Here is a 54,641-nt window from a genome sequence, read left to right as displayed (position 1 = left end):
ATGCCGCGCTGTTCGCCGCGGCCATGCTGGCCAGCGACCAGCCGGCCATCGGCCAGGCGCTGGAGGCGTTCCGCACCCGCCAGACCGAAGACGTGATGGCCCACGACGACCCGCGCCAATGAACCTGACCGTCGGCATCCTGGGCGGCGGCCAGCTCGCCCGCATGATGGTCCTGGCCGGTGCGCCGCTGGGCCTGCGCTTTGAACTGTTCGATCCGGCGGCCGACGCCTGCAGTGGGCCGTTGGCGCCACTCACCGTCGCCGCCTTCGACGACCGCCAGGCGCTGGCCGCGTTCGCCGCCAAGGTGGATGTGGTCACCTTCGATTTCGAGAACGTGCCGGCCGACAGTGCGCAGTTCCTGGCCGACCGCGTGCCGGTCTACCCGCCGCCGGCCGCGCTGGCGGTGGCCCAGGACCGGCTGAGCGAGAAGACCCTGTTCCAGCAACTGGGCATTCCGCTGCCTGCCTTTGCCGATATCCGCAGCCGTGACGAGCTGGCCGCGAAGGCCGCCGAGTTCGGTCTGCCGTGCATCCTCAAGACCCGCCGCCTGGGCTACGACGGCAAGGGCCAGTTCCGTCTGCGCAGCGCGGCCGACATCGACGCCGCTTGGGATGCGCTGGGCGCGCAGGTCGAGCGCACCGGGCTGATCCTGGAAGGCTTCGTTGCCTTCCAACGCGAAGTGAGCGTGGTGGCCGTGCGTGGCCGCGATGGCAGCTTCCAGGCCTGGCCGGTCACCGGCAACTGGCATGTCGATGGCGTGCTGTCGGCCAGCGTGGCCCCGGCCGTGCTTTCCGCAGCCGAGCACGAAGCTGCCATTGGCTACGCGCGCCGCGTGGCCGACCACCTGCAGTATGTGGGCGTGTTCGCCCTGGAACTGTTCTGCCGCGATGGCGAACTGCTGGCCAACGAGATGGCGCCGCGCGTGCACAATTCCGGGCACTGGACCATCGAAGGCAGCGAGACCTCGCAGTTCGAGAACCACCTGCGTGCCGTGCTGGGCCTGCCGCTGGGCAGCACCCGCATGCTCGGCCATGCCTGCATGCTGAACTGGCTGGGCGCCATGCCCGATCCGGCACCGGTGCTGGGCCAGGCCAGCGGCCATTGGCACGATTACGGCAAGCAGCCGCGTGATGGCCGCAAGGTGGGCCATGCCACGCTGCGCGACGACCAGGCCGATGCCCTGGCCGATGCCCTGGAGCAGGTCGGGCTGGAACTGGACCGCCAGGCGCAGGTCGCCCCGGCGGTACACGCGCTGCGCAACCGCTGAGGCGGGCGCAGCGCTGCAACATTGTGGCGCGCCGGTGTACGCATCGGCGCAACCCCTGCGGTGGTAGCGTGGGGCTCCTTTCCCCGGAGTCACCGCCATGCTCGACTGGAACGCTTACCGCAAGGAACTGAAGGGCCGCATCGGCGAGATCGGCAAGCTCTCGCCCGACACCCTGAAGGGCTACGCGACGCTGGCCAATGCCGGCGCGCAGACCAACCACCTGGATGCGAAGACCCGCGAGTTGATCGCGCTGGCAGTGGCGGTCACCACCCGCTGCGACGGCTGCATCACCGTGCACGTGGATGCGGCGCTGAAGCAGGGCGCCAGCCGCGAAGAGATTGCCGAGGCGCTGGGTGTGGCGGTGTCGCTCAATGCCGGCGCCGCGCTGGTCTATTCGGCGCGGGTGATGGATGCAGTGGCCGCGCACGAGAACGCGTGAGGCGTGCGGCGTCGCCGGGCCATGCCCGGCGGTCCGCCTCAGCGCAGCTGGCTTTCGGCGAATTCCCAGTTCGCCAGCTGCCAGAACCCGTCCAGATAGCGCGCGCGCTCGTTCTGGTAGTCGGTGTAGTAGGCGTGTTCCCACAGGTCGCAGCACAGCAGTGGCGTGCTGTCGCCGGTCAGGGGCGTGCCGCCATTGCGGGTGACCTGGATGCCCAGTTGCCCGCCAGGGTGCTGCACCAGCCAGGCCCAGCCCGAGCCGAACAGGCCCAGCGCTGCGCGGTTGAATTCCTCGCGCAGGCGCTGCGCATCGCCAAACTGGCGCTTCACCAGCTCGCCCAGGCGCCCCTGCGGTTCGCCGCCGCCGCGCGGGCGCAGGCATTGCCAGTAGAAGCCGTGGTTCCAGGCCTGGGCGGCGGCGTCGAACAACGCGCCCTGGGTCTGGCGCACGATGTCATCCAGCGTGGCCTCTTCCCATTCGGTGCCGGCAATGGCGGCGTTCACCGCGTCCACGTAGGCGCGATGGTGGCGGCCGTGGTGCAGTTCCACGGTGGTGGCCGACAGGTGCGGCAGCAGGGAGCCGGGAAGGTAGGGCAGGGCAGGCAGTTCGACAGACATGGACAGGTTCGTGGTCAGGGAGCGGTGGCAGCCGGTACCATCGGCATACAATGGCGGCTACCGTGGGCAGTCTAGCCGACCACCGCGGTCGGTTTGTCCGGCGAAGCAAGGAGTGAGGTGTGGCGGTAATGCAGCAAATCCAGGCCGAGGTGGATCGTTACCCGCTCGTGCTGTTCATGAAAGGCACCCCGCAATACCCGATGTGCGGCTTTTCCAGCCGCGCCGTGCAGGCCCTGATGGCCGCGGGCGCCGTGTCCCTGCGCACCGTCAACGTGCTCGAAGAGCCGGAGATCCGCGCCAACCTGCCGCGCTTCTCCAACCTGCCCACCTTCCCGCAGTTATTCATCAACGGCGAGCTGATCGGCGGCTGCGACATCATCATGGAACTGTTCGAGGCCGGCGAGCTCAAGCGCATCGTCGAAGAGGCCACCCAGGGATGAGTGCCTGGCCGTCGACGTCGACCGATACGGCGCTCGACGGCCGTCCCCTGCGGGACCGCGTAGTGCTGGTGGCCGGCGCCGGCGGAGGGCTGGGCAGTGCCGCCGCAGTCGCTGCCGCCCGGGCCGGTGCAACAGTGGTCCTGCTGGGGCGCAAGCCGCGCCGCCTGGACCGGGTCTATGCCCAGGTGCAGGCCGTCGGCCCCGAGCCGCTGCTGTATCCGCTGGATCTGGAAGGGGCCAGCCCCGACGACTACGCCGACCTGGCGCAGGCCATCGGCCGCGAGCTGGGTCGCCTGGACGGGGTGCTGGTGTGCGCCGCGCATTTCCCCGGCCTGACCCCGTTTGAACTGGCCGACCCGGCCAGTTTCGCCCGCGCCGTGCATGTCACCCTCACCGCACCGGCCTGGCTGGCCCAGGCCTGCCTGCCCCTGCTGCGCCAGCGCGAGGATGCCGCCCTGGTGTTCGCCGTGGATGCGCCTGAGCGGGTAGGGCAGGCCTACTGGGGTGGCTATGGCGTGGCCCAGCATGGGCTGCGCGGGTTGATCGCCAGCCTGCATGACGAGCTGGCCAGCGGACCGGTGCGGGTGGCAGGGCTGTACCCCGGTCCCCTGCGCACGGCGCTGCGCGCCCGCGCCTACTCGATCGACCAGGACGCGACTTCGGTGGGCCCGGAAACGGCGGCCGCGGCCGCGGTCGCGCTGCTGTCCGCCGCCGGCCACCCGTGGCGGGGCCAGGTCCTTGACGCCCGCGCGGACACAGCGTCCTGTTAAGCGCTCGATAGCCCGGAATGAAGATTCCGTCACGATAGCGTTGCGATCCGGTGCCGCTTGTCGCACAACCGTCACATTGATGGGATAGCGTGTTAATCTAGTGTTAACCGTTGCGGCAGCTGCCGTTCACGGTAGGGAACCCCAGATAAATCTCCGAGCAGCCACCCGCAAGGCTGTTTGGATGCGCTTTTTTTCCGCCATCGCCAACTCGCATCGAGGCTACCGAAAAATGACCCACCCACTCCGGATGTCCAAGCTCACCCTTGGTCTCGTGGCTGCACTTGCCGCCGCCCCCGCCTTCGCCCAGAGCACCTCTGCCGGTGTCGGCGGCCAGGTCGTCTCCCGCAGCGGCCAGCCCGTTGCCGGCGCTGAAGTCACCATCACCCACAGTGAGTCGGGCACCGTCTCGCGTGCGACCACCGACGCGGCCGGTCGCTACAACGCGCGCGGCCTGCGCGTGGGCGGTCCGTACACCATCACCATCACCAAGCCGGGTGAAGGCACCAAGACCGAAGATGGCGTCTACCTGGGCGTGAACCAGACCGGCACCATCAACGCCACCCTGGCCGGTGACCTGGCCGGCGCGACCAACCTGGACACCGTGCAGGTCACCGCTGTCGGCGGCGGCTCGGAAGTGTTCAGCGCCACCAAGATGGGCTCGGGCACCAACCTCAGCCAGCAGCAGATCGAAGTTGCGCCGTCCATCGGCGGCAACATCCAGGATCTGATGCGTCTGGATCCGCGCGTCACCTTCATTGATCGCGCCTCGGGCTCGATCTCGGCCGGTGGCCAGAACCCGCGCTACAACTCGGTGAACATCGACGGCGTGTCGGCCAGCGACACCTTCGGCCTGGAAGGCAACAACATGCCGACCCGCCGCCAGCCGGTCGCCATGGAAGCCATCGAAGCGCTGGACATCAACCTGTCCAACTACGACGTCAGCATCGCTGCCGCTGCTGGTGCCACCGTCAACGCGGTCACCAAGTCCGGTACCAATGAATTCCACGGTTCGGTCTACGGTACCTACCGTGACGGCGACTGGTTCGGTGACAACCCGGAAGGCCAGCCCTTCAACGGTTTCACCAAGGAAAAGACCTACGGCATGACCCTGGGCGGCCCGATCGTCAAGGACAAGCTGTTCTTCTTCGCCAACTACGAAAAGTTCGAACAGGCCGCACCGGGTGCTGACCTGTCGACCACGCCGCTGGGCAAGGCCAATGGCCAGTTCACCCTGGCTGACGTGACCCGTGCGCAGGAAATTGCCCAGGGCTACGGCATCGACGCCGGTGGCCTGGAAAGCAATGGCGACACGAACATGGAAGAGTACGCGCTGAAGCTGGACTGGAACATCAGCGACAACCACCGTGCCAGCGTGCGCTACAGCAAGATCGACCAGAGCAAGCTGCGCATCAACGGCATGACCACCAGCTCGGCTTCGCTGAACTCGTACTGGTACCAGCACAACAAGACCAACGAGAGCTACGTTGCCCAGGTCTTCAGCGACTGGACCGACAATTTCTCGACCGAACTGAAGGCTTCGTACCGCGAGTACTCGGCCATCCGTGCCGTCAACACCAACGCGCCCAGCATCCGCATCTACTTCGGCGGCACCCAGGCTGCGCCGTCGGGTGACTCGCTGTACCTGGGTACCGAAGTCAACTCGCAGGACAACATCCTCGAGACCAAGGCGTGGAACTACTACGCCGCCGGCACCCTGACCCTGGGTGACCACGACGTCAAGTTCGGTGCCTCCTACGACACCAATGACATCTACAACTACTACGGCGCCAACTCGTGGGGCACCTATACCTTCTATGGCCTGAACAACTTCGCCAACGGTATCTGGAGCACCTACGACTACGCCCCGGAGCGCAGCGCTGGTTCGATCGCCGCTGACTACAAGTACAGCAACCTGGCCCTGTTCGTGCAGGACACCTGGTACGTCAACAGCAACCTGACCCTGACCCTGGGTCTGCGCGCTGACCGTCCGGACACCAGCCCGGCACCGGCCTACAACGCACCGGCCTCGACCTTCTTCGGTTACAACAACAGCAAGGTCCTGAACAACAAGTTCCTGGTCCAGCCGCGCTTCGGTTTCAACTACACCTTCGACACCGAGCGCCCGACCCAGCTGCGCGGCGGCGTGGGCCTGTTCCAGGGTGATTCCCCGCAGGTGTGGCTGAGCAACAGCTACTCGGCGACCGGTTTCAACACCAGCGTCTACAACCGCACCGTTTACGATCCGACCCTGGTCTTCAGCCCGGACAAGGACAGCCAGCCGGTTCCGGCGGGCGCAGGTTCGGCCGTGCAGAACGTCAACTTCGTCGGCAATGACTTCCGCATGCCGTCGACCTACAAGGCCAACCTGGCCTTCGACCACGAAACCCCGTGGTACGGCATCGTGGCCTCGGCCGAACTGCTGGTCACCAAGGTCAAGGACGGCCTGTACTACCAGAACCTGAACCTGGGTCCGGTGCAGTACCAGGGTCCGGATGGTCGTGACATGTTCTACAGCGCCAGCAAGAACGGCGCCTGGACCTCGGGCGACGCCCGTTTTGGCCGCAACCGTGCCAACTACAACAACGTCTACCTGATCACCAACACCGACAAGGGCCGCACTTCGCAGTTCACCGCGTCGCTGAGCAAGCCGTGGTCGGATACCAGTGACTGGTCCTGGAACATCGGCTACACCTACACCGATGCGACCGAAGTCGGCTCGCTGACCAGCTCCACCGCCAGCTCGGGTTGGAACTACCAGTACGCCTTCGACGCCAACACCGAAATCGAGAACACCTCGCGCTACCAGATCCGTGACCGCCTGTCGGGTTCGCTGAACTGGAAGCACAAGTTCTTCGGCGATTACGAAACCAAGGTCGGCCTGGTGTACGAAGGCCGTAGCGGTCGTCCGTACAGCTACGTCTTCGTCAACGATGCCAATGGCGACGGCCGTAGCGCCAACGACCTGTTCTACGTGCCGAAGGGCCCGGGCGACGTGCTGTTCGGTACGCTGGCAGCCAATGGCCAGTTCACCGCCGATGCGGCCATGGAAAAGAACTTCTTCGCATGGCTGGCCGCCAACCCGGATCTGGCCAAGTACGCCGGCACCACGCCGGGTGCCAACCAGTTCCGTACCGGCTGGATCAACACCTTCGACCTGCGCATCAGCCAGCAGCTGCCGGGCTTCATGAAGGGCCACAAGTCGGAGATCTGGCTGGACGTGCAGAACATCGGCAACATGCTGAACAAGAAGTGGGGCAACATCTACGACTACGGCTTCTTCGCCGACAGCCGTGTGGCCACCCTGCAGGGCATGTACCAGGGCAAGTACGTGTACAACTACCGCGGCGCGGACACCCCGACCGTGGCCAACGCAGACGCAGACGGCTTCGACGTCGGTGTCTCGCAGTGGTCGCTGCAGCTGGGCTTCCGCTACCAGTTCTGATGAACTGACGTAGTTGCTGCACACGGAAACGGCCGGGGAAACCCGGCCGTTTTCCGTTCAGTCGAAAGTGCTTGCGGGGCGTTTGGCTTCGGCGTAGCATCCAGACACGTGCGCGGCGCCATCGCCGCAACGGCGGTCCCAGCAACGGTGAACGCGGTCAGCACGCATCCAACGGTCGGGTTTCCCGGCCGTTTTGCTTTTTAAGGGGGCGGCAGTACAGTCGGAAACCTTGAAGGAAGCGAAAAGTTGGATATGACCACGAACGAAAAGGCAGCCCGTGCGCTGCCGGTGCAGGATGCGCGGATCTACCCGCGTGGTGGGCTGGATGTGTTGTCGCGCGCCGAAGTGGCGCGCCTGCGCGATGCCTCCGGCGGCGGCATGCACGAGCTGTTGCGCCGCTGCGCACTGGCCGTGCTGACCAGTGGCAGTGCCTCGGACGATCCGCGCGCCGCGCGTGATCTCTACCCCGATTTCGACATCCAGGTGGCGCAGCAGGATCGCGGCGTGCGCATCGACCTGGTCAACGCCCCGGCGATGGCCTTCGTCGACGGCGAGATCATCCGCGGCGTGGCCGAGCTGCTGTTCGCGGTGGTGCGTGACCTGGCCTACATGGCCATCGAGATGGGCCCGGCCTACGCGGCCGAGCTGGAATCGTCCGAAGGCATCACCAACGCTGTGTTCGGCCTGCTGCGCAACGCGCGCATCCTCAACCCGGGCGACCCGAACCTGGTGGTCTGCTGGGGCGGCCATTCGATCGGCCGCGACGAGTACCTGTACACCAAGCAGGTGGGCTACGAGCTGGGCCTGCGCGGCCTGGACATCTGCACCGGCTGCGGCCCGGGCGCCATGAAGGGCCCGATGAAGGGCGCCACCATCGCCCATGCCAAGCAGCGCAAGACAGTCACCCGTTACATCGGCCTGACCGAGCCGGGCATCATCGCGGCCGAGTCGCCGAACCCGATCGTCAACCACCTGGTCATCATGCCGGACATCGAGAAGCGCCTGGAGGCCTTCGTCCGCATCGGCCACGGCATCATCGTGTTCGCCGGTGGCGTGGGTACCGCGGAAGAGATCCTGTACCTGCTGGGCATCCTGCTGCGCGAGGAAAACAAGGACCTGCCGTTCCCGCTGATCCTGACCGGCCCGACCGTGGCCGCGCCGTACTTCGAGCAGATCGACCGCTTCATCCGCCTGACCCTGGGCGATGCGGCCGCAGACCGTTACGAGATCATCATCGGCGACCCGGTGGCCGTGGCCAAGAAGATGGCCAGCGGCATCAAGCAGGTGCGCGAGTACCGCCTGGCGCAGAAGGATTCGTTCTTCTTCAACTGGTCCATCGAGATTCCGTGGGAGTACCAGCAGCCGTTCGTGCCGACCCACGAAGCGATGGCCGCGCTGGACCTGCACCACGGCCGTGCCCCGCACGCGCTGGCGGCCGACCTGCGCCGGGCGTTCTCGGGCATCGTGGCCGGCAACGTGAAGGAAGACGGCATGCGCCGCATCGAGGAGTTCGGTCCGTTCCAGATCCATGGCGACGCCGACATGATGCAGGCCCTGGACGCGCTGCTGCGCGCGTTCGTGGACCAGCGCCGGATGAAGATCTCCGGCGAATACCAGCCCTGCTACCAGGTGCTGGCCTGACCGGCCGGGGTCGGAGCCCCTGCGCGAATCCGACCCCATTGCACCGACCCGGGGTCGGATCCCCGCAGGGGCTCTGACCCCATTGCACCGACCCGGGGTCGGATCCCCGCAGGGGCTCCGACCCCATTGCACCGATCCGGGGTCGGATCCCCGCAGGGGCTCTGACCCCCGTCCGGCACGCTGGCGTGTCAACCCTTTGACGCCCATCGCCCGGAACTGACCGTTCATCCTGCCGCCGCTTGCCGGCGGCCGGTGGCTGCGCCATCGTGGCAACCAACACGCTGGGGAGCGTCCAATGAAACTGCGCCGGTCCAACGGCTTCACGCTGGTCGAGTTGATGGTCACCATCGCGGTGGTCGCCATTCTCGGCACCATTGCGTTTCCGAGTTTCCAGAGCACCATCCGTTCCAACCGCATCGCCTCGGCCGGCAATGAAATGACCGGCCTGTTGTCGTTGGCCCGCAGCGAGGCCGTGCGCAACAAGCGCGGCGGCGGGGTCTGCGGCAGCTCCGACGGCAGCAGCTGCGATGGCGCCTGGCGCTCGGGCATGCTGGCCTGGGCCGACGTGGACGGCAACGGCAGCAAGGGCGCCAACGAGGGCGTGCTGCGCTTCGTCTCGGTCACCTCCGATTCGGTCACCGTCACCGGCCCGGCGGCCGAAGTCGCCTTCGATGCCCGCGGTCGCCGCCGCGCGGCCGCCACCCAGCAGATCACCCTGCAGCCAGTGAAATGCGGCAGCGATCCCCAGCGCCGTACCCTGTCCGTCAACGCGGCAGGCCAGATCACCTCCACCAAGGCCGCCTGCCAATGAGCCGTCGTCTTCCCTCGTTCTCGCGGCGCCAGGCCGGCTTCAGCCTGCTGGAAGTGCTGATCGCCATCCTGATCCTCGGCTTCGGCCTGCTGGGCTTCGCCCTGCTGCAGACCATGAACGTGCGCTTCGTGCAGAGCGCCAACTACCGCACCCAGGCCACCAACCTGGCCTACGACCTGCTGGACCAGATGCGCAGCAACCGCTACCAGGCGGGCTGGTACACCGGCGCCAGCTTCGCGGCCAACTCGGTCAGCGCCAGTTCGTGCACCCGCGTGCTCGGCGCCGACCAGGGCGTGGCCAGCAACATCACCCGCTGGCAGTGCCAGGTGGTGCAGTCGCTGGGCGAGGGCGCCAGCGCCACCGTGCTCAACGCCAACGGCCGGGTCACGGTGGGCATCGCCTGGGGCGACCAGCGCTGGGATCCGCAGGATCCCAACGCCCGCACCACCTTCACCCTGGTATCGCAGCTGTGAGCGCGCCCCTGTCCTCCCGCCGCCACGCCGCCGGTCTGTCGCTGATCGAAATGATGGTGGCCATGGTCATCGGCCTGGTGCTGATGCTGGGCGTGGTGCAGGTGTTCATCGCCTCGCGCACCGCCTCGCGGCTGGCCGAAGGCAATGCACGCGCACAGGAAAACGGTCGCTTCGCGCTGGAGTTCCTGCAGCGCGACATCCGCATGGCCGGCCACTTCGGTTGCGTGAACGACCAGGCGCATTTCGTGAAGGGCGAGGGCGACCCGACCATCAACACCGGCGCCGCCACCGGTTCGGGCCATCCGCTGGATTTCAGCGTCAGCATCCAGGGCTATGAGGCCCCGGGCACCGGGCCAGGCACCAGCCTGACCGTCGGTGGCAGCTGGCCGGCGGTGACGGGCCTGCCGAGTTCGATCAGTGCACTCAAGCCGCGCGATGGCAGTGATGTGCTGGTGCTGCGCTATCTGGCCGCCGAAGGCGTACCGGTCACCGCGCTGGCGCCCGGCGCCAACAGCGTGGTCGGCTTCGACGGCACTCTCGGCAAGCGCCTGCTGGAAGGTGGCGTGACCGCGCCCACGCTGTTCGGCGTGGCCGACTGCAGCCATGTGAACGTGTTCAAGGGCACCTACGTTGAAGGCCAGGTCACCGCCAGCGGCGCCAACCTGGACCGCTACACCGTGCAGCCCACCGGCCAGACCATGATCTACCGCGCCGAATCGGTGGTGTATTTCGTGGGTACCTCCGGTACCACCGGCGAACCGGCGCTGATGCGTGCGCGCTCGGACGGTGCCGACGGCTACGCCGCCGCCGAAGAACTGGTGGAAGGCATCGAGAACCTGCAGCTGCTGTTCGGCCTGGACAGCACTGCGGCCATCACCAGCACCACCCCGCCCACCGGCAACATCACCACCGTGGCCATTGCCAGCGGCGTGTCCACCGGCACCAACGCAGCGGCAGCGGCGCAGTGGCGGCGCGTGGGCCAGGTGCAGGTCGGCATCCTGGCGCGCAGCCCGCAGCCCTCGCAGGCCGAAGCGGCCACCGATGCGCTGCGCTACCCGCGCATGCTCGGCGTTGGCTTCGCGCCGTCCACGCCGAACGACGCGCGCTACCGCGCCGCCTACGAATCCACCATTGCCCTGCGTAACCGCCTCTTCGGGAACTGATGCCATGAACGCTCGAGCCCGCATCCGTCCAATGCCCCGCCAGCAGCGCGGTGCCGTGTTGTACGTCGCGCTGATCATGCTGATCCTGCTGGCGCTGATCGGCATTGCCGGCATGCAGGTGGCAGGCATGCAGGAAAAGATGGCGTCCAACTACCTGGCTACCAATATCGCCTTCCAGAATGCCGAAGGCGTGACCCGGCGCAGCGAACGCGCGGTGGAAGCCATCGCAAACCGCACCGCCGCCGCTGCCGATGCACCGCTGGTGGCCAGCGATATCCAGGACAACTGCGATATCGCCTTCGATCCGGTGGGCTGGGGCCGCGACCGCGCGCTGACCACCGTGCAGGCGGTGAACGTGCGCCGCATCGATACCTGCGTGATCGGCGGCGGTTCGCTGTCGATGGGCAAGCCGCTGGATCCGGTCACGCCCATCTACCAGATCACCACTTTCGCTACCGATACCGCGACGGACTCCTCGTCCACGGCGTCGGTCGATTCCATTTTCAAGCTCTGAGGCCGCCGGCATGTCCCGTCGCACTTCCCGGATCATCGCCGCGTCTGCCTTCGCCGTGCTCGGCGTGGGTGGCTACTTCGCCTACAGCCTGTTCGCCGCGCAGGGGCAGGGCGCCCTTGCCCAGGCGCCGCTGAACAACACCACCTCGATCCCGCCGGCCTTCATCATGGCCGTGGACGATTCCAACTCGATGACCTTCGAGCGGATCTTCCGTGGTGGCGATGGTCGCATGCAGTGGAACGGCAGCAGCTTCTTCAGTTCGGCCGGCGTGTTCTACAACGTGGGCGAAGCCTGTGGCAACAACTCCACCGACTGCTACCTCTACCTGTTCCCGCACTCGAACTTCAACACCTCGTATTCGCCGGGCCGCGCGATCCCGCCGATCGATGCGTTTGGTTTTGCCCGTTCGCCCACCTACAACGCCAGCTACTACAACCCGGCCGTGACCTACGAGCCGTGGAGCCTGCCAGTGCGTGACAGCGGCGGCAACATGCTCTGGCCGAACGCCACGTTCTCCGCGGCACGCGTTGATCCGCGTGACCCGACCGTCTACGGCAGTGATTTCACTACCGGTTACAACACCGTGTACGACCTGTCCTCGCGCCAGGTCAATGGCGAGGCGTTCCAGTTCGTCACCGGCATGACCATTCCGGCCGGTACCCGCTACCGGTCGAACGGGCGCACCTGCAACAGCAACAACAACAATGGCAACGGCCTGGCCAGTTCGGGCAACGTCTGGACCAATCTGGGCAGTGACGTGCTGGTGCGTGCGGACTGCACGGTGCAGATCGCCTATGTACCGGCCACCTTCTACCTGCCGGCCGACCAGGCCGCGCCGGCCGGCTACCTCACCGGCGACGCCAACCGCCCGCTGATCAGCAATGCCTGCGGCCCGGGCTGCAACATGCGTCGCTACCAGATCCTGCCGGAGAACTACGGCGCCAATACGGCCGACCTGGCCAACGCGCAGCGCAACTTCGCCAACTGGTTCCAATATCACCGCAACCGCATCCTGTCGATGGTCGGCTCGTCCTCGCACGCCATGGTGGGCGTGGACAACATGCGCGTGGGCTATTTCACCATCAATGCCCGCAACAACGTGACCATGTACGACGTCACCTCGCAGCGCTCGGACCTGTTCGGGCAGATCTACCGGCTCAAGCCCAATGGCGGTACCCCGAACCGGCAGGCCGTGGCTTACCTGGGCGAGCAGTTCCGGCGTACCGACGCTGGCGCACCGGTCATCCGCGCCTGCCAGAAGAACGGCGGCATGCTGTTCACCGACGGCTATACCAACGTGGGCAACTCGGCCAGCGGCTATGGCAACGCCGACAGCGCCGGCGGCAAGTTCTTCCCGACCCAGCCGTTCGCCGATGGCTACAGCAACACCATTGCCGACATCGCCGCGTCGTACTACGCCGGTGGCTCCACCCCGCTGCGCACGGGTGCCAGTTTCCCCACCGGCCTGGTCCCGGTGCCGGATCAGTGCAGCACGCTCAGCCAGTCCTCGCCTGACTGGAAGCGACTGGACTGCCAGACCAACCTGCACATGAACTTCTACGGCGTCACCCTGGGCGCGCAGGGCCTGATCTACGAGGTCAACCAGGCCGCCACCGATGACCCGTATGCCAACCCGCCGAACTGGAACGCCAATGGCGACCCGCTGACCGATGACGATGGTCGCGTGATCGACGAGCTGTGGCACGCCGCCATCAACAGCCGCGGTGAGTTCATCAATGCCAAGACCCCGTCGGACGTGACCGAGGCCATGCGCCGGGTGCTGTCGGCGGTGGGGTCGGGGCAGACGCCGTCGGGTACGTTCGCACTCAGTGGCGCGCGCATCGGTACCGGTTCGCTGACCGTCACCCCGATGTACGACGTACAGAACAACGGCACCGACTGGTACAGCAAGCTGACCGCGAGCAGCGTGTCGGTGAACCCCACCACCCGCGAGGCGCAGTACACCACGCGCTGGGAAGCCAGTGCGCAGATGCCTGCCGCGGCCGCGCGCAATGTGTTCTTCAACGACGGCAGCAGCGTGCGCAAGTTCAGCGGTACCACGGTTACCCTGGCCGGGCTCTGCAACCTGTCCAGCACGCTGTATCCGGCGCAGTCGATCTGTACCTCCGCGAACCTGGCGGCGCTGGGTGCCGATGCCACCAGTGCAGCCAATTACCTGCTGGGCGAGAGCAGTGGTGAAGTCCGCAACGGTGGCAAGCTGCGTGATCGCACCACGCCGCTGGGCGACATCGTCAACTCCACGCCGGTCATCAGTGCACCGGTGGACGACTTCGGCTACCGCGCGCTGGGCGGCACCCTGGGCACGAGCTATACCAACTACCTGACCAGCAAGCGCACCAACAACCGCTACGTGGTCTATGCCGGTGCCAACGACGGCATGCTGCATGCGTTCGACGGCGGCATGGACGCAGCGGGCACGGTCGGCGGCAATGGTGGTCGTGAGCTGTTCGGTTACATTCCGGCCACCTCGTACGGGCACATGGGCAACCTGCTGCTGCCTTACGACCCGACCAAGAAGAACGCCCAGCCGTTTGTGCACAAGTACTTCGTCGATGGTCCGCTGACCGTGGGTGATACCTTCTACGGTGGTGGCTGGCACACCACCCTGGTCGGCACCACCGGCGCCGGCGGGCGCGGCGTGTTCGCGCTGGACGTGACCACACCGGGCAGCTTCGCGGCGGGCAACCGCCTGTGGGAAATCAACGATCTGGCCGGTGATGCCACGGTGCGGGCCAACATCGGCCACGTGCTGGGCAAGCCGGTCATCGTTCCGGTGCGCGCGGCCGATGGCAGCGTCAGCTGGAAGGCGATCTTCGGCAATGGCTATTCCAGCGCCAGTGGCAAGGCCGTGCTGTTCGTGGTCGACATCGGCACCGGTACGCCGACCATCCGCATGATCGAAGCGGGAGAGCCCAATTCCACCATCGCCGGGAGCAATGGCCTGGGCAACATCGTGGTGGTGGATCGGGTGAACAACCTGACCATCGACCCGGTCACCAACAAGCCGAGCCGCGTGCGCGACGGCTACGCCGATACCGTCTACGCGGCCGACCTGAAGGGCGCGGTGTGGAAGTTCGACCTGACCTCCACCGCCACTTCGGTCACCGTGCCTGTGTTCACCACCGGCACCTTCGTGCAGAACGGGCAGACCTACCGCCAGCCGATCACCGGCGGCCTGCAGGTGGCATCGGGTGAACGCGGCGGCGTGCTGGTGATGTTCGGTACCGGCAGCTTCTCCTTCAACGATGACACCCTGCCGATCTCGTCCACCCAGATCCAGAGCCTGTATGGCTTCAACGATGTGGTGAACGGTGCGGTCACCACCACGCTCACGCGTGCCAACCTGACCCCGAACGCGGTGGTCACCACCAGTGGTTCGCGTACGCTGCAGGTGGGTACCGCGCCTACCTCGTCACTGGGCTGGTACGTCGATCTTCCTGCCGGCGAACGCGCGGTGGGTTACCCGGAGCTGGCCTCGGGCATCCTGTTCATTCCCACCTACGCACCGGTGGAAGTCACCAGCGGCTGCAGCACGTCGGGTGCGAACTGGCTGTTCGGGCTGAGTCCACGCAGCGGTGCCGGTGCGCTGTCCGGCGTGCGGGTGGGTTCTCCCACCGGTACCTCCGCCGCCGCCGGCACGGCTGCCATGTCGTTGAACTCGCCGGGCACCGCGCCGATCAAGGATGTGGGCGTATCGGTGGTGCCGCGCCTGCAGCCGCCGACCAATCCGAACGACGGCTCGGGTGTGCCGACGGTGCCGGCCGGTGCGGGCTGCTGGATGGTGGTCAATGTGTCCGGCGCGCAGCCGCTGTACGTGCCGTATCCCTGTGGCCGCCAGTCCTGGCGCCAGATCCAGTAACGGAGATTCCTGCGATGTCACTCAAAGCAATCCGCGCAATGGGCCAGGTCCGCGGCTTCACCCTGATCGAACTGATGATCACGGTGGCCGTGGTGGCGATCCTGGCGGCGGTGGCCTATCCCTCGTACACCGACCAGATCCGCAAGTCGAGGCGTGCGCAGGCCAAGGCGGACATGGTGGAATACGCGCAGATGGCCGAGCGTTCGCACACCACCAACAACACCTACGCCAACTTCCGTTTCAGCAACGGCACCACCAGCATCCAGTCGCCGCGCGAAGGTGGTACGGCGCAGTACACGATCAGCATCCAGGCCGCGCAGGGCACGTTCACCCTGACGGCGGCGCCGCAGGGCGCGCAGGCCAAGGACAAGTGCGGCACGATGACGGTGAACCAGGCCAATGTGAAGACACCGAGCGCCAGTGCGGTGGCCGGTTGCTGGTGATTTCGCGCAGGGGTGTTGCATCGGCGCGCAGCAGCTACTAGAATGCGCCTCCCCGCCCGAATAGCTCAGCCGGTTAGAGCACTTGACTGTTAATCAGGGGGTCGTTGGTTCGAGTCCAACTTCGGGCGCCAGATCCTGCAGAAGCCGCGAGAAATCGCGGCTTCTGCTTTTCTGCGTCCGCCATCCGCGTGCTTCAGCAGGGTTCCGGCGACGCGCTGCGCAGCGAGCGCACACGCCCGGTATTGCTCACCACCACTTCGGCCTGCGTCAGGCCGCGCTGGCAGACGCGGATGCGCGCATTGCTGCCCGCGCTGCGCCCGCTGGCACGAAACACGATGTGCGGGCGACCGTGCGTGCTGAAGGCCTGCAATGAGGAATGGCTCTGAAGCTGGCGCGCGGCCAGTGGTGGTGCCGGATCGGCCTCATCCGGCCGTGGTTGTTCGGCGCGCAGCAGCCAGCCCTGGCTCCAGTCCTGCCCGCACTGCAGGCCGTCGCTACTAGGGCAGGCCAGCACGGAGCGGCGGTGGGTAAGCGCCGTGCTGCGGGCCTGGTTCAGCGCCGTGTGCAGCTGCATGCGCAGCTGGTCGGCGCGCAGGCGATCGAGCAGGCCGGCGAACGGCGGCGCCGCCAGGCAGGCCAGGATCGCCAGCACCGCCATGGCCAGCAGCAGTTCGGCCAGGGTGTGGCCGGGGGCAGGGGAGAGCATCAGGCGGACTCCAGCAGCGGGCAGGGCACCAGCCTCCGCCCGCCGCCGGCGCGGCACCATCGGGTTTTGCCGCTGCCTGAATCGGGTTCTGGTTCAACCGGTCGTCACTGGAGTGGCCGGTATACTGCGGGTTCCTGGGATCTGGCAGCACCATGAGCGACAGCTTTCAACTCGTTTCGCCCTATTCGCCGGCTGGCGACCAGCCCGATGCCATCGCGAAGCTGACCGACAATTTCCAGGCCGGCATCGCCAAGCAGACCCTGCTGGGCGTCACCGGTTCGGGCAAGACCTACACCATCGCCAACGTCATCCAGAACGTGCAGAAGCCGACGCTGATCATGGCGCCGAACAAGACGCTGGCGGCGCAGCTGTATGGTGAGTTCAAGGCGTTCTTCCCGCACAACGCGGTGGAGTATTTCGTCAGCTATTACGATTACTACCAGCCCGAAGCGTACGTGCCCTCGTCGGACACCTTCATCGAGAAGGACAGTTCGATCAACGAGCACATCGAGCAGATGCGCCTTGCCGCCACCAAGACCCTGCTGTCGCGCCCGGATGCGATCGTGGTCGCCACGGTGTCGGCCATTTACGGCCTGGGCGCGCCGGAAGACTACCTGTCACTGCGCCTGATCCTGTCCAAGGGTGAGCGCATCGACCAGCGCGACCTGATCAACCACCTGACCCAGCTGCAGTACACGCGCAACGAGTACGAACTGCAGCGCGGTACCTTCCGCGTGCGCGGCGAAGTGATCGATGTGTTTCCGGCCGAGTCGGACAGCGAGGCCCTGCGCATCGAGCTGTTCGATGGCGAGGTCGAGAAGATCACGATGTTCGATCCGCTTACCGGCGAGACGATGCGCAACCTGCAGCGCTTCACCGTGTACCCGAAGACCCACTACGCCACCACCCGCGAGCGCGTGCTGGCGGCGGTGGAAACCATCAAGGTCGAGCTGAAGGAGCGGCTGGAGCAGCTGTACGCGCAGAACAAGCTGGTCGAAGCCCAGCGCCTGGCACAGCGCACCCAGTTCGACATCGAAATGATGGCCGAGGTGGGCTTCTGCAACGGCATCGAAAACTACTCGCGGCACCTGACCGGCAAGAATGCCGGCGAGCCGCCACCGACGCTGTTTGATTACCTGCCGCCGGATGCGCTGCTGGTGATCGACGAATCGCACGTGACCATTCCGCAGATCGGTGCCATGTTCAAGGGTGACCGGTCGCGCAAGGAAACCCTGGTCGAGTTCGGCTTCCGCCTGCCTTCGGCGCTGGACAACCGGCCGCTGCGCTTCGAGGAATGGGAAGCGCGCTGCCCGCGCAGCATCTACGTCTCGGCCACGCCGGGCCCGTACGAGCTGCGCGAGTCGGCCGATGAGATCACCGAACTGGTGGTGCGCCCGACCGGCCTGATCGATCCGGTGGTGGAAATCCGCCCGGTCGGCACCCAGGTCGACGACCTGATGAGCGAGGCCAACGAGCGCATCAAGGCGGGCGATCGCGTGCTGGTCACCACGCTGACCAAGCGCATGGCCGAAAATCTGACCGAGTACCTGACCGAGCATGGCATCCGCGTGCGCTACCTGCATTCGGACGTGGACACCGTCGAGCGCGTGGAGATCATCCGCGACCTGCGCCTGGGTAAGTTCGACGTGCTGGTGGGCATCAACCTGCTGCGCGAAGGCCTGGACATGCCCGAGGTGTCGCTGGTGGCGATCCTGGACGCGGACAAGGAAGGCTTCCTGCGTTCGACCGGCTCGCTGATCCAGACCATCGGCCGCGCCGCGCGCAACGTGCGCGGCAAGGCGATCCTGTACGCCGACAAGATCACCCGTTCCATGCAGGCAGCGATCGACGAGACCGACCGCCGCCGGGCCAAGCAGGTCGAGTACAACGAAGAACACGGCATCGTGCCGCGTTCGGTGGCCCGGCCGATCACCGACGTGCTGGAAGGTGCGCGTTCGGATGCCGCCGAGAAGGAAGCGCGCAAGGGCAAGGGCAAGGCCCGTGGCGGCGTGGCCGAGCCGACTGCGGACTATCGTTCGCTCAGCCCGGCCCAGCTGGCTTCACGCCTGAAGGCGCTGGAACAACAGATGTACCAGCACGCCAAGGATCTGGAGTTCGAGGATGCCGCGCGTGTGCGTGACCAGATCCGGCAGCTGAAGGAAGCCAGCCTTGGCTGAACGGGCCAACGTCGGTTGCCTTCACAAAACTATTGCGCTGGCGCGCCGGCATCCGTAATATACGCGGCCTGCACCGACGCAATCGCGGAAATGCAGGAAAAACGGGCGGTTAGCTCAGCGGTAGAGCACTACCTTGACATGGTAGGGGTCACAGGTTCGAACCCTGTACCGCCCACCACGAAGTCCCTGGCAAGGGGCTGTCGTGAGAAAGACAAACCCGGCCGGCAAGCCGGGTTTTTCAGTCCAGACATGCAGATTCATTGGGCGGTTAGCTCAGCGGTAGAGCACTACCTTGACATGGTAGGGGTCACAGGTTCGAACCCTGTACCGCCCACCACCCGGCTCCCGGCACTGCCGGTGCAGCGGTGGAAATCCCGAACGCCGGCCCTGGGCCGGCGTTTTCGTTTCTGCAGCCCGGCTAGAAACGGATCATGCTGCACATCCGCACCGGCTTCGAGCTGCGCACGATGCCCTTTTCCGTGCGGCACTGCGCCACCTGATCGTCAGCCCGGGCCCGGCAGTCCGGGCACAGCGCGGCCAGTTCCTTGTCGGTACGCACCGGGTCCGCACACATGCGCTGCACATGGCTGGCACGCCGCTCGGCGGCCTCGTCAGGCGGCAGGGTCTGGCCGGCGGCGTTCACGATCGTGTAGTCGGCGAAGGGCTGCGGCAGCGCACACTGCGCGCGCGTGGTGGCGACGAAGCGACGTTCCAGCTCGCTGCGCAGGCGTGCGCCCTGGCGATCACAGGCGGCCACCTGGGCGCGCGATGTTGCCGGCGACACGCCTGGATTGATGAACGTGGGGCGGGAGCGAATCTCGCTGCCGAACGGGCAGCAGCCTGCAAGCAGCACGCACGTCAGCATCAGGCCCGCGCGGATGAAAGAAGACAGGGTCATGGCGCATCCTTTCGACAGGCGCCCATGCTTGCATCATCGGCGCCGCAGCGGATGAACCGCGACCCTCATTGCGATGAAGAGAGCATGCGTGCGCTGCTGACGCGCAGGCGATGCTGCAGCTGCCAGCCGCTGTCGGTCTGCCGCCACAGGCCCAGCGAGCGCGTGCGCTGGGCGGTATCGCGTTCCCAGCACAGCACGCTGTCCTGGCCAAGGCGTACCTGCACGTGCGCCACCGGCAGCGTTTCGTCGCCACCGAGCACGGCGGCATACAGCAGAAGCAGGGCAAGCATCGGCATGGCACGGTGCTCCGGAAAGGGAGCCCAGCCTGTCACCGGCGCACGGCGGCCGGTAGCGGCATGCGACGAAGCGCGGAAAACCGCGTGCCAAGCGCATGGGTCGAGGATGAATCCGGGGCCAGGGATGCCCGGACCGCCCCCATCGCGCGCTCAGGCAGCAGCGAACGCCTGGCGCAGGCTGTGCAGCGTGGCCTGGCGGTGCGCGCTGGCACACGGCTCGTCCATCTCCAGTTCCTGCAGGCGCAGCCCCACCAGTGTCATTGACAGCACATAGCCGCGTGCGGCGGCATCGGCTGCCCGCGACGCACCCAGCGCATGGCGGGTGAGTGCGTCCACGTGGGCCAGGTCCGGCAGCAGGCCCAGGTACACGCGCTCGGCGCTGTCCAGGTCGGGGGCGCGCAGGATCGCGTGTGCGTCAGGGAGGGGGCTGGCGGCGGCCATGCAAGGTCCTTCTGGGCAATGAATGCGCGGGCTAGAAGGCGCGCATCAATGAAATGAACGCGGAGGTCTGGCTGCCATCGCGGGTCATGGGGCTGTCTTTCACCGCATCGCCGAACCACTGGTTGGCGACCACGCCGGTGGCCCGCCATTTGTTGCCCAGCGGCGTGCTGACCGCGATCTGCAGGCTGGGCGAGGTGGCGCTGCCAGGGCGGTAGGCGGCCAGGCCCGAACGCAGGGCTTCTTCGTTGGAAATGCCGTAGTAGTAGTCCAGCAGGCGCGCACTGGAATGCACCACGCCCACCCGCGGCACCCAGGTGAAACGGCCGGCCTGGATCGGGTAGCTGTAGTGCAGGTTCGATTCCATGCCGCCGCCGTGGCCGCTGACTTCGCGCTGCACGCTGGCACCCACGATGCCCCAATCCGCCTTGTACTCGGCATTGACGCCGGCCATGGCCGACATCTGCCGGCTGTGCAGGCGGCGCAGCTGCGCATCGTTCACATCGTCGGTCTTGAAGCGCAGCGTGTAAGGCGTGACCACCGCCGATACCCGCAGGCCATCGGCCTTGTACAGGTGCATGCCCAGCGAGCCGGGGCTGGCGAAGAAGCGCTTGCCCTGCCATGCCAGCGCCGGCACCACCAGCGGCTTGTCATCGTAGTGCGCGTACGCACCGGTGGTCGCACCGATGGTGATGCCGGCCTGCACGCCCGGTGCGGCCTCCTGGTCCTGGGCGGTTGCCAGCAGCGGCGTGGAGAGAGCGACGGTGCACAGCAGGGGGCGCAGCAGGGCAGGGGAACGCAGGGACATCGAGGGAGGATCTGGCAGGGAACAAGCCCCCATGCTGCGCCGCCAACATTGTCGGAACATTGCGCGGCCGGTGGACGCGACGCGCACGTCGCGGTGCCGCCACAGGCACTATCATCGGCAGCGATTTCCGCCACCGAGCTTCCGATGCGCATCCTTCTGGTCGAAGACGATCCCGATCTGTCCCGTGCCCTGCAGAGCGGGCTGGAGCGGCAGGGCGTGGTCGCCGACGTGGTCGGCAGCCTGGCCGAGGCGGCACTGGCCCTGCGCGAACCGGTACACCAGCTGCTGCTGCTGGACCGGCAGCTGCCCGATGGCGATGGCGTGGCCTTCGTCGCCACCGCCCGCGCGCTGCGCCCCAATTTGCCGGTGATCATGCTGACCGCCAAGGGCGCGCTGTCGGACAAGGTGGAAGGGCTGGACGTCGGTGCCGACGATTACCTGGTCAAGCCGGTCGCCATCGAAGAACTGATGGCGCGCATCCGCGCGGTATCGCGGCGGCCGACGGCCATGGTGACTCCGCGCCTGGTGCTGGGCCGGCTGGCATTCGACTTCGAATCGCTGCAGGCCGAGGTCGATGGCCAGCTGCTGGCGCTGCCGCGGCGCCAGGTGCTGGTGCTGCAGGCACTGGCCATGCGCCAGGGGCGCACCGTCACCCGCAGCGCGCTGGAAGCGGCGGTGTACGGCTTCGATGACGAGATCCAGTCCAATGCGCTGGACGCGCATATCTCCAAGCTGCGCAAGGCGCTGCAGCAGGCCGGGGCGGGCGTGGAAATCCACGTGATCCGCGGCGTCGGTTATCTGCTGGCGGAGGTCTGAGATGGCCCGGCAGATCCGTTCGATCACCCTGGGCCTGGCCTGGCGGCTGTTCCTGGCGCAGGCCTTCACCGTGCTGTTCGCCGTGGCCGCGCTGATCATCACCTGGGGTGACAAGGACACCTGGGGCATGGACATGTTCATGGCCGAGGACGTGGCCGATGCGCTGCGCAGCGTGGATGGCCGCCTGCAGCTGGACGAAGCCCGCTGGCAGAAGGTCGATGCGCGTGCGGGCGGCAACCTGTGGTTCGCTGCGGTGGATGACCGCGGCGCGTGGCTGGAACGTGGCAAGGTGCCCAGCGTGCATGCGCCGTTGCTGGCGCGCCTGCCGACGCTGGGCGCGACCGAACTGGGTTCGCTGGTGCCGCCCTACCTGGATGTGGCGCGGGTGATGATCCGCTACGACGAAGGCCGGCGCATCACGGTGATGGTTGGCGGCGCGCCCAAAGGCGGCCTGGTCGACGGCGCCCTGATGGTGCTGCGGCTGATCGGGCTGTGGTTCTTCCTGCCGCTGATCGTGGTCACCCTGCTGGTGATGCCTACCGTGATCCACCGCGCCATGCGCGGCGTGCGTCGTTCCGCGCAGCAGGCCAAGGAGCTGGATGTGGGCCAGCCCGGCGCGCGCCTGGATGCGCAGCTGGTGTCCACCGAAATCGCGCCCCTGGTCGAAGCCTTCAACGATGCCATCGACAAGGTGCAGCAGGGCTATGCCGCACGTGACAAATTCCTGGCCGATGCCGCCCACGAGCTGCGCGTGCCGATCGCGGTGGTGCAGGCGCGTCTTTCGCAGCTGCCGCAGGGCGAACTGAAATCGCAGCTGCTGACCGATGTGGCGCGCCTGGGCAATGTCGCCGAACATCTGCTGGACCTGCAGCGGCTGGATCGCAACACGACCGCACTGCAGCGGCTGGATCTGGCGCACCTGGTGAGGGAAGCGGCGGCCGAACTGGCGCCGCTGGTGGTGGGGGCCGGCTATGGCTTCGAAGTGGATGCGCCCGACACCCCGGTGTGGATCCAGGGCGACGGGCTGGCGCTGGGCCGGGTGATCGCCAACCTGGTGCACAACGCCATCGTGCACGGCGGCGGTCGCGGCACCATCTGCGTGCGGGTGGACCCGCAGGGCCTGCTGGATGTCAGCGACCAGGGCGCAGGGGTGCCGGTGGGCGATCGCGAAGCGATCTTCGAACCGTTCCATCGCCTGCGAGCGGCTGGCAACGGCAGTGGCCTGGGCCTGCACCTGGTGAAGGAAATCGTGCAGCACCATGGCGGCAGCGTGAGCGTGGGGGAAGCGCCGGGCGGCGGCGCGCGGTTCCGGGTGAACTTCCACCGCGGGGCGTCACGCCGAAGCGAACGCTGACGGCGCAGCACGGCGTCGGCTGATGGCCGTTGCGGGCCGCAAGCCTGCAGGCTGTGGGCATGGCCGCGACCGTGCCCCCGTCTGCCTGCCTTGGCCCCGGCTGCGCCGCCGCGCTGGTGCTGGGGGTGCTGGCCTGTAGTGCTGCGTCGGCTCTGCTGCCGGTGTGGCTGGGCATGTTGCTGGTGGTGGTGGCGTTGCCGGGCTGGCTGCTGCGCTGGCGCGGCCGGGTGGTGGCGGCCGCCGTGTTCGGGCTCGGCTGGGCAACCTGCCACGGCCATGCAGCGCTGCAGCAGCAGTGGCCGCCAGGTGCTGCGGCGCAGGTGGTGCAGGTGCGCGGTCGGGTGGTCGATCTGCCGACCCATGCCCGCGACCACACCCGCTTTACGCTGCAGGTCGCGCACGCCGATGGCCTGCCTGCGCTGCGTGGCCGTCGGCTGCAGGTGCGCTGGTCTGCGCTGAAAGGGGCCGAGGCGCGCAACGGCGGCGCTGCCGCGGAGCAGCGCCATGCCGTGCGCGCCGGCGCGCAGTGGCAGCTGGCGTTGCGGATACGGGCGCCGCGTTCGCGCATCAATCCCGGCGGCTTCGACGGTGAGCGCCATGCACTGCTGCAGGGGCTCGCGGGCAGCGCCAGCGTGCAGCAGCAGCGGCAACCCCGGCTGCTGCGGCCGGCCCACGGCCTGCTGGCATGGCGCGAATCCTGCAGCGATGCCATTGCCACCCAGGTCGGGCGCCCCTCGGCGCGCTTCGTGCAGGCGCTGGCGCTGGGCGATACCCGCGGGCTGACCGATTCCGACTGGGAGCACCTGCGTGCCCTGGGCCTGACCCACCTCATTGCGATATCCGGCTTCCATGTGGGGCTGGTGGCCGGCTTCGGTGCGTTGCTGTGTTCAATGTCGTGGCGGCTGTGGGCGCCGCTGGCGGTCCATGTGTCACGCCCGCAGGCGGCCGCCCTCGCGGCGGCGCTGGCGGCGGGCGGCTACACGCTGTTGGCCGGTGCCGAGCTGCCGACGGTGCGCACGGCCCTGATGATTGCGGTGGTGGCGCTGGCCCGGGTGGCGCGGCGGGCGGTATCGGTGCCGCAATGCCTGGCCCTGGCCGCGCTGCTGATGGTGCTGCCGGCACCGTTGTCGATCCTGTCGGCCGGCTTCTGGCTCAGTTTCGGAGGCGTCCTGTGGCTGTTGTGGTGCCTGCCGCAGCAACGCCCGCATGGGCTGTGGCAGCACGTGCGCACCGCGCTGGCGGGGCAGGGCGTGGCCAGCGTCGCGCTGCTGCCGCTGGCGGTCGCGCTGTTCGGCGGCACCGCGCGCTGGGGGCCGTTGCTGAACCTGCCGGTCATTCCCTGGTGGAGCCTGGTGGTGGTGCCGGTCGCGCTGGCCGGTACCGCGCTGCACGCCGTGCATGACGGCGCGGGGCGCTGGCCGTGGCGGGCGGCGGCGTGGTTGTTCGAACTCAGTTGGCAGGCGTTGCAGCCGCTGGCGGCGCAGCCACAGGCCATGTGGTGGCTGGCCGAAGCGCCACGCTGGGCACTGCCGGCGGCGGTGGCGGGGGTGTTCTGGTGGCTGCTGCCGCGCGGCAGTGGCGGCCTGCTGGCCGGTGGCGTGTTGTGCCTGCCGCTGCTCTGGCCAGCGGCGCCGGCGCCGCGCCACGGCGAGGTTGAGCTGCTGGTGCACGATGTGGGGCAGGGCGCCGCGGTGCTGGTGAGAACGGCCACCCATGCGTTGTGGTACGACGCCGGGCCGCCCGGGGGCGCCGAGGCAGCGGAGCGGGTGCTGATGCCGGCCGTACGCGCGCTGGGGCAGGCACCGCCACGGCTTCTGCTGCTCAGCCACGATCACCTGGATCACGCCGGCGGGCTGCCAGCTCTGCGCCGACAGGTGCCCGGGCTGCAGGTGCTGGCCCCGCCCGGGCAGGCGCCGCCCGGCGCCCTGGCCTTCTGCCGGCAGGGCCTGCGCTGGCAGTGGGACGGGGTCGATTTCCAGGTGCTGCACCCCGGCCGCACCGCGGTCGCGGATGGCAATGAAGCCAGCTGCGTGCTGCGCATTGCCGGCGCCCACGGGGCCGTGCTGTTGCCGGGCGATATCGGCCGCAGCGCCGAACAGCGGCTGCTGCAGGAGCGCCCGCGCCGCCTGCGCGCCGAGGTGGTGCTGGTGCCGCACCACGGCAGTGGCGGCAGCTCCAGCCCGGCCTGGGTGGCGGCGGTGCAGCCCCGCCTGGCGCTGGTCTCGGCCGGCCACCAGAACCGCTTTGGCCACCCGAAACGTGACGTAGTGCAGCGCTGGCGCGCAGCGGGCGCTGAAGTGCTGGTCACCGCCGACACCGGCGCGATCCGCGTATGGCTTGGCGCACAAGGCCTGCAGGTGCGCGAACAGCGGGTCCACGCAGCCCGGTGGTGGGATGCCGCTGGGCGGGCACGGTCGGCTGCTATCCTATCGTCGATCGAACAAGCGGCCGATGGGCCGGAGGGTTGAAACGTGTGGGAACTGGTCAAGGCCGGTGGCTGGCCGATGGTGCCGCTGCTGCTGTTGGGCGTACTGGCTTTGGCAATCGTCCTGGAGCGTTTCTGGTCCCTGCGGCGTAACGAGGTGCTGCCGCCTGGCCTGGGCCAGGAAGTGCGCAACTGGGCCGCACGCGGCAAGCTCGACCCGGCCCACCTGCAGACCCTGCGCGCCAACTCGCCGCTGGGCGCCCTGCTGGCGGCCGCGCTGGAAGCCCGCAACCGCCCGCGCGACCAGATCCGCGAGCGCATTGAAGACACCGGCCGCCACCTGGTGCATCGCATGGAACGTTTCCTCAATGCGCTGGGCACCATCGCCTCGGCCGGCCCGCTGCTGGGCCTGCTGGGTACCGTCATCGGCATGATCCAGATGTTCCTGGGCATCCTCGACCACGGCGTGGGCGATGTGAACCAGCTCGCCGGTGGTATCGGCAAGGCGCTGGTCTGCACCGCCACCGGCATGATCGTGGCCATTCCGGCGCTGATGTTCCATCGCTACTTCAAAGGCCGCATCCACGGCTACGTGGTGGAGATGGAGCAGGAGGCCAGTGCCCTGCTGGACACGCTCGATGGTCGCCCGGGGGTGATGAACCCGGCCCCGGTTGCGCGCGCCGCAGCGCCTGCCACGGCCAAGGCCTGATCGATGCGCATCGGCAACGACCGATCCCAGGATGAGCCGCACATCGACCTGGTGCCGCTGATCGACGTCATCCTGGTGCTGATCATCTTCTTCGTGGTCACCACCACCTTCGATGCGCGCTCGACCCTGCAGGTGCAGCTGCCGACGGCCAGCGACCAGCAGAACCCCGAGCCGCCGCGTTCGCTGAGCGTGCTGATCAACGCCGAAGGGCGTTACTTCATCAACGACCAGGAAGTGCTGCGCAGCGACGTGGAATCGGTCAAGCAGACCATCGCCGCCGTTGCCGGCAGCGACCGCCAGCAGACCGTGCTGCTGCGCGCCGACGCGCGCACTCCCTACCAGGCCGTGGTCACCGCGCAGGATGCGCTGGGCCAGCTCGGCTTCCGCCGTATCGCAATCGCAACAGCGCCAGAGGTGCGTCCATGAGTTCCAAACACGCGCCAGTGTGGCCGATCTACAAACGCCTGCTCGGCTACACCCGGGCCTACTGGGTGTTCATGGTGGCCGCGGTCATCGCCATGGTGGTCGAAGCCCTGGCCGGGTACCACTTCACCAAGCTGATGGAGCCGCTGGTCAACGAGGGCTTTGTCGACCCGCAGCCGCGCGCTGCCGTCGTGCTGCCGCTGACCATCCTTGGCCTGTTCCTGATGCGCAGCCTGGCGACCTGGGTCAGCGATTACACGCTGGCCAAGACTGGCCGCAGCGTGGTCCGTGACCTGCGTGAGCAGGTGCTGGACAAGTACCTGCACCTGCCGTCCTCGCACTTCGATAGCGAAGCCACGCCGGTGATGGTCAGCCGCCTGAACTTCGACACCGAGCAGGTCACCCAGGCCAGCGCCGATGCGTTGAAGACCATGGTGGCCGACACCCTGACCATCATCGCCATGCTGGTGGTGATGCTGCAGATGAGCGTGAAGGTGACCCTGGCGATGCTGCTGGTGGTGCCGCTGATCGGCGCCATCGTGTCCTACGTCGGCAAGCGCTACCGGCGCATCAGCCGCGGCATCCAGGACGGCATGGGCACCATGGCGCAGACCGCCGAGCAGTCGCTGGCCGCGCAGCAGGAAGTGAAGGTGCACGGCACCCAGCAGCACGAGATCAGCCGCTACTCGCGCCTGGCCAACCGCATGCTGGCGCTGAATATGAAGGTGGAAGTGACCCGTGCGGCCGCCTCCAGCGTGGTCCAGTTCCTGGCCGCGCTGGCGTTGGCGGTGATCGTCTGGGTGTCCACCCGCGAGGCCCTGGCCGGCAAGCTCAACGCGGGTCAGTTCATGGGCCTGATGACCTCGATGATGGCCATCATTCCTTCGCTGCGCAGGTTGACCAGCGTGCAGACGTCGATCTCGCGCGGCGTGGCCGCCGCCGAGCGCCTGTTCGGCATCATCGACATGCCGGTCGAACGTGATACCGGCACCACCCGCGTGCAGCGCGTGCGTGGCGAACTGTCGTTCGACCACGTGATGCTGCGCTACCGCGAAGACAGCGGCATCGCGCTGGACGACATCAGCTTCGTGGCCAGGCCCGGTACGGTCACCGCCATCGTCGGCCGCTCCGGCAGCGGCAAGACCAGCCTGATCCGGCTGGTGCCGCGCTTCTACGAGCCCAGCGGCGGCGTCATCGCGCTCGACGGGGTGCCGCTGGACGAGTACCCGCTGTCCGACCTGCGCCGGCAGGTGGCCATGGTCGGGCAGAAGGTCATGCTGTTCGATGACACCATCGCCGCCAACATCGCCTACGGCATGGATGCGACCGACGAACAGATCCGGGCCGCGGCCGAAGCGGCCAATGCCTGGGAGTTCATCGCGCGCATGCCGCAGCAGCTGCAGACGCCGGTGGGCGAGAACGGTGCGCTGCTGTCCGGCGGCCAGCGCCAGCGCCTGGCCATTGCCCGCGCGATCCTGCGCGATGCCCCGATCCTGATCCTGGACGAGGCAACCGCGGCGCTGGACAACGAATCCGAACGCCTGGTGCAGGATGCGCTGCAGCGCCTGATGCCCGAGCGCACCACGCTCGTGATCGCGCACCGCCTGTCCACCATCGAACACGCCGACCAGGTGCTGGTGATGGATCATGGCCGTATCGTCGAACGCGGCACCCACCAGGAACTGCTGGCCATGGGCGGGTTGTACCAGCACCTGCACAGCATGCAGTTCCGCGACAGGCAGGACTGATGGCTGCAAAGGGCACCCAGACCCCCGCGTACTGGTACGACGGCAGCCCGGTGCCGTGGCCGATGCGCCTGCTGGCACCGGTCTACGCCGGCATTGCCGGCCTGCGCCGGCAGCTGTACCGCCGTGGCTGGCGCAAGCGCCATGCGCTGCCGGTCCCGGTCATCGTGGTCGGCAACATCACCGCGGGCGGCACCGGCAAGACGCCGCTGACGATCGAACTGGTCAACCGCCTGCGCGAGGCCGGCTGGAAGCCGGGCGTGGCCAGCCGTGGCTATGGCCGCGACGACGCCGGCACCGCGCGCTGGGTGGACGCCGATACGTCCACCGCACTGGGCGGTGACGAACCGGTGCTGATCGCCTGGAAAACCGGCGTTCCCGTGCGCGTGGACAGCGACCGCGTGGCCGCGGGCAAGGCGCTGGTGGACGCCGGCTGCAACGTGATCGTCTGTGACGACGGTCTGCAGCATTACCGGTTGGCACGTGACATCGAGATCGAAGTCGTGGACGCACAGCGCCGCTATGGCAACGGCCGGATGATCCCGGCCGGGCCGTTGCGCGAGCCGGTCAGCCGCGCCGAGCATTGCGATTTCCGCGTGGTCAACCTGGGCCAGGCCGATGCGGCCGCGGCCGCGCAGGCCTGTGGGTTCGGCCAGTGGCCGATGGCCCTGCAGATCGACAGCGCGCAGCCGCTGCCGGGCGGGCGCAGTCGACCGCTGTCCTCGTTTGCCGGGCAGCGCGTGCATGCGGTGGCCGGCATCGCGCACCCGCAGCGCTTCTTCGACATGCTGCGCGCGCGCGGCATCGGCGTGGTGCCGCACGCGTTCGCCGACCACCAGGTGTACCAGCCGCAGGACCTGTCCTTCGGCAGCCAGTTGCCGGTGCTGATGACCGAAAAAGACGCGGTGAAGTGCCGGGCCTTCGGCAACGACTGGCACTTTGCGGTGCCGCTGCGCGCCGATCTGCCTGCGGCGTTCTGGGTGGCCCTGACCGATCGCCTGGACAAGCTGCGCCCGAACTGAGCGGCCGCCGGACGCTTGCATCTGCGCGTTGCCGGCCGCATTCCTGCTGTATCGCGCCTGCCGAGTACTGCCTGCATGAATGATTTCGTCGTTGCCATTCCCGCCCGCTATGCCGCGTCGCGGCTGCCCGGCAAGCCACTGCGGCTGCTGGGCGGCGAACCGCTGGTGCTGCACGTGGCGCACCGCGCGCTGCAGGCCGGTGCGCGCGAGGTCTGGGTCGCCACCGATGACACCCGCATTGCCGACGCGCTTGCCGGGCTGGCTGAGGTGAAGGTGGCGATGACCGCCAGCAGCCACGCCTCCGGTACCGACCGCCTGGCCGAGTGCGCGCGCATTGCCGGCTGGGCCGATGACACCGTGGTGGTCAACCTGCAGGGCGACGAACCGTTTGCGCCGGCCACAGGCATCCGCGCGGTGGCCCAGGCGCTGGTCGAAGGTGATGCGCCGATGTCGACCCTGGCCACGGCCGTGGAAGACGCCCATACCCTGTTCGATCCGAACGTGGTGAAGCTGGTGCGCAACGTGCGTAACGAGGCCATGTACTTCAGCCGCGCGCCGATCGCCTGGCACCGCGACGGCTTCGCGCGCAGCCGCGAGGTGTTGCCGGACGGCCATCGCTGGCTGCGCCATATCGGCATCTATGGTTACCGCGCCGGGTTCCTGCAGCAGTTCGCGGCGATGCCGCCGGGCCAGCTGGAGCAGGTGGAAGCGCTGGAGCAGCTGCGTGTGCTGGAGGCCGGCCATGCGATCAGCGTGGCGATCTCGCCCGAAGCGTTCCCGCCGGGCATCGATACGCCTGAAGACCTGGAACGCGCCGAGGCACGCCTGCAGGCCATGGGCGGCCGATGAAGCTGCTGCTGGTCTGCCTGGGCAACATCTGCCGCTCGCCGATGGCCGAAGGGGCGCTGCGCGCGCGACTGCAGGCCTCGCCCTTGGCGGGGCGGGTGCAGGTGGATTCGGCCGGCACGGGCGACTGGCATGTTGGCGAGCCGCCGGACCGGCGTGCGATTGCCTGCGCGGCACGGCATGGCGTGGACATCAGCGGCCTGCGCGCACGCCAGCTGCAGGCCGCCGATTTCGACCGCTTTGATTGGGTGCTGTGCGCCGATGAGGCCAATCTGCGCGACGCCGGGCGCCTGGCGGATGCACAGGGCAGGGACCGCCTGGCGCTGTACCTGCCGTGGGCCGCGCTGCGCGGTGGCGCCATTCCCGACCCCTACACCGGCGGCCAGGACCACTTCGAGCAGGTCTGGACGATGGTGGACGACGCGGCAAAATCTGTCGTGGCACGACTGTTGCATGACGCCGACTCCGGCATAATCGAGCCATGAACGTCCAGCCCGTCCCGGACCTGCCGGAATTCGCCACGTGGCTCAACGCCGCGCCCTGCACCCTGACCGAGCTGCGCGGTCGGCCGGTCGCTCTGTTGTTCGTCAACGCCGCCTCGGCGTGGAGTGCGCAGCGCCTGGCGGAGTTCGGCCAATGGCTGTCGCGCAACCCCGGCAAGCTGCAGCCGCTGGTGCTGCAGGTGCCGCGCTTCGATTTCGAGCGTGAAGCGCCTGCGGCGCTGAAGCTGCTGCGCCGACAGGGGCTGGTGATGCCGGCCCTGCTGGACGCCGACTGGGATGGCTGGCGCCGCTTCGGCGTGACTGCGTGGCCGACCCTGGTGCTGCTGGACGCGCAGGGGCGCGAGCAGCAGCGACTGGTGGGCATGGGCGCACCGGGCGAGCTGGAGCGGGCGCTCAATGCGCTGTGCGAAGGCGCGCCGGCCGCGCCGCCGCGGGGTGGCAGCGAACTGCAGCCCGAGCCGCGGCACCCGCTGCGCTTCCCGCTGGGGCTGGCGGTCAGCCAGGAACGGCTGTACATCGCCGACAGCGGCCACCACCGCATCCTCGAATGCAGCCATGGCGGGCGCGTGCTGCGCCAGTTCGGCTTGGGCACCGCCGATTTCATGGACGGCAACCTGGCCGAGGCGGCCTTCAACCGCCCGCAGGGCCTGGCCCTGGAGCGCGAATCACTCTATGTGGCCGACACCGGCAATCACGCCGTGCGCCGCATCAACCTGATGACCGGCCAGGTCGACACCGTGTGTGGCAACGGCCGCCCCGGTGCACCGGTGGAGGGCCCGGTGGCGCAGGCCCGCCAGGTGTCACTGGACCACCCGGTGGGGCTGGCCATCGCCGACAACCAGCTGCACATCGCCATGGCCGGCGACAACCGCCTGTGGAGCTTCCACCTGGGCCTGCGCAGCCTGCAGTGGCGCGCCGGCAGCGGTGCCCTCGACGAGCGCGATGGCAGCGGCCATCTGGCGGCATTTGCCCAGCCCACGGCGGTGGCGGTGGTGCAGCAGGTGCTGTACGTGGCCGACGCGCTGGGCTCATCGATCCGTGCGCTGCAGCTGCGCGGCGACCTGGTGCAGACCCTGATCGGGCAGGGCGCCTGGCGCTTCGGCGATGACGATGGCCCGCGCGCGCAGGCCAGCCTGCAGTTCCCGCAGGCGATCGCGCTCAGCCCCGATGCGCCGCTGCTGTGGATTGCCGACACCGGCAACGGCCGCCTGCGCACGCTGCGCCTGGGCGGCGGTGAACTGGTGACCCAGCCGCTGCCGCGCCGCCTGCAGGGCCCGGCCGGGCTGGCGGTGGGTGCCGGCGCAGTGTGGATTGCCGAAACCGACGGCCACGCCGTGTTGCGCTTCGATCCAGACAGCGGCGTGCTGAGCGAAGTGCCGATCAGCGAATGAGTTCCGCGTCTGCCCCGGCCTTCGACGGCAAGGCCTTCGCGGGCCAGTTGAGTACTGCGCCCGGCGTCTACCGCATGTACGCCGCCGACGACACGCTGCTGTACGTGGGCAAGGCGCGCGCGCTGCGCAACCGCGTCGGCAGCTACTTCAACGGCAGCCCGAAGAATGCGCGCATCATGTCGATGCTGTCGCAGATCGCGCGCATGGACGTGACGGTCACGCGCTCGGAAGCCGAAGCGCTGCTGCTGGAAAACCAGCTGATCAAATCGCTGTCGCCGCGCTACAACGTGTCCCTGCGCGACGACAAGACCTACCCGCACGTGCTGCTGACCCGCGAAGACTGGCCGCGCATCGCCCTGCATCGCGGCCCGCGCGCCATTCCCGGGCGCTACTTCGGTCCCTACCCGGGCGTCACCGCGGTGCGCGAAACGCTGAACCTGATGCACAAGCTGTTCAAGCTGCGCAGCTGCGAAGACAGCGTGTTCCGCAACCGCTCCCGGCCCTGCCTGCAGTACCAGATCGGTCGCTGCAGCGCGCCGTGCGTGGACCTGGTGCCAGCCAACGAATACGCCGAATCGGTGCGTCGCGCGGCGCTGTTCCTGGAGGGCAAGAGCGATGAGCTGACCCGTGAGCTGGGGGAACAGATGCAGCAGGCCAGCGAGGCGCTGGAGTTCGAGCAGGCCGCGCGCCTGCGCGATCTGATCGCCTCGCTGCGCAGCATGCAGACCCGCCAGTACGTGGACGGCCGCGCTGCCGACCTGGACGTGCTGGCCGTGGCCATGCAGGGCTCGCAGGCCTGCGTGCTGCTGCTGGCGTTCCGTGATGGCCGCAACCTGGGCACGCGCCCGTTCTTCCCGCGCACCAACGGCGAAGAGAGCCCGGAAGAAGTGCTGGCAGCTTTCGTGTCGCAGTACTACATCGAGTTCGAACCGCCGCGCGAGATCCTGCTCGACCGCGAGATTCCCGATGCCGATCTGCTGGTGGCGGCGCTGTCGGCCTCGGCCGAGCGCAAGGTGCAGTTGAAGTGGAACGTGCGCGGCGAGCGCGCCGGCTATGTGGAGCTGGCCAGCCGCAATGCGCAGCTGACCCTGGCCACCGAGCTCAACAGCCGCAATGCGCAGCATGCGCGCAGCGATGCCCTGCGTGAAATGCTGGGCCTGGCCGAACCGGTCAAGCGGGTGGAGTGTTTCGATATCAGCCACACCATGGGCGAGGCGACCGTGGCCTCGTGTGTGGTGTTCGATGCGGCCGGCCCCGTGCGCGCGCAGTACCGTCGCTTCAACATCAGCGGCATCGAACCGGGCGATGACTACGCCGCCATGCACCAGGCCATCGACCGCCGTTTCCGCCGCGCGGTGGAAGAGCAGGGGGTGCTGCCGGATGTGCTGCTGATCGACGGCGGTGCCGGCCAGCTGGCGCAGGCGCAGGCCGCGCTGGCCGACCTGGGCGTGGAAGGGGTGCTGCTGGTGGGCGTGGCCAAGGGCGTGGAGCGCCGCGCCGGTCACGAAGCGCTGGTGATGCCCGATGGCCGCGAGCTGCGCCCCGGTGCGGCCAATCCCGCCCTGCAGTTCATCCAGCAGGTGCGCGATGAGGCGCACCGGTTCGCCATCACCGGCCACCGTGGGCGGCGGCAGAAGGCGCGCATGACCAGCAAGCTGGAAGACATTCCCGGTATCGGCCCCCGCCGACGCGCCAGCCTGCTCAAGCATTTCGGCGGGCTGGTCGGGCTGAAAGCCGCCGGTGAAGCGGAAATCGCCAAGGTGGAAGGCATCAATGACGCCCTCGCGGCGCGCATCTACGCTAACCTGCACGGGTTGGCCACGCCGGACGCGGCCGAATAGAGAGAGAAGCAAGCCGCATGAAGTTGACCCTGCCCACCTGGCTGACGTTGTTGCGGATCGTGATGATCCCGGTGCTGGTGCTGGTGTTCTACCTGCCCTACACCTGGACCAACTTTGCGTCCGCGGCGATCTTCGGCCTGGCCGCGATCACCGACTGGCTGGACGGCTGGATTGCGCGCCGTTATGGCCTGGAATCGGCGTTCGGCGCCTTCCTCGATCCGGTGGCGGACAAGCTGATGGTGGCCGTGGCGCTGTTCCTGATCGTGCAGGGCCACCCCACGCCGTGGATGGCATTCTGGGCGGCGGTGATCGTCGGCCGCGAGATCGCGGTGTCGGCACTGCGCGAGTGGATGGCCGAACTGGGGCAGCGCGCCAAAGTGCGGGTGGCGATGATCGGCAAGGTCAAGACCACCGCGCAGATGGTTGCGCTGCTGTGCCTGCTGTACTCGGTGGCGCCGAACGTGCCGGTGGAAGATATCTGGATGGGGCCGCCGGTATTCCATATCGGTGATTGGACCCTGGCCATCGCCGCCGTGCTGACCCTGTGGTCGGGCCTGCAGTACCTGCACGCCGCATGGCCCAGCCTGCGCGAAGACGAGCGCGCCGCACGCGAGCGCTCGCGGCAGAAGAAGCTGGGTAACTGAGCCCCGGGGTCGGATCCCTTTCCGCAGGAAAGGGCTCTGACCCCACGGTTGCAGCCATCCACGCATGGCGTGGATCTGTTGACCCCAGGCGTGCCTCCATCCACGCATGGCGTGGATACGCGATGCCGAATCGCGCTGAAATCCACCCGAAAAAATCGCTTGACGCCATTCACAGAACCGGTAGAATTTCGCCTCCCAAGCGGGAATAGCTCAGTTGGTAGAGCGCAACCTTGCCAAGGTTGAGGTCGCGAGTTCGAGTCTCGTTTCCCGCTCCAGATTCAAGAAAGACGCTCCCGACAGGGGGCGTTTTTCGTATGCGACAGCGCTGCCGATGTTTGCGTGCCAGATGCAGAAAAACGCTTGACGTCCTGCGCAGAACCAGTATTATTTCGCCTCCCAAGCGGGAATAGCTCAGTTGGTAGAGCGCAACCTTGCCAAGGTTGAGGTCGCGAGTTCGAGTCTCGTTTCCCGCTCCAGATTCAAGAAGAACGCTCCCTGACGGGGGCGTTTTTCGTTTGCGCCCGGCGTCTGCCAACGGCCCTGCACAGCGTGACCACGCAGATGCCCAGCAGCGCCAGCAGCAACGCCAGATCCAGCACCAGCAACCACAGCAGGTGCGCGCCTTGTACTGGTGGCTGATGCATGGCCCCGGCCGCCCACAACAGCGACCACGCCAGCACCGGCAGCAGTGCGATCAGCAACCGCCACCACAGGCCACGAAACAGCCAGGGGCGGGCGATCACGACAAGCAGCGCCAATACCCCCGCACCGGACAATGCGAACCACGCCACCGCAGTGGCGGGGTAGGGCAGGGTCGCACCATCTTCCAGATGGCGCAGTTGCCAGTAGTCGGGCGTGTAGCCGGCCGAGATCAGCAGGGCCAGCAGGACCAGCCAGAGCAGGCTGGCCAGCAGTGTGGTGAACAGGACGGGACGTGTGAACATGCGTGCGTGAAGACTGTTGACGGCGTGAAGGAATTTGGACACAATAGCGCTCCTTCGACGCAGGTCGAACGGAATCTGCGGGAATAGCTCAGTTGGTAGAGCGCAACCTTGCCAAGGTTGAGGTCGCGAGTTCGAGTCTCGTTTCCCGCTCCAGATTCGATGAGGCCCCCACAAGGGGCCTTGTTTTTCTCCCACCCTGGCAGGGCGGGGCACGTTGGGCCGCAAGGCTTTTCGCGCAGTCAGAAAAGTGAAAACAAGCGTCAAATCGCTGGTGTGGTTCCCGGTCTTCCGGTATCATCACGGCTTACGCGGGAATAGCTCAGTTGGTAGAGCGCAACCTTGCCAAGGTTGAGGTCGCGAGTTCGAGTCTCGTTTCCCGCTCCATGTTCCGACAGAGCCCCATCACGGGGTTTTGTCATATCAGGGCCACCCCCTGGTAGCGGTACGTTGGCCTCATGGCAGAGTGGCTATGCACCGGATTGCAAATCCGTTTACAGCGGTTCGATTCCGCTTGAGGCCTCCAGATGAAAAGCCCTGACTCCGGTCCGGGCTTTTTTTTTGCGTCGCGCGTGTTCGCCGCTCGCAGCAGTGTGTTGTAGCGCTCAGTGCCGCCGCACCACCGCGGCGTACACTGAACCGATGAATCCGATCGACAACTTCCGCGGCGCGCTGCTGGGCCTTGCCTGCGGTGATGCCGTTGGCACCACCGTGGAATTCAAGCCGCGCGGCAGCTTCACGCCCCTCACCGACATGGTGGGCGGCGGTCCGTTCAATCTGCAGCGCGGGCAATGGACCGACGACACGTCCATGGCCATGTGCCTGGCCGAAAGCCTGCTGCGCTGTGATGACTTCGATGCACGCGACCAGATGAACCGCTATGCGAACTGGTATCGGCACGGCTACTGGAGCGCCACCGGCGAATGCTTCGATATCGGCATGGCCACGCGTTCGGCGCTCGATCAGTTCCTGCTGACCGGTCAACCGCTGGCCGGCAACGACGATCCGCGCAGTGCCGGCAATGGTTCGATCATGCGCCTGGCACCGGTGGTGCTGCGCTACGCCGGTCTGCCGGAACTGCCGGCCATGGCCGAACTGAGCTCGCGCACCACCCACGCTGCGCGCGAATGCCTGGATGCGTGCCGCCTGTTCGCGGTCGCGCTGCAGCGGGCACTGGCCGGTGCCAGCAAGGCGCAGGTGCTGGATCTGCGCGACGTGGCCGTGGAGAGCGAGCGCCTGCGTGACATCGCCGCCGGTGGCTACCGCCCGCGCAGTCGCGGGCAGATCCGTGGCAGCGGTTACGTGGTGGACAGTCTGGAAGCGGCGTTGTGGTGCTTCGCGCAGCACGATGATTTCGCTGCGGTGGTGCTGGAAGCCGCCAATCTGGGTGACGACGCCGACACCACCGCTGCAGTGGCCGGGCAGCTGGCCGGTGCCTTCCACGGCATGGCCGGCATTCCGCCGCAGTGGCTGCAGTGGCTGGCGCTGCGCGCGCAGATCCAGGCGCTGGCCGATGGTCTGTTCCAGCGCAACGTCGTGGCGCACGCCGCAACGGTGTGATCGGGCTGCATCGTTCACATTTGCCGCCGGCCCGCCGCCGGCGTAGCGTAGCGTCGTTGGGCCACGCGGCCCGTGGACAGGAGGTCTGCCATGCACGCGATGTTGAAGGTCGTCCTGGGTATTGCACTGCTGGCGGCCGCACCATGGGCGTCGGCGCAGGTGTACAAGTGCAAGGGCGCGTCCGGCGAAACGGTCTATTCGCAGGACCCCTGCGGCAAGGGCGCCGAACCGGTGAAGCTGCGTTCGAACCGCGCGGCGACTGAAACCGCCGGTGAAGCGGCCAATCGTTCGGCGGTGTATCGCACCACGGAGTTGACGGATGCCGGGATTGCAGAGCGCAACTGCCTGCAGAGCGAGCAGTCACGCGTCTACGGTCCGTTGGACGCACGCTCGCAGGCGGTCAGCCGCCAGGTCGCCGATCTGAATCGCCAATTGGCCGCCACCAGCGACAGCCTGGCCGGTGCCACCGCCGATGCCGGCATCCGCGCGCAGATCTCCAGCCTGCAGCAGTCGCTCAGCGCCGAACGCAGTGCCGCCGATGGGCAGATGTCGGCCGCACGTGACCGCTGTTCGGCCGCGCGCCGCGACCGCGAAAAGGAAGTCCACGACAAGTACAGCCAGCCCACCAGCGCCGCCCGCTGAGCCCGCGGGCGCCGGCCCAGTCTCAAACCGCCAAGACATGCCAAGGCGCTATGGTCGGGGTCCAGGTAGTCAGGAGCGGCGATGGCAGGCAAGCACATGAACACCGAAGGGCACCGCGCGGGGGACTGCGCATGAAACAGCCGATTGCCGATGTCCGCTGGCTCACGTTCCGGCTGAAGAACGGGCAGTCGATCGGGCCCGACCAGTTGAAGGATGGCTGGGTGACGGCCGCGGGAACCCGCCACTGCGGGGTGCGGCGCGAACGCAACGAAGGCCACGGCACCGTCTATGCGCTGTACGCGCCGGCAGACCTGGCATCGCCGCGCACCGCTGAACTGCGCATGCGCGATTTCCTGATGCGGTCCGGCTACATCTTCACCATGGGGACGCTGGGCGGCTGAGTACTGCGGGAATCACGGCCGCACGGTCAGCACCTGGCCGATGCTGCCGATCGGGCCGTGCATGTCGTGCAGCACGGTACTGGTCAAACCGATGCCCTGTGGTCCGAACGATACCGACGTATCGAAGCCCAGCCACTCGCCCTGCGGCAGCGCGAACAGATGCGCGGTCAGGTCCAGGTTGGGGAAGGCAATGTCATTCGGGTCGGCGCGCACGGCCATGCCGTTGGACAGATCGAACAGGGTGGCCGCGCGCGCCAGCGCACTCACCGGCTCGTCGGCCAGCAGCGGCTGTAGTGCCCGTGCCCAGTACTGCGCGCGGCCGGGCCCGTGGTCCAGGCGGCGGACCTGCACGTTCTGGATGAAACCGCCCGGCCACACGCTGGCCGGATCCCACGCCGGCATGGTCTCGGCCGAGGGCAGGGGCGTAATCGGGGTTCCGGCGATGGCGCCGATCGCGTTCGGGCGCAGCAGCCAGGCGCGCGCGCGCAGTGCGGCCCGACCGTCGTGCAGCAGCGTGGCTTCCACCAGTTCGATGCTGCGACCGCCACGCAGGACTTCCACGCGCGCGTCCATCGCGTCGATCGGAATCGTGCCCAGGATGTCGTAGGACAGGCGCCCGATCACGAAGCCATGTCCGCGCGCGGCGGCATCGCGCTCGATGTGGTGGGCCAGCAGGCCGATCGCCGGTGCGATGTGCTGCTCGTGGATGTTCCACGCGCCGCTGGTGTGGGCGGTGGGCAGGTAGCGGGTATCGCTCAGTCGTTCGAAAAAGGCCATCGCTGCAGCAGCATGAGGAAACGCTCTATCGTAGCGCGGCGCCTTCGCCGTGCAGGGCGGCGGGGACGACCACGGCGCGCACCGTCTGCAGGGCCTGCAGTACCTGTGCATCGCTGAAGCCGCAGTGGCCTTCCCCTGCTGCTGGCAACTGCCGCAGTCGCGCAGTCGCCCCGGCGCGCGTTGCCAACTGCGGATACACCGCCTGCATGCGCGGCACGATGGTCGGGTCGCCCACGTTGAACTGCAGTGCCACCGGTCGTTGCAGCGCGCCGGTCAGGGCCAGCGGTCCGCGCACGTAGCGCTGTGCGGCAGGCGCGGCACGCACGCGTGCGACGCCGGCATTGAATGCGGCGTCATCGCCGAAGCCGCTGTAGCGCACCGCGACGTTGCCCACCGGCATGCCGCCGGCACGTTCGATCAGCTCGTGCAGCACCAGCGCATGCAGGCTGATCGTGCCCGCCAGCGCATCGGGCTGCACCTGCAGGCGTGTGGCCAACAACGCGGCGGCGTCCGCATCGCCCTGCAACGCGGTGGCGATGCCCTGGTACAGCGTCGCCTGCGGCAGGGCGGCGGTTTCGGCAGCCAGCAATCCGCCACGCGGCAGGCCCTCGGCTTGGCCGAAGAAATAGTCGAACGCGACGAGGGTGGTCAGCAGATCGTTGGCCAGTACCTCGCCGGGCAGGTTGGCGCCGCACAGCGCCACGCCGCCATCGTAGCCCTGCGGCGTGCGTTCAAGGGTGGCCAAGGTCACCGCGCCGCCCATGGAAAAGCCCAGCAGCCAGGTGTGCCGCAGCCCCGGCAACTGCGCCAGCACTTGGCGGCGCAGACGTTCGGTGTCGGCAATCGCATCGGCAACGGCCCAGCCCTGCGAGGCGTAGGCACTCTGCGCCACGGCAAACCCCGCGCCGGTCAGAGCCGCCGTGGCGTCATTGGCGGGCATCGGTGTTGGCCGCGGCACCCCCTTGGGCTCATAGCCGTGGGCGAGCATCACCAGTTCGCCGTTCCATGCGGCGGGAACGTCCAGCCGCCAGGGGGCGCCCTGCAGTACGCCGTCCAGAGTGCGCGCGGTGCCTGCGGTCGCGCCGTCGGCGCAGGCCACGCGCTGCATCGGGAAGTCGATGGCCCTGCCGGGTTCGTCACGGGCGATGTCGATGCGTGCCAGCAGGTGCTGCGCGTCCACGCGGCGGTAGTGGATGCGCTGCGGAAAATCATTGTCGCGGTTCTCGAACACCGCGTTGTCTGCGTCCACCCGTGTGGCGATGAAGTCGGTTGCATCGCGGCCGTTGGGCAGGGCGGTGAAGATCAGGCGCCCGTTGTCGTGCTGACGCAGCTGCATGAATTCAAACCCCACCGTCTGCCCGTCGCGCAGGGTGCGGCTGCTGCCCAGCAGGGTGCCGCCGGCCAGGCTTGACCACTGCTCGCCCGATCCGCTGGGCGCACCCTGCAGTTGCCAGCAGCCACTCAACCACTGCAGCTGGGTGATCGATGGCGGGTCTGCGGCCTGGCTGAACGTCGAGGCCAGCAGCAACGGCAGGCTGGCCAGCAGGGTCCGGATCGACATCGGTGCCTCCGTGCGTGATGGGGTGGTGCCTGTATAGCGTCGCCCCTGCGCGCGAACCAGTGCCCAGCGCGAACAGGCCGTTTCCGATACGATTTGTCGTATATAGCATCGCAATGCTTGATCCGGAGTCTGTCCATGGTCGATCGTCTTGCCATTCTGCTTGACCGCTTCGCGGTCACCGCCTCGGTCTTCCACGCCGGCGCGCTGTGCGGCATCAACAGCCTGCAGGGCGAGGATGAGCCGGGCCAGCTGCATCTGGTCCGGCGCGGGCCGCTGCGGGTCAGCCACGGCCAACAGACGCTGCAGATCGACGCGCCCAGCCTGCTGCTGTACCCGCGACCGATGCCGCATCGCTTCCACACCGACCCGCAGCAGGGGGCGGACATGGCCTGCGCCAACCTGTCCTTCGAGGGCGGGCGGTTGAACCCGATCAGTGCCGCGCTGCCTGACTTCCTGTGCATGCCGCTGGCCGATCTGCACGGCGGTGGCACCGCGCTGGAGCTGCTGTTCGAGGAGGCCTTCGAGCAGCGCTGCGGCCGCACGGCCATGGTCAACCGCTTGTTCGAGGTGGTGATGATCCAGGTGCTGCGCCAGCTGATGGAAGGCGGCGAGATGCGCGGTGGCCTGTTCGCCGGCCTCGGCCACCCGCGGCTGCGGCTTGCGCTGGTGGCGATGCACGAGGCACCGGCCCAGGCCTGGACGCTGGAAACCCTGGCTGACGTGGCCGGCATGTCGCGCAGCGTGTTTGCGGCCAGTTTCCGCGAGGCGATGGGCACCACGCCGGGCCACTACCTGCAGGGCTGGCGGGTGGGCCTTGCGCAGCAGGCGCTGCGCCAGGGGCGGCCGTTGAAGATCATTGCCGACGAAGTGGGCTACGGCAGCGAGGCGGCCCTGTCGCGCGCCTTCAAGGCACACACCGGGCAGTCGCCCCGGCAGTGGCGCGGGCAGGCGCGCGCGGCCTAGGCCTCAGCCCAGCAGCAGCCGGCTCAGTTTCATGCCGGCAAACAGGCCGGCCACGCCCAGTGCCACCGAGCCGCCCGCATACAGGGCGGCCAGGCCGTGCTGTCCGCGCTGCAGCAGCAGGCCGATTTCCAGCGCATAGGTCGAAAACGTCGTATACCCGCCCAGCACGCCGGTGGCCAGCAGCAGCCGCAGCTGCGGCGATGCCCCGTGGCGCAGCGCGAAGGCCTCCACCACCACGCCCATCAGCACGGCGCCGCTCAGGTTCACCAGGAACGTGGACCAGGGCCAGCCGCTGCTGGCCGCCACCCGTGCGCCCAGCAGGTTGCACGCATGGCGCAGGCAGGCGCCGGCGCCACCGCCCAGGAAAACCAGGAAATAATTGTTCATTGTCTGCATGGCAGGCCTCGTCTGTGCTGCACCGGTGCGGAGGCGTGGGCGATGGCGGGCACAGGCCTGCCATCAACGAACGCCGGTTCGTTGTACGGCAGGAGCCATCAGCCATCTGGCGGTTGTCGGGGAGCCCCATCCCCATCGACACGCATGCTACCAGTGCCGATGGCGTCAGGGCAGCGAGGTCATCACCACCCGTGCCACCTTCGTGCGGTGCAGGCCTTCCATCAGCAGATCGTGTGCCATCAGTTCCAGTGCGGCGCGGCGGCGGTAATCAACGGTCAGGCCGCGCTGCTCCAGCAGGCGCGCGACGATTTCGCAGGCCGTCTGCCAGACATCCAGATAGGCCTCGCTGGGCATGTACATGTACGCCGTGCCGTGCTCGCCCACGCCGCGGCCTTCCGGGCCCAGCAGCAGTTCGCGTGGGTCAAGCTTCACCGCATCGGCAATGCGGAACAGCTGCTCGGCCTTCACGTGGCCGGGTTTGACGTGGTCGTTGAGCCAGTTGCTGATCGTGGCCGTGGTGGTATCGGCGGCGCGGGCCAGGTCGGCCGGGCGGGGGTGCCCGGCGTCCTTCATGGCGGCGGCGAGTCGTTGTCCAAGAGTATTCATCTATGCAAGCCAGCTTAACGCGTGGATGCCGAAGAATCCTTGGCGCACCATCGGGCCGATTGATGAATGGAGCAGCGCATGCCCGACTTCTGGAACAAACGACAGGTCCGCCACCGGCTGGGGTTCCGCACCGACGCAGAACTGGCCCGATTCTTTGGTGTCAGTCGTTCTGCGGTGTCCCAATGGCCGCGGGACTTCCCCATACCGCCGCTGCGGCGCTACATCCTGCAGCAGCGCTACCCGCATCTGTTCCCGGCCAACCGGAGCCCTGAGGGCGAAAACGTCTGATTTGCGACAGGGTATGGCGCGATCACCTCGGGCTGCAGAAAACGCTAAGTACGCTTAACAAAATAGGGAAATTCAATCGAACCGTGCCTTCTGATTGGCTGCCCGACCCATCGCGCGGGCGATCTGTCGCCTATGGACCGGTTGGCGCGCACACGTCGCAGCATGAATCATTAATAATTTCAATCGAAAAACGTGCGGCTTGTAATTGACCTGTCGTGAAAATTGTGACTAATTGGCATCAACCGGTTGTGAAGGCCGGGAGTGGCAGCAGCAGGATCACAAGTGGTCGTCCGTCACTGATGCAGAACAAGTCCAACGGAGGTCGTATGGAATACGGCATGCATGGCTTGGCTGAACGGGTACGCCGCGAACTGGAAGCCAGCTACCACAGACACGGATGCGGCCCCGCGTTCTGGGATACCTACCAGCAGGTGCTCAACCGGCTGGTGCCGCAGGGCACCGCCCGCACCGAAGTGACCAACGAAATGGCGCTGATCATCGAACAGCTCGGCATCGTGCGCCGCGCCCAGCTGGTGCCGCCGGACGCCGATCGCACGCGCTGATTCACAGCAACCGCCAGGCACCACATCCCAACAGCGCCAGCAGCATGGCCAGCAGCCCCAGCGTGCGTGGTCGCCACCACCGTCGTGGCTGGCCTGCCATGGTCTGTGGGCTGCAGTAGCGCACCAGCGCGGCGCCGAAACCCGCGTTCTGCTGCTGCTCGGCACAGGCATCCAGGCAGGCGCCACAGGCCAGGCAGTCGGCCTGGGGGCCGTGGCGGACGTCCAGTTGCATCGGGCAGGCGGCCACGCAGGCCGCGCAATCCAGGCAGTCGCCCAGGCGATCATCCGGGAAGGACGGCAGCGGCCCGGCCAGCAGCGGATGCGCAGCGCGGAATACGTAGTCCTGTGCCGTGGTCGGATCCAACACGCCGCGACCCCGTTCCAGCACACCGCCCAGCCCGGCCGGACGCAGGCCGCGGGGTTCGCCGCGCGGCGCGTCGTACAGCATGCGCGGGGTATCGGGATCGGTCAGCAGCGGCTGCATCCGTGCGAACGGGCACAACGAACGACACACCTGTTCGCGCAGGAAGCCCGCGTTGCCCCAGGTGGCGGCCGCATAGAACAGCACCCAGAACGTCTCCCAGCCGCTCCAGCCGGCTTGCGGGGCGGCCGCCAGCAGCGCGCGGATCGGGCTGAACAGACCCACGAAGGTCAACCCGGTCCACAGCGACAACAGCAGCCACGCCGTCTGCGTGGCCGGAGCCGCAAGCGACGCCGGCAGGGCGCGCCTGGCCGCCCGCGCCAGCGTGTCGAAGGCCGCCGACCACAGCGTCTGCGGGCAGGCATGGCCACACCAGACCCGCCCGGCCAAGTGGGTCAACAGGGCCAACGCGACGGCCGCCACCGCCAGCAGGCCCAGCAGCACCCCGACGTCATCGGGCCACAGGGTCCAGCCGAACAGGTCGAAGCGGCGCGCGGTCAGATCCAGCAGCAGCGCCTGGCGCCCATTCCACTGCAGCCACGGCAGGGCGTAGAACAGCGCCAGCAGGCCCACCCGCAGGGGGCCGCGCCAGTGCCAGTGGCGGGAGCGGACGGGCGCGCTCATCCCAGCGGCAGCTCGTCGTCGTCCTCTGCCATGGGACGCAGCAGGTATCCGGTCACCGCACTGGCCAGCGCGGTGACCGACCAGAACATGAAAAAGCCCACGCTGTAGCCCAGTTCACGGCTGATGGGCGTGCCAGGAAAGCTGATGGCCTGCAGCCGCAGCGGGTCGACGAAGGCGAAGAAGATCACGCTGGCCAGGCCGGCGGCGACGAAGCTGGGCCACAGGATCGCGCCCCAGTGCTGGATCAACCGCTGGCGGCGGCTGGAATGCGGTGTGTTCATGTGCGTGCGGGCTCGGGGTGGTGGGCGCCGCGTATACTTCGCCGAGGCGGGCGCGGCATGCGCGGGGCGTGGGTCCTGCAAGCGCGTCAGCCTATGCGCGGTGCCCGGCGCCGACATTGATCTGGATCAACGGTGGCGGTGAAGGCTGGCACCACACTGCTGCAACGCTTCTGGTGCCCCTGCATGAACGCAACGTCCCCGCCTGAAATTCCCACCGCGTCGCTGGAGCTGTGCAGCGAAGCCGAGGTGACCCGACTCGTCCACGATTTCTACGCGCGGGTGCGCCAGGAAGACCGCTTGGGCCCGGTGTTCGGCGGGCATGTGCACGATTGGCCGGCACACCTGGAACAGCTGGTCGATTTCTGGTCGGCCATGCTGCGCGGCACGCGTCGTTTCAAGGGCTCGCCGATGTCCAAACACATGGCCATCGCCCTGGACAAGGATCTGTTCGACCGCTGGCTGGTGCTGTTCCGGCAGACCACGGCCGAATGCGGGAACCCGCCGATGCAGGCGCTGGCCGACGACGTGGCCGCGCGCATCGCCGATACCTTCTGGCGCCGCTACCAGATGCTGCGCTGGCCGCAGGTGGGCCTGCCGGTCCTGAGTGTTCCCGGCCGCGATTGATCTGGGTCAAGGCGTGCCGCCCGGGGCAGGGCGATGCTGGGCCCATGGACACGTTCTCTCCCGCCGCCGGCGGCCTGGCCTGGACCTTCGACCCCGACCTGCTGCGCCGGCATGACCGGCCCGGGCCGCGCTATACCTCGTACCCCACCGCGCCGCACTTCCACGACGGCTTCGATGCGTCCGCGCTGCGCCAGGCCATCGCCGACAGCAACCCGCTGGCGCGCGCGCTGTCGCTGTACGTGCACGTGCCGTACTGCAGCAGCCCCTGCTTCTACTGCGGCTGCAACCGGATCATCACGCGTGACCGCAGCCGCGGCCACAGCTACGTGGCGCGCGTGCTGGCCGAGGCAGACCTGCTGGCGCCGCAGTTCGCCGACGGTCGCGAGGTGATCCAGCTGCACCTGGGCGGCGGCACCCCGAACTTCCTCGATGCCGAGGCCATGACCACGCTGGTGGAAGGGCTGCGCAGACGCTTCGACTTCAGCGAATCGACCCATCGCGATTTCTCCATCGAACTGGACCCGCGCTTCATCGATGTGGGCGACGTGGCGTTGCTGGCCCGGCTGGGCTTCAACCGCGCCAGCCTGGGCGTGCAGGATTTCGACCCTCAGGTGCAGGAGTCGATCAACCGCGTGCAGGGCGTGCGGCAGACCCTGGACATCCTGCGGGCCTGCCGTGACAACGGCATGCGCTCGGTGAACGTGGACCTGATCTACGGCCTGCCCGGGCAGAGTCTGGAAGGCTTCGGGCGCACGCTGGAACTGGTGCTGGCACTGCGCCCGGATCGGCTGGCGGTGTACGGCTACGCGCATCTGCCGCATCTGTTCCGCGCGCAGCGGCAGATCGACGAGGGCCGGTTGCCGTCGCCGGAGGACAAGCTGGCGTTGCTGGGCCTGGCGGTGGAGCGCTTGTCCGCTGCCGGCTACCAGTACATCGGCATGGACCACTTCGCCCTGCCCGAAGAAGACCTGTCGCGCGCCCAGCGTGCCGGGCAGCTGCACCGCAATTTCATGGGCTACACCACCCATGCCGATACCGATCTGCTGGGCCTGGGCGTGAGTGCGATCAGCCATGTGGGCGCCACCTACAGCCAGAACCCGCGCGAACTGCCGGCGTGGGAAGCGGCCGTGGACCAGGGCCAGCTGCCGGTCTGGCGCGGCGTGGCCCTAAGCGCCGATGACCAGCTGCGTGCCGAACTGATCCAGCAGCTGATGTGCCAGGGCGAAGTGGATGGGGCAGTGCTGGGGCAGCGCCACGCTGTGGATTTCGAGCAGTACTTCGCCGAGGACCTGCAGGCCGTGCAGCGGCTGCAGGGCGACGGACTGGCCGAGTACCGCGATGGCGTGGTGCGCGCCACCGAGTCGGGCCGGCCACTGCTGCGGTTGCTGGCGATGTGTTTCGACCCCTACCTGCGCGCGCAGCAGCAACCGCGTTACTCGCGGGCGATCTGAGCGATTACGTCATTCGGCCCGCAGCGGGCCGTACTGGCGGGCCGCATTGGTCGGGCCGCCCACGCTGCGCCACAGCAGCGGCCAGTCACCGGGCTCGCCGCCGATGCAGTTGCGCTGCAGCTGCAGGGTCTCGATCTGGAACTGCCTGCCATCCCAGCGCCAGCTGGCCGCGTGGCCGCAATCGGCGACGCCGCGGAACAGGGTGGTTTCGGCCAGGCGGCCATGGGCGGCATCGAAGCGTGGCCAGCCCAGCCGCGGCAGCACTAAGCCGGATGCTTCGTCGCTCACTGCCGGGGCGTCGGCCACCTCCAGTCGCAGTGGCCGCGTTTGCGGCAACTGACCGTCGGCGACCACGAAGGCCACCACGTTGGCGTTGTACATGCCGGCCTGGCAGCCGATGAACACCAGATCGTGCGTGGCGTCGATCGCCCAAGCGTCGTCGTGCGCGCGGGACAGGCTGTCATCGTCCGCATCGCACTGCAGCTGGGCCAATGCCGGTGCCTGCAGCCTGCGCAGAGCGGCGATGAGGTTCGCGCGCGCGGTTGCCGACATCACCCGCTGGGCAAGCGCCGGCGTCGACAGAGTGGGCAGGGCGTCGCGCGGGTGTGCCTGCGCCGGAGCGTTTCCGGGCAGCAGCCCATCGTCGGTGCCGCTGCGCCCCTGCGCGCGGTCGAAGGCCTGCAGCAGCGCGTCCACCCCGCTCAGGGATATGGATTCGCTGTCCTGCGCGCCGTAATTCAATACGTGGCCGCCGTGCAGGCTCTGCAGGCGAGCGCGTACCGCCGCCATGCCGGTCCATTGCTGGTGCCCTGGCGCCAGGACACGGCCGGGATCGTCGAAGACGGGGGTCTCACCATCGACCTGCCAGTGCGGCGCGGAAATGCCCGGCGCGAACAGTTCAAGCTGCGGCACGCTGCGCAGTCCGCCCGCGCGGCTGATGCGCAGATGGCCGGCATAGCCCACCGCGCGGGCTACGGCCACGCAGTCATTGCGGTTGTCGCAGGTCAGTTGCCAGTCGCCCAGGTCGCTGTAGACCGGCGTGGCGGCGCGCGCGCTGGGAGCAAGCGCCAGCAACAACAGCAGGCACATCCTGTGCATGGGAATCCTTGGTTGACCTGGGTGGTGCCCGGAGCCGGAATCGAACCGGCATGGGGTTGCCCCCGGCGGATTTTAAGTCCGATGCGTCTACCAGTTTCGCCATCCGGGCCTGCAGCGCGCGCCGATTGTAGCCGAATCGACCTGGTCGGCAGCGGCTAACGCGGCTTTTACGCAGCGCCGTGCGCGCCCCGCTACAGTCCGCCAACGCACACAGGAAGGGCGACATGGCACGACGGCGCATGCGAAGGATGGTTCTGGGGCTGTCGGTGCTGCTGCTGGCAACGGCTCCGTTGGGCGCGCAGCAGCGCCCGCTGCCGGCCGATGGCGTGGTGGACATGGCCACCGTGCAGGTGACCGGCGAGCAGCCCGGCCCCGGACTGTGGAAAGTGACCGCGCCGCAGGGACATGTGCTGTGGATACTGGGCACGGTTTCGCCCTTGCCGGCGGGCGTGGAATGGCGACCGGACGAAGTCGAGCGCACCATCGCCGGGGTCGATCACGTGCTGGGCGAACCGGGCTTCAAGGTCGATGCGCAGGTGGGGCTGCTGAAGGGCCTGACCCTGCTGCCCCTGGCACGCCGCAGCGCGCGCGATCCGCAGGGGCGCACGCTGCAGCAGGTCCTGTCGCCACCGACCTACGCGCGCTGGCTGCAGCTCAAGCAGACCTACCTGGGCAGCGATCGCGGCGTCGAGAAGGAGCGCCCGCTGGTGGCGTCCGGTCGTCTGTACCAGGCGTTCCTGAAGCGTAATGGGTTGCGCGATGGCCGGCAGGTGGACAAGGCGCTGCAGCGGCTCTACAAGGCGCGCGACCTGCAGCCGGAGGCACTGAAGGTCACCCTGAAGATCGACGATGCGCGGGCCACGCTGAAGGAACTGCAGGTGACCGAGGTGGATGACCGCGCGTGTTTCGAGCGCACGCTCGATACGGTCGAATTCCAGGCGCCGGTGCTGCGTGAGCGTGCCAATGCCTGGGCACTGGGCGATGTGGCAGCGTTGCGGCGGCTGTCCGGCTCGGCCATGGCGCAGACCTGCCGCGAGGTGCTGCAGGAGTCGGATTTCGTGCGCCGTCGCGGCTGGAGCAACCTGCCCGAGCAGGTACGCCAGCGCTGGCTGCAGGGCGTGGACAACGCGCTGCAGAAGCATGCGGCCACCTTCGCCACCGTGCCGGTCAGCCTGCTGCTGGGCGAGGGCTACCTGCAGGCGCTGCAGCAGCGTGGCTATCAGGTGGAAGCGCCGCCGGAATAGCGGTCGTAGGCAGTACGCCCGCTTCGTGGCATAGTCCCATTCATCCACCAGGGGGGGATGGGCCATGTCGTTGCACGCGTTCGCCTACGTCAGTACGGCCTGCGAAGGGCTGGACCTGCCTGCGCTGGACGCCTTGCTGGCCGATGCCACCGCGTTCAACCGCATGGCCGGGGTCACCGGTGTGCTGATGTACGACGGCACCCGTTTCCTGCAGTACGCCGAAGGCCCGCGTGATGGCCTGGCGTCGGTACACGCGCGCATCTTCAATGCGCGCCGCCATGCCTGCCTGACCGAACTGGCCGCAGGGCCCCTGCAGGCGCGCTGGTTCCCGCGCTGGACCATGGCCAACCGCATGATCGAACCGGGTGCGCTGGCCAGCATCGTGGCAGCGCCCTGGCATGGCTTCGACAACGATCCGCATTGGCCAGGCAACGGCTTCGCGCTGCTGCTGCGTTCGTGGATGGGCGGACATGGGGAACTGGAGCCGGCCGCGGTCAGCCTGGGCTAGGGCCGGGACGCACGCGGGCGTGACCTGCAGCGCCCATGGCCGTTACTCTTGTACGCATGTTTGAACGCCTGCGGATGCCCGGATGAGCCCTTGCACCTTGATGATGCCCATGGGGTATTGCGCTTGAGCGCGCCGATCAGCGCGGCGCTGGCGCCTGCGCCGGCCGTGATCGGCCTGGGTTATGTCGGCCTGCCACTGGCGGTGGCCTTCGGCCAGCATCTGCCGACGCTGGGCTATGACATCGATGAAGCGCGGATCGCCGAGCTTCGTGGCGGCCAGGACCACACCCTGGAAATGGAACCCGACGAGCTGGCCACGGCCACCCAGCTGCGCTACAGCAGTGACCCGGCGCAGCTTGATGCCTGCAATGTGTACATCGTGACCGTGCCGACTCCGATCGATGCCTACGAGCAGCCGGACCTGGAGCCGCTGCGCTCGGCCACGCGCCTGATCGCCAGCCATCTGCGCCCTGGCGACGTGGTGGTCTACGAATCCACCGTCTACCCCGGCACCACCGAGGAAGTGTGCGTACCGCTGCTGGAGCAGGGCTCGGGCCTGCGCTTCAACGAAGACTTCTACTGCGGGTACAGCCCGGAACGGGTCAGTCCCGGCGATCGCGCGCGGCGGCTGGCGGACATCCGCAAGATCACCTCCGGTTCGACGCCGGAAGTGGCGGCGGTGATCGATGGGCTGTACCGGCAGATCATCCGCGCGGGCACCTTCCCGGCGCCCTCGATGCGCGTGGCCGAGGCGGCCAAAGTGGTGGAGAACATCCAGCGCGACGTCAACATCGCCCTGGTGAACGAGCTTGCACTGATCTTCGACCGCCTGGGCATCGATACCCAGGATGTACTTGACGCGGCGGGCAGCAAGTGGAATTTCCTGCCGTTCCGGCCAGGCCTGGTCGGTGGGCATTGCATCGGCGTGGACCCGTACTACCTGCTGCATAAATCCGAGAGCGTGGGCTACCACCCCGATCTGATCCACACCGCCCGCCAGGTCAACAACCGGGTGGGCGAACATGTGGCCGCGCGGGTGCTGGCAATGCTGGCCGAGCGGGGGCGCAGCCCGGCGCAGTCGCGCATCCTGGTGCTGGGCGTGACCTTCAAGGAAGAGTGCCCGGACCTGCGCAACAGTCGTGCGCTGGAGCTGGCGCAGCGGCTGCAGGAAAGTGGCGCACAGGTGGATGCGAGCGACCCCTGGGTGGGGCCGGCGGCACTGGCCGACACCGGCGTGCAGTGGTTGCAGCAGCCGCAGCAGGGCGTCTATGACGCCGTGGTGCTGGCGGTGGCGCACGCCGCCTTCACCGCGTTGGACGAGGGGCAGATCCGCGCGCTGCTGGTGCCCGGCGGGCTGGTCTACGACGTGAAGTCTGCCTGGCCGCGCAGCGTGGTTGATGATCGCCTCTAGCGGGCGTACACCCGTGGCGGGGTAGACTCGGGGCCAGTTGCAACCGAGGAACGCCATGCACCGCTACATTGTCTTCGTGCTCGCCATCCTGATGCTTCCGGTCAGTTTGTGGCTGGCGACACTCTGGCCCGCCTGGTACTGGGGCGTTGGCCTGTCCGCGGCGATGGTGGCGCTGGGCTGCTGGGACCTGCTGCAGAAGCGCAGCACGCTGCGCCGCAATTACCCGGTCATGGCCCATTTCCGTTACGGGCTTGAATCGATCGGCCCGGAGATCCGCCAGTACTTCGTGCAGAGCGACCTGGAAGACGTGCCGTTCTCGCGCCAGCAGCGCGCGCTGATCTACCAGCGCGCCAAGAATGAAATGGACACGGTGCCGTTCGGCACCCTGCGCAGCACCTACGCGGTGGATTACGAGTGGATCAACCACTCGCTGGCACCGACCACGATCGGCAAGCATGATTTTCGCGTGCTGATCGGACCGACCTGTGCGAAGCCCTATTCGGCCAGCGTGTTCAATATTTCGGCGATGAGCTTCGGATCGCTGTCGGCCAACGCGATCCGCGCGCTGAACGACGGTGCCCGCCGCGGTGGCTTCTACCACGACACCGGCGAAGGTTCGATTTCGCCCTACCACCGCGAAATGGGCGGGGACCTGGTCTGGGAGATCGGTTCGGGCTATTTCGGCTGCCGCGACGAGAAGGGCAGCTTCAGCGAAGAGCGCTTCGTCGCCAACGCCACCCACGATCAGGTGAAGATGATCGAGATCAAGCTGTCCCAGGGCGCCAAGCCCGGACACGGCGGCGTGTTGCCAGCACCGAAGGTCACCGCTGAGATTTCCGCCACCCGCGGCGTGCCGATGGGCGTGGACTGTGTGTCACCTTCGCGCCATTCGGCGTTTTCCACACCGGTGGAACTGCTGCAGTTCGTTGCCCGCCTGCGCGAGCTGTCCGGCGGCAAGCCGGTGGGCTTCAAGCTGGCCATCGGCCATCCCTGGGAATGGTTCGGCATCGCCAAGGCCATGCACGAAACCGGCCTGCGCCCTGATTTCATCGTGGTGGACGGCGCCGAGGGCGGCACCGGCGCGGCACCGGCCGAGTTCGTCGACCACGTGGGCGTGCCCATGCATGAGGCGCTGCTGCTGGTGCACAACACGTTGGTCGGGCTGGACCTGCGTGAACACATCCGCATTGGTGCGGCCGGCAAGATCACCAGTGCGTTCGACATCGCGCGCACCATTGCGCTGGGCGCGGACTGGTGCAACGCCGGCCGCGGCTTCATGTTCGCGCTGGGCTGCATCCAGTCGCTGAGCTGCCACACCGACAAATGCCCGACCGGCATCGCCACCCAGAACCCGGCGCGCTGGAAGCACCTGGACGCACCGGACAAGGCCACGCGGGTGTACAGCTACCACGAGCACACGCTGCACGCGTTGAAGGAACTGCTGTGTGCTGCTGGGTTGAACGACCCGGCAGAGTTGGGGCCGGAGCACATCCTGCGTCGCGTTTCGCCGGTCGAGATCCGTTCGCTGGCCACGCTGTACCGCTATCTGGAACCGGGCGAGCTGCTGCACAAAGTGCCCGATCACGCGGTGTTCCATGCGTTCTGGGCCGATGCACGCAGCGATTCGTTCCAGCCACCGGCGCGCATCCAGGCGCTGCGCGCCAGCAAATCGCGCTGAACGCGGTTGTAGAGTCGAGCTTGCTCGACTGCTTTTATTGATCGCAATGCAGTCGAGCATGGCTCGACTCTACAAGGACATGCCATGCAGTTCAGAACCGGTACCACCGATGATGTAGCCACGCTGTGGGCGCTGCGCACCCGCTGCGTGCGCGAGACCTGCAGCAGCCACTATCCGCCCGAGGTGATTGCACCGTGGTCGGCCTCGCCGCCACCGTCGCAGTATGCGCGGCTGCTGGGGCAGGGCGGCTGCGTGGTGGCTGAGGATGCGCAGGGCGCATTGCTGGGGTTTGGCGTGTTCGACAGCGACGCCAACGAGGTCGACGCGTTGTTCGTGGATCCCGGCCGCGGCGGGCAAGGTATTGGCCAGGCGCTGATGCAGCGGTTGCTGGCGATGGCCGATCCCACCCGTGAGGTGGTGCTGTCGGCCTCGTTGAACGCCGTAGCGTTCTACCAGCGGCAGGGCTTCGTGGCCGACCGGGAGGAGCTGTACCCGCACCCCAGCGGCGTAGCCCTGGCCTCGGTGCGCATGCACCGCCCCGTGTAGAGTCGAGCTTGATCGACTGCTTTTCCGCCCTTGTAGAGTCGAGCCATGCTCGACTGTTTTTCCATCAGTCGAGCAAGCTCGACTCTACAAACGCCGGGTCAGCGCGCTGCCAGCCACGCCACAGCGCCTTCAGCGGCGCGCAGGCCGCTGGCGTAGCACGCGGTCAGCAGGTAGCCGCCGGTCGGCGCTTCCCAGTCCAGCATCTCGCCGGCGCAGAACACGCCGGGCAGGGCACTGAGCATCAGCTGGTTGTCCATGGCCTGCAACCGCACACCGCCGGCGGTGCTGATCACCTCGGCCATCGGTCGCGGCCGCAGCAGCCGCAGGGGCAGGCGCTTGAGCGTTGCTGCCACGGCCGGCAGATCGTTGCCTGCGTCCTTGCCCAGGTGCTCGAACACCAGCGCAGCCTTCACCGCATCCAGGCCGGCCTGGCGGCGCAGGTGTTCACCGAAGCTGCGGCCTTTGCGTGGCCGTGACAGGTCGGCCAGCAGGCGTGCCTCGTCGCGGCCGGGTACAAGATCCAGCGCCAGCACGGCGTGGCCATCGCGGTTGATGGTGTCGCGCAGATCGGCGGCCAGTGCGTAGACCAGGCTGCCTTCGATGCCATAGCTGCTGGCCACGCACTCACCCTGCAGCGATTGCGGCCGACCCTGCAGATCGGTCCAGTGGGCCACCACCGGCTTGAGCGGGGCGCCGGCATGGCGCTGGGCGAAATGCGGGCTCCAGTCCACGTCGAATCCACAGTTGGCCGACTGCAGCGGCGCGACATCCACGCCGCGCGCCTGCAGTGGCGCCACCCAGGCGCCATCGCTGCCCAGCTGCGGCCAGCTGCCGCCGCCCAGGGCCAGTACCGTGGCATCGGCGTGTACGCGCACCTCGCCGTGTTCGCTGGCGAACTGCAGGGCACCGTCATCGGCCCAGCCGGTCCAGCGATGATTGACGTGCAGGCGCACGCCCTGTTCCTTCAGGCGCCGTACCCAGCCGCGCAGCAGCGGGGCCGCCTTGCGGTCCACCGGGAACACCCGGCCGGAACTGCCGACGTAGGTGTCCACGCCGAACCCCGCGGCCCAGTCGCGCAGCGCCTGTGCATCGAAGCCGTCCAGCCAGTCACCCACG

54 protein-coding genes, 9 tRNA genes, 1 pseudogene and 1 riboswitch (2 of these 65 only partly in view) are annotated in these 54,641 nt (G+C 67.8%); of the genes and pseudogenes, 47 read left to right on the top strand and 17 right to left on the bottom strand.

Features of this window, described 5'->3' with window-relative positions; genetic code table 11:
• From purE to G4G00_RS05145, 3 genes are all read left to right on the top strand, one after another.
• A protein-coding gene (gene purE, locus G4G00_RS05155) for a 5-(carboxyamino)imidazole ribonucleotide mutase (RefSeq protein ID WP_079221357.1) crosses the window boundary here: on the top strand, nucleotides 1–122 show its 3' end. It extends 382 nt beyond the left edge of the window; the window shows 122 of its 504 coding nt (coding positions 383–504); the start codon falls outside the window, past its left edge; its stop codon occupies nucleotides 120–122.
• The gene (locus G4G00_RS05150) at nucleotides 119–1,267 is read left to right on the top strand and encodes a 5-(carboxyamino)imidazole ribonucleotide synthase (protein ID WP_108752681.1); all 1,149 of its coding nucleotides are present in this window, start codon (nucleotides 119–121) and stop codon (nucleotides 1,265–1,267) included. Before purE ends, G4G00_RS05150 begins: the two co-directional genes overlap by 4 nt.
• Before the next feature lie 97 nt (nucleotides 1,268–1,364).
• Nucleotides 1,365–1,706: a carboxymuconolactone decarboxylase family protein gene (locus G4G00_RS05145; protein WP_108752682.1), complete on the top strand. Its 342-nt coding sequence runs from the start codon at nucleotides 1,365–1,367 to the stop codon at nucleotides 1,704–1,706.
• A 38-nt stretch (nucleotides 1,707–1,744) separates the two neighbouring features.
• Here the strand turns inward: G4G00_RS05145 and G4G00_RS05140 are convergent, their stop codons facing one another.
• The gene (locus G4G00_RS05140; protein ID WP_164271658.1) at nucleotides 1,745–2,323 is read right to left on the bottom strand and encodes a superoxide dismutase; all 579 of its coding nucleotides are present in this window, start codon (nucleotides 2,321–2,323) and stop codon (nucleotides 1,745–1,747) included.
• Nucleotides 2,324–2,442: 119 nt separating this feature from the next.
• On the opposite strand from G4G00_RS05140, the gene grxD reads away from it, so the two are divergent.
• The 11 genes from grxD (at nucleotide 2,443) to G4G00_RS05085 (ending at nucleotide 16,031) form a co-directional block, all read left to right on the top strand.
• Nucleotides 2,443–2,763 carry a Grx4 family monothiol glutaredoxin gene (gene grxD / locus G4G00_RS05135; RefSeq protein WP_108749163.1) on the top strand — a complete coding sequence of 107 codons (321 nt, stop codon included), beginning with the start codon at nucleotides 2,443–2,445 and terminating at the stop codon, nucleotides 2,761–2,763.
• Nucleotides 2,760–3,533, top strand: coding sequence for an SDR family NAD(P)-dependent oxidoreductase (locus tag G4G00_RS05130; RefSeq protein ID WP_164271655.1), 774 nt, complete (start codon nucleotides 2,760–2,762; stop codon nucleotides 3,531–3,533). The genes grxD and G4G00_RS05130 overlap by 4 nt, the downstream gene beginning before the upstream one ends.
• Before the next feature lie 229 nt (nucleotides 3,534–3,762).
• Complete coding sequence (locus tag G4G00_RS05125) at nucleotides 3,763–6,975, top strand: carboxypeptidase regulatory-like domain-containing protein (RefSeq protein ID WP_234414671.1); 3,213 nt, start codon at nucleotides 3,763–3,765, stop codon at nucleotides 6,973–6,975.
• A 252-nt stretch (nucleotides 6,976–7,227) separates the two neighbouring features.
• Entirely contained in the window at nucleotides 7,228–8,616 is a 1,389-nt protein-coding gene (ppnN, locus tag G4G00_RS05120; RefSeq protein WP_108752685.1) for a nucleotide 5'-monophosphate nucleosidase PpnN, read from the top strand.
• Between the two features lie 295 nt (nucleotides 8,617–8,911).
• Nucleotides 8,912–9,427, top strand: coding sequence for a GspH/FimT family pseudopilin (locus G4G00_RS05115; RefSeq protein WP_108752686.1), 516 nt, complete (start codon nucleotides 8,912–8,914; stop codon nucleotides 9,425–9,427).
• Nucleotides 9,424–9,900, top strand: coding sequence for a type IV pilus modification protein PilV (gene pilV, locus G4G00_RS05110; protein WP_108752687.1), 477 nt, complete (start codon nucleotides 9,424–9,426; stop codon nucleotides 9,898–9,900). Before G4G00_RS05115 ends, pilV begins: the two co-directional genes overlap by 4 nt.
• Nucleotides 9,897–11,063 (top strand): PilW family protein, encoded by a 1,167-nt coding sequence (locus tag G4G00_RS05105; RefSeq protein WP_164271652.1) that lies wholly within the window; start codon nucleotides 9,897–9,899, stop codon nucleotides 11,061–11,063. The genes pilV and G4G00_RS05105 overlap by 4 nt, the downstream gene beginning before the upstream one ends.
• 4 nt (nucleotides 11,064–11,067) lie before the next feature.
• Nucleotides 11,068–11,577 carry a PilX N-terminal domain-containing pilus assembly protein gene (locus G4G00_RS05100; protein ID WP_108752689.1) on the top strand — a complete coding sequence of 170 codons (510 nt, stop codon included), beginning with the start codon at nucleotides 11,068–11,070 and terminating at the stop codon, nucleotides 11,575–11,577.
• A 10-nt stretch (nucleotides 11,578–11,587) separates the two neighbouring features.
• On the top strand, nucleotides 11,588–15,457 hold the full coding sequence (locus G4G00_RS05095; RefSeq protein WP_108752690.1) for a PilC/PilY family type IV pilus protein: 3,870 nt from the start codon (nucleotides 11,588–11,590) through the stop codon (nucleotides 15,455–15,457).
• A 14-nt stretch (nucleotides 15,458–15,471) separates the two neighbouring features.
• On the top strand, nucleotides 15,472–15,900 hold the full coding sequence (locus G4G00_RS05090; protein ID WP_108752691.1) for a type IV pilin protein: 429 nt from the start codon (nucleotides 15,472–15,474) through the stop codon (nucleotides 15,898–15,900).
• Nucleotides 15,901–15,954: 54 nt separating this feature from the next.
• Nucleotides 15,955–16,031: transfer RNA gene (locus G4G00_RS05085), tRNA-Asn, on the top strand.
• A gap of 62 nt (nucleotides 16,032–16,093) precedes the next feature.
• Here the strand turns inward: G4G00_RS05085 and G4G00_RS05080 are convergent.
• Complete coding sequence (locus G4G00_RS05080; protein WP_159093948.1) at nucleotides 16,094–16,606, bottom strand: GspH/FimT family pseudopilin; 513 nt, start codon at nucleotides 16,604–16,606, stop codon at nucleotides 16,094–16,096.
• Between the two features lie 152 nt (nucleotides 16,607–16,758).
• Between G4G00_RS05080 and uvrB the strand changes: the two genes are divergently transcribed.
• The 3 genes from uvrB to G4G00_RS05065 all read left to right on the top strand — a co-directional run bounded on the left by uvrB (nucleotide 16,759) and on the right by G4G00_RS05065 (nucleotide 19,120).
• A complete protein-coding gene (gene uvrB, locus G4G00_RS05075) occupies nucleotides 16,759–18,783 on the top strand; it encodes an excinuclease ABC subunit UvrB (protein WP_108752693.1) in 2,025 nt (674 codons plus the stop codon).
• Between the two features lie 103 nt (nucleotides 18,784–18,886).
• Nucleotides 18,887–18,961: transfer RNA gene (locus G4G00_RS05070), tRNA-Val, on the top strand.
• Between the two features lie 84 nt (nucleotides 18,962–19,045).
• Nucleotides 19,046–19,120, top strand: a tRNA-Val gene (locus G4G00_RS05065).
• An 81-nt stretch (nucleotides 19,121–19,201) separates the two neighbouring features.
• On the opposite strand, the gene G4G00_RS05060 is transcribed toward G4G00_RS05065, so the two are convergent.
• From G4G00_RS05060 to G4G00_RS05045, 4 genes are all read right to left on the bottom strand, one after another.
• The gene (locus G4G00_RS05060; RefSeq protein WP_164271649.1) at nucleotides 19,202–19,681 is read right to left on the bottom strand and encodes a hypothetical protein; all 480 of its coding nucleotides are present in this window, start codon (nucleotides 19,679–19,681) and stop codon (nucleotides 19,202–19,204) included.
• Between the two features lie 65 nt (nucleotides 19,682–19,746).
• Complete coding sequence (locus G4G00_RS05055) at nucleotides 19,747–19,977, bottom strand: hypothetical protein (RefSeq protein ID WP_108752695.1); 231 nt, start codon at nucleotides 19,975–19,977, stop codon at nucleotides 19,747–19,749.
• Nucleotides 19,978–20,127: 150 nt separating this feature from the next.
• On the bottom strand, nucleotides 20,128–20,418 hold the full coding sequence (locus G4G00_RS05050; RefSeq protein ID WP_108752696.1) for a hypothetical protein: 291 nt from the start codon (nucleotides 20,416–20,418) through the stop codon (nucleotides 20,128–20,130).
• A 31-nt stretch (nucleotides 20,419–20,449) separates the two neighbouring features.
• A complete protein-coding gene (locus G4G00_RS05045) occupies nucleotides 20,450–21,223 on the bottom strand; it encodes a MipA/OmpV family protein (protein WP_108752697.1) in 774 nt (257 codons plus the stop codon).
• Nucleotides 21,224–21,367: 144 nt separating this feature from the next.
• Here G4G00_RS05045 and G4G00_RS05040 point away from each other — a divergent pair, with 144 nt between their 5' ends.
• The 14 genes from G4G00_RS05040 (at nucleotide 21,368) to G4G00_RS04975 (ending at nucleotide 35,418) form a co-directional block, all read left to right on the top strand.
• A complete protein-coding gene (locus tag G4G00_RS05040) occupies nucleotides 21,368–22,039 on the top strand; it encodes a response regulator transcription factor (RefSeq protein ID WP_108752698.1) in 672 nt (223 codons plus the stop codon).
• Between the two features lies 1 nt (nucleotide 22,040).
• Nucleotides 22,041–23,393 (top strand): HAMP domain-containing sensor histidine kinase, encoded by a 1,353-nt coding sequence (locus G4G00_RS05035; protein WP_108752699.1) that lies wholly within the window; start codon nucleotides 22,041–22,043, stop codon nucleotides 23,391–23,393.
• 59 nt (nucleotides 23,394–23,452) lie between these two features.
• A complete protein-coding gene (locus G4G00_RS05030; RefSeq protein ID WP_164271646.1) occupies nucleotides 23,453–25,861 on the top strand; it encodes a DNA internalization-related competence protein ComEC/Rec2 in 2,409 nt (802 codons plus the stop codon).
• A 3-nt stretch (nucleotides 25,862–25,864) separates the two neighbouring features.
• A complete protein-coding gene (locus G4G00_RS05025; protein WP_108749182.1) occupies nucleotides 25,865–26,527 on the top strand; it encodes a MotA/TolQ/ExbB proton channel family protein in 663 nt (220 codons plus the stop codon).
• A 3-nt stretch (nucleotides 26,528–26,530) separates the two neighbouring features.
• Complete coding sequence (locus G4G00_RS05020) at nucleotides 26,531–26,953, top strand: biopolymer transporter ExbD (RefSeq protein WP_108749183.1); 423 nt, start codon at nucleotides 26,531–26,533, stop codon at nucleotides 26,951–26,953.
• Nucleotides 26,950–28,698, top strand: a complete 1,749-nt coding sequence (gene msbA, locus G4G00_RS05015; protein WP_108752701.1) for a lipid A export permease/ATP-binding protein MsbA — start codon at nucleotides 26,950–26,952, stop codon at nucleotides 28,696–28,698. The genes G4G00_RS05020 and msbA overlap by 4 nt, the downstream gene beginning before the upstream one ends.
• Nucleotides 28,698–29,717 (top strand): tetraacyldisaccharide 4'-kinase, encoded by a 1,020-nt coding sequence (gene lpxK, locus G4G00_RS05010; protein WP_108752702.1) that lies wholly within the window; start codon nucleotides 28,698–28,700, stop codon nucleotides 29,715–29,717. Before msbA ends, lpxK begins: the two co-directional genes overlap by 1 nt.
• 75 nt (nucleotides 29,718–29,792) lie before the next feature.
• Nucleotides 29,793–30,566, top strand: coding sequence for a 3-deoxy-manno-octulosonate cytidylyltransferase (kdsB, locus tag G4G00_RS05005; RefSeq protein WP_164271643.1), 774 nt, complete (start codon nucleotides 29,793–29,795; stop codon nucleotides 30,564–30,566).
• Entirely contained in the window at nucleotides 30,563–31,048 is a 486-nt protein-coding gene (locus tag G4G00_RS05000; protein ID WP_164271641.1) for a low molecular weight protein-tyrosine-phosphatase, read from the top strand. The genes kdsB and G4G00_RS05000 overlap by 4 nt, the downstream gene beginning before the upstream one ends.
• Nucleotides 31,045–32,457 carry a hypothetical protein gene (locus tag G4G00_RS04995; RefSeq protein ID WP_164271638.1) on the top strand — a complete coding sequence of 471 codons (1,413 nt, stop codon included), beginning with the start codon at nucleotides 31,045–31,047 and terminating at the stop codon, nucleotides 32,455–32,457. Before G4G00_RS05000 ends, G4G00_RS04995 begins: the two co-directional genes overlap by 4 nt.
• Nucleotides 32,454–34,298, top strand: a complete 1,845-nt coding sequence (uvrC, locus tag G4G00_RS04990; RefSeq protein WP_108752706.1) for an excinuclease ABC subunit UvrC — start codon at nucleotides 32,454–32,456, stop codon at nucleotides 34,296–34,298. The genes G4G00_RS04995 and uvrC overlap by 4 nt, the downstream gene beginning before the upstream one ends.
• Before the next feature lie 17 nt (nucleotides 34,299–34,315).
• Nucleotides 34,316–34,942, top strand: a complete 627-nt coding sequence (gene pgsA / locus G4G00_RS04985; RefSeq protein WP_108752707.1) for a CDP-diacylglycerol--glycerol-3-phosphate 3-phosphatidyltransferase — start codon at nucleotides 34,316–34,318, stop codon at nucleotides 34,940–34,942.
• Between the two features lie 199 nt (nucleotides 34,943–35,141).
• Nucleotides 35,142–35,217, top strand: a tRNA-Gly gene (locus G4G00_RS04980).
• 125 nt (nucleotides 35,218–35,342) lie between these two features.
• Nucleotides 35,343–35,418 (top strand) — tRNA-Gly (locus G4G00_RS04975).
• A 3-nt stretch (nucleotides 35,419–35,421) separates the two neighbouring features.
• Here the strand turns inward: G4G00_RS04975 and G4G00_RS04970 are convergent.
• A complete protein-coding gene (locus tag G4G00_RS04970) occupies nucleotides 35,422–35,928 on the bottom strand; it encodes a hypothetical protein (RefSeq protein WP_164271635.1) in 507 nt (168 codons plus the stop codon).
• A gap of 35 nt (nucleotides 35,929–35,963) precedes the next feature.
• Between G4G00_RS04970 and G4G00_RS04965 the strand changes: the two genes are divergently transcribed.
• From G4G00_RS04965 to G4G00_RS04940, 6 genes are all read left to right on the top strand, one after another.
• A tRNA-Gly gene (locus tag G4G00_RS04965) sits at nucleotides 35,964–36,039 on the top strand.
• A 155-nt stretch (nucleotides 36,040–36,194) separates the two neighbouring features.
• Nucleotides 36,195–36,270: transfer RNA gene (locus G4G00_RS04960), tRNA-Gly, on the top strand.
• 65 nt (nucleotides 36,271–36,335) lie between these two features.
• A tRNA-Cys gene (locus G4G00_RS04955) sits at nucleotides 36,336–36,409 on the top strand.
• A 116-nt stretch (nucleotides 36,410–36,525) separates the two neighbouring features.
• The gene (locus G4G00_RS04950) at nucleotides 36,526–37,443 is read left to right on the top strand and encodes an ADP-ribosylglycohydrolase family protein (protein WP_164271632.1); all 918 of its coding nucleotides are present in this window, start codon (nucleotides 36,526–36,528) and stop codon (nucleotides 37,441–37,443) included.
• Between the two features lie 90 nt (nucleotides 37,444–37,533).
• The gene (locus G4G00_RS04945) at nucleotides 37,534–38,085 is read left to right on the top strand and encodes a DUF4124 domain-containing protein (RefSeq protein WP_240336085.1); all 552 of its coding nucleotides are present in this window, start codon (nucleotides 37,534–37,536) and stop codon (nucleotides 38,083–38,085) included.
• Between the two features lie 131 nt (nucleotides 38,086–38,216).
• Entirely contained in the window at nucleotides 38,217–38,486 is a 270-nt protein-coding gene (locus G4G00_RS04940; RefSeq protein WP_108749195.1) for a hypothetical protein, read from the top strand.
• Nucleotides 38,487–38,498: 12 nt separating this feature from the next.
• On the opposite strand, the gene G4G00_RS04935 is transcribed toward G4G00_RS04940, so the two are convergent.
• From G4G00_RS04935 to G4G00_RS04925, 3 genes and pseudogenes are all read right to left on the bottom strand, one after another.
• On the bottom strand, nucleotides 38,499–39,263 hold the full coding sequence (locus tag G4G00_RS04935) for a thioesterase family protein (protein WP_164271629.1): 765 nt from the start codon (nucleotides 39,261–39,263) through the stop codon (nucleotides 38,499–38,501).
• A gap of 25 nt (nucleotides 39,264–39,288) precedes the next feature.
• Nucleotides 39,289–40,371: a lysophospholipase gene (locus G4G00_RS04930; protein ID WP_240336087.1), complete on the bottom strand. Its 1,083-nt coding sequence runs from the start codon at nucleotides 40,369–40,371 to the stop codon at nucleotides 39,289–39,291.
• Nucleotides 40,372–40,422: 51 nt separating this feature from the next.
• Nucleotides 40,423–40,824, bottom strand: a pseudogene (locus G4G00_RS04925) (DUF6265 family protein); the annotation flags it as partial.
• A gap of 135 nt (nucleotides 40,825–40,959) precedes the next feature.
• Between G4G00_RS04925 and G4G00_RS04920 the strand changes: the two are divergent.
• Nucleotides 40,960–41,787: an AraC family transcriptional regulator gene (locus G4G00_RS04920; protein ID WP_164271626.1), complete on the top strand. Its 828-nt coding sequence runs from the start codon at nucleotides 40,960–40,962 to the stop codon at nucleotides 41,785–41,787.
• A 3-nt stretch (nucleotides 41,788–41,790) separates the two neighbouring features.
• Here the strand turns inward: G4G00_RS04920 and crcB are convergent, their stop codons facing one another.
• Nucleotides 41,791–42,183, bottom strand: a complete 393-nt coding sequence (gene crcB, locus G4G00_RS04915; protein WP_108752712.1) for a fluoride efflux transporter CrcB — start codon at nucleotides 42,181–42,183, stop codon at nucleotides 41,791–41,793.
• Nucleotides 42,184–42,265: 82 nt separating this feature from the next.
• Nucleotides 42,266–42,326, bottom strand: a riboswitch (Fluoride riboswitch).
• Between the two features lie 22 nt (nucleotides 42,327–42,348).
• Nucleotides 42,349–42,789: a helix-turn-helix domain-containing protein gene (locus G4G00_RS04910; protein ID WP_233614986.1), complete on the bottom strand. Its 441-nt coding sequence runs from the start codon at nucleotides 42,787–42,789 to the stop codon at nucleotides 42,349–42,351.
• Between the two features lie 78 nt (nucleotides 42,790–42,867).
• Between G4G00_RS04910 and G4G00_RS04905 the strand changes: the two genes are divergently transcribed.
• Nucleotides 42,868–43,077, top strand: a complete 210-nt coding sequence (locus G4G00_RS04905; RefSeq protein WP_108754769.1) for a hypothetical protein — start codon at nucleotides 42,868–42,870, stop codon at nucleotides 43,075–43,077.
• Between the two features lie 326 nt (nucleotides 43,078–43,403).
• A complete protein-coding gene (locus G4G00_RS04900; protein WP_108749200.1) occupies nucleotides 43,404–43,640 on the top strand; it encodes a hypothetical protein in 237 nt (78 codons plus the stop codon).
• Nucleotide 43,641: 1 nt separating this feature from the next.
• On the opposite strand, the gene G4G00_RS04895 is transcribed toward G4G00_RS04900, so the two are convergent.
• Nucleotides 43,642–44,685: a 4Fe-4S dicluster domain-containing protein gene (locus G4G00_RS04895; protein WP_164271623.1), complete on the bottom strand. Its 1,044-nt coding sequence runs from the start codon at nucleotides 44,683–44,685 to the stop codon at nucleotides 43,642–43,644.
• On the bottom strand, nucleotides 44,682–44,966 hold the full coding sequence (locus tag G4G00_RS04890; protein WP_108752715.1) for a hypothetical protein: 285 nt from the start codon (nucleotides 44,964–44,966) through the stop codon (nucleotides 44,682–44,684). Before G4G00_RS04890 ends, G4G00_RS04895 begins: the two co-directional genes overlap by 4 nt.
• Before the next feature lie 183 nt (nucleotides 44,967–45,149).
• Between G4G00_RS04890 and G4G00_RS04885 the strand changes: the two genes are divergently transcribed.
• Together G4G00_RS04885 and hemN are read left to right on the top strand one after the other, a co-directional pair.
• Nucleotides 45,150–45,590, top strand: a complete 441-nt coding sequence (locus G4G00_RS04885) for a group III truncated hemoglobin (RefSeq protein ID WP_108754770.1) — start codon at nucleotides 45,150–45,152, stop codon at nucleotides 45,588–45,590.
• 44 nt (nucleotides 45,591–45,634) lie between these two features.
• On the top strand, nucleotides 45,635–47,041 hold the full coding sequence (gene hemN / locus G4G00_RS04880) for an oxygen-independent coproporphyrinogen III oxidase (RefSeq protein WP_108752716.1): 1,407 nt from the start codon (nucleotides 45,635–45,637) through the stop codon (nucleotides 47,039–47,041).
• Between the two features lie 9 nt (nucleotides 47,042–47,050).
• Here hemN and G4G00_RS04875 read toward each other — a convergent pair whose 3' ends face one another.
• On the bottom strand, nucleotides 47,051–48,139 hold the full coding sequence (locus G4G00_RS04875; RefSeq protein WP_164271620.1) for a DUF1176 domain-containing protein: 1,089 nt from the start codon (nucleotides 48,137–48,139) through the stop codon (nucleotides 47,051–47,053).
• Between the two features lie 22 nt (nucleotides 48,140–48,161).
• A tRNA-Leu gene (locus G4G00_RS04870) sits at nucleotides 48,162–48,248 on the bottom strand.
• Between the two features lie 130 nt (nucleotides 48,249–48,378).
• Here G4G00_RS04870 and G4G00_RS04865 point away from each other — a divergent pair.
• The 5 genes from G4G00_RS04865 (at nucleotide 48,379) to G4G00_RS04845 (ending at nucleotide 53,525) form a co-directional block, all read left to right on the top strand.
• A complete protein-coding gene (locus G4G00_RS04865; protein WP_164271617.1) occupies nucleotides 48,379–49,383 on the top strand; it encodes a TraB/GumN family protein in 1,005 nt (334 codons plus the stop codon).
• A gap of 64 nt (nucleotides 49,384–49,447) precedes the next feature.
• Nucleotides 49,448–49,891: a BLUF domain-containing protein gene (locus G4G00_RS04860; protein ID WP_108752719.1), complete on the top strand. Its 444-nt coding sequence runs from the start codon at nucleotides 49,448–49,450 to the stop codon at nucleotides 49,889–49,891.
• A gap of 123 nt (nucleotides 49,892–50,014) precedes the next feature.
• Nucleotides 50,015–51,301: a nucleotide sugar dehydrogenase gene (locus G4G00_RS04855; protein WP_108752720.1), complete on the top strand. Its 1,287-nt coding sequence runs from the start codon at nucleotides 50,015–50,017 to the stop codon at nucleotides 51,299–51,301.
• A gap of 55 nt (nucleotides 51,302–51,356) precedes the next feature.
• Nucleotides 51,357–52,979: an FMN-binding glutamate synthase family protein gene (locus G4G00_RS04850; RefSeq protein WP_108752721.1), complete on the top strand. Its 1,623-nt coding sequence runs from the start codon at nucleotides 51,357–51,359 to the stop codon at nucleotides 52,977–52,979.
• 84 nt (nucleotides 52,980–53,063) lie between these two features.
• Nucleotides 53,064–53,525: a GNAT family N-acetyltransferase gene (locus G4G00_RS04845; RefSeq protein WP_164271614.1), complete on the top strand. Its 462-nt coding sequence runs from the start codon at nucleotides 53,064–53,066 to the stop codon at nucleotides 53,523–53,525.
• Between the two features lie 98 nt (nucleotides 53,526–53,623).
• Here the strand turns inward: G4G00_RS04845 and G4G00_RS04840 are convergent, their stop codons facing one another.
• Nucleotides 53,624–54,641, bottom strand: partial view of a TIGR03862 family flavoprotein gene (locus G4G00_RS04840; RefSeq protein ID WP_164271611.1) — the 3' portion only. The gene runs 230 nt beyond the window's last position; only the last 1,018 of its 1,248 coding nucleotides appear in the window; the start codon falls outside the window, past its right edge; its stop codon occupies nucleotides 53,624–53,626.

The sequence above is a fragment of the Stenotrophomonas sp. B1-1 genome, from assembly GCF_010894375.1.
Taxonomy (GTDB): domain Bacteria; phylum Pseudomonadota; class Gammaproteobacteria; order Xanthomonadales; family Xanthomonadaceae; genus Stenotrophomonas.
This window is presented reverse-complemented; position numbering and strand designations above follow the sequence as displayed.

Coding starts and splice junctions, on each gene's coding strand:
- uvrB (WP_108752693.1), top strand. CDS start 16,759: ATGAGCGACAGCTTTCAACTCGTTTCGCCCTATTCGCCGGCTGGCGAC.
- G4G00_RS05140 (WP_164271658.1), bottom strand. CDS start 2,323: ATGTCTGTCGAACTGCCTGCCCTGCCCTACCTTCCCGGCTCCCTGCTG.
- G4G00_RS04875 (WP_164271620.1), bottom strand. CDS start 48,139: ATGCACAGGATGTGCCTGCTGTTGTTGCTGGCGCTTGCTCCCAGCGCG.
- G4G00_RS04900 (WP_108749200.1), top strand. CDS start 43,404: ATGGAATACGGCATGCATGGCTTGGCTGAACGGGTACGCCGCGAACTG.
- G4G00_RS04950 (WP_164271632.1), top strand. CDS start 36,526: ATGAATCCGATCGACAACTTCCGCGGCGCGCTGCTGGGCCTTGCCTGC.
- G4G00_RS05095 (WP_108752690.1), top strand. CDS start 11,588: ATGTCCCGTCGCACTTCCCGGATCATCGCCGCGTCTGCCTTCGCCGTG.
- G4G00_RS05055 (WP_108752695.1), bottom strand. CDS start 19,977: ATGCCGATGCTTGCCCTGCTTCTGCTGTATGCCGCCGTGCTCGGTGGC.
- G4G00_RS05020 (WP_108749183.1), top strand. CDS start 26,531: ATGCGCATCGGCAACGACCGATCCCAGGATGAGCCGCACATCGACCTG.
- G4G00_RS04865 (WP_164271617.1), top strand. CDS start 48,379: ATGCGAAGGATGGTTCTGGGGCTGTCGGTGCTGCTGCTGGCAACGGCT.
- G4G00_RS04945 (WP_240336085.1), top strand. CDS start 37,534: ATGCACGCGATGTTGAAGGTCGTCCTGGGTATTGCACTGCTGGCGGCC.
- G4G00_RS04845 (WP_164271614.1), top strand. CDS start 53,064: ATGCAGTTCAGAACCGGTACCACCGATGATGTAGCCACGCTGTGGGCG.
- G4G00_RS04920 (WP_164271626.1), top strand. CDS start 40,960: ATGGTCGATCGTCTTGCCATTCTGCTTGACCGCTTCGCGGTCACCGCC.
- ppnN (WP_108752685.1), top strand. CDS start 7,228: ATGACCACGAACGAAAAGGCAGCCCGTGCGCTGCCGGTGCAGGATGCG.
- G4G00_RS05060 (WP_164271649.1), bottom strand. CDS start 19,681: ATGACCCTGTCTTCTTTCATCCGCGCGGGCCTGATGCTGACGTGCGTG.
- kdsB (WP_164271643.1), top strand. CDS start 29,793: ATGAATGATTTCGTCGTTGCCATTCCCGCCCGCTATGCCGCGTCGCGG.
- G4G00_RS05100 (WP_108752689.1), top strand. CDS start 11,068: ATGAACGCTCGAGCCCGCATCCGTCCAATGCCCCGCCAGCAGCGCGGT.
- G4G00_RS04895 (WP_164271623.1), bottom strand. CDS start 44,685: ATGAGCGCGCCCGTCCGCTCCCGCCACTGGCACTGGCGCGGCCCCCTG.
- G4G00_RS04850 (WP_108752721.1), top strand. CDS start 51,357: ATGCACCGCTACATTGTCTTCGTGCTCGCCATCCTGATGCTTCCGGTC.
- G4G00_RS04890 (WP_108752715.1), bottom strand. CDS start 44,966: ATGAACACACCGCATTCCAGCCGCCGCCAGCGGTTGATCCAGCACTGG.
- G4G00_RS05115 (WP_108752686.1), top strand. CDS start 8,912: ATGAAACTGCGCCGGTCCAACGGCTTCACGCTGGTCGAGTTGATGGTC.
- G4G00_RS05130 (WP_164271655.1), top strand. CDS start 2,760: ATGAGTGCCTGGCCGTCGACGTCGACCGATACGGCGCTCGACGGCCGT.
- crcB (WP_108752712.1), bottom strand. CDS start 42,183: ATGCAGACAATGAACAATTATTTCCTGGTTTTCCTGGGCGGTGGCGCC.
- lpxK (WP_108752702.1), top strand. CDS start 28,698: ATGGCTGCAAAGGGCACCCAGACCCCCGCGTACTGGTACGACGGCAGC.
- G4G00_RS05000 (WP_164271641.1), top strand. CDS start 30,563: ATGAAGCTGCTGCTGGTCTGCCTGGGCAACATCTGCCGCTCGCCGATG.
- G4G00_RS05030 (WP_164271646.1), top strand. CDS start 23,453: ATGGCCGCGACCGTGCCCCCGTCTGCCTGCCTTGGCCCCGGCTGCGCC.
- G4G00_RS04910 (WP_233614986.1), bottom strand. CDS start 42,789: ATGAATACTCTTGGACAACGACTCGCCGCCGCCATGAAGGACGCCGGG.
- G4G00_RS05145 (WP_108752682.1), top strand. CDS start 1,365: ATGCTCGACTGGAACGCTTACCGCAAGGAACTGAAGGGCCGCATCGGC.
- pgsA (WP_108752707.1), top strand. CDS start 34,316: ATGAAGTTGACCCTGCCCACCTGGCTGACGTTGTTGCGGATCGTGATG.
- G4G00_RS05150 (WP_108752681.1), top strand. CDS start 119: ATGAACCTGACCGTCGGCATCCTGGGCGGCGGCCAGCTCGCCCGCATG.
- G4G00_RS04905 (WP_108754769.1), top strand. CDS start 42,868: ATGCCCGACTTCTGGAACAAACGACAGGTCCGCCACCGGCTGGGGTTC.
- G4G00_RS04930 (WP_240336087.1), bottom strand. CDS start 40,371: ATGCAGCGCGTGGCCTGCGCCGACGGCGCGACCGCAGGCACCGCGCGC.
- G4G00_RS04995 (WP_164271638.1), top strand. CDS start 31,045: ATGAACGTCCAGCCCGTCCCGGACCTGCCGGAATTCGCCACGTGGCTC.
- hemN (WP_108752716.1), top strand. CDS start 45,635: ATGGACACGTTCTCTCCCGCCGCCGGCGGCCTGGCCTGGACCTTCGAC.
- msbA (WP_108752701.1), top strand. CDS start 26,950: ATGAGTTCCAAACACGCGCCAGTGTGGCCGATCTACAAACGCCTGCTC.
- G4G00_RS05050 (WP_108752696.1), bottom strand. CDS start 20,418: ATGGCCGCCGCCAGCCCCCTCCCTGACGCACACGCGATCCTGCGCGCC.
- G4G00_RS04885 (WP_108754770.1), top strand. CDS start 45,150: ATGAACGCAACGTCCCCGCCTGAAATTCCCACCGCGTCGCTGGAGCTG.
- G4G00_RS05080 (WP_159093948.1), bottom strand. CDS start 16,606: ATGCTCTCCCCTGCCCCCGGCCACACCCTGGCCGAACTGCTGCTGGCC.
- G4G00_RS05125 (WP_234414671.1), top strand. CDS start 3,763: ATGACCCACCCACTCCGGATGTCCAAGCTCACCCTTGGTCTCGTGGCT.
- G4G00_RS05040 (WP_108752698.1), top strand. CDS start 21,368: ATGCGCATCCTTCTGGTCGAAGACGATCCCGATCTGTCCCGTGCCCTG.
- pilV (WP_108752687.1), top strand. CDS start 9,424: ATGAGCCGTCGTCTTCCCTCGTTCTCGCGGCGCCAGGCCGGCTTCAGC.
- G4G00_RS04940 (WP_108749195.1), top strand. CDS start 38,217: ATGAAACAGCCGATTGCCGATGTCCGCTGGCTCACGTTCCGGCTGAAG.
- G4G00_RS04935 (WP_164271629.1), bottom strand. CDS start 39,263: ATGGCCTTTTTCGAACGACTGAGCGATACCCGCTACCTGCCCACCGCC.
- G4G00_RS05045 (WP_108752697.1), bottom strand. CDS start 21,223: ATGTCCCTGCGTTCCCCTGCCCTGCTGCGCCCCCTGCTGTGCACCGTC.
- G4G00_RS05090 (WP_108752691.1), top strand. CDS start 15,472: ATGTCACTCAAAGCAATCCGCGCAATGGGCCAGGTCCGCGGCTTCACC.
- uvrC (WP_108752706.1), top strand. CDS start 32,454: ATGAGTTCCGCGTCTGCCCCGGCCTTCGACGGCAAGGCCTTCGCGGGC.
- G4G00_RS05035 (WP_108752699.1), top strand. CDS start 22,041: ATGGCCCGGCAGATCCGTTCGATCACCCTGGGCCTGGCCTGGCGGCTG.
- G4G00_RS04860 (WP_108752719.1), top strand. CDS start 49,448: ATGTCGTTGCACGCGTTCGCCTACGTCAGTACGGCCTGCGAAGGGCTG.